Below are 57671 nucleotides of genomic sequence, written 5' to 3'. Positions count from 1 at the left end.
GACTGTGTTGACCTTAGCGTTGGCACGGGTTGCTTTTGTTTTAAAGGAGACGAAAGAAGTTATGACTAAGGTTCCTATGACAGTTGTCGGTGCAGAGCAGCTGCGTAAAGAGTTAGATATTCTAAAGTTTGACCGTCGCCCTAAGATCACTGAAGCCATTGCTTCAGCGAGAGAGTTAGGTGACCTGAAAGAAAACGCGGAATACCATGCGGCTCGTGAGGAACAAGGTATTTGTGAAGCACGTATCCGTGATATTGAGGGTAAGTTATCTAACGCGCAAATTATCGATGTCACTAAGATGGTGAACAACGGTCGTATCATTTTTGGCGCCACTGTAACTATTTTAAATCTCGATACTGACGTTGAAGTGACTTATCGCATAGTCGGCGATGATGAAGCGAATATTAAAGAAAACCTGATTTCAGTTAACTCACCGATAGCCCGTGGCTTAGTGGGTAAAAATGAAGGTGATGAAGTGTCGATTACCACGCCTGGTGGCATGACAGATTACGAAATCATCTCAGTACAGTATTTATAATCAGCGAATCGATTTAGCTATAGAGTCTGCTAAGTCGTGCCGAGAGTATGATTTGTGCTCGTTCTAAAACCGCCCTAGGGCGGTTTTTTGTTATCTGTAAATCCAGTTGGCATGCATGTTTAGAGATTGAGTTTTGCATGTGAATTTAAGATGTAGCTATGGATTTAAGATGTAGCTATGGATTTAAGATTTAGCTATGAATTTAAGATTTAGCTATGGATTGAGAACGCGCTTCAGGGTTGAACTCGAAAGATGGATAAAGATTAATTTGTCTCTTGCTGCACTTTTACTTAAGCTGCAACTCTAGAGCTTAATCAGAAAGTTTTATCAGAATTAACTCGGTATTGTGTAATTGATTTAGCACGAGTTTTATTTTAGACCCTAACGTTAAATAGCAAATGCTAAGCATGAATGGGGTTATTTTTCGTTTTAATAAGAGGGCACGCTTTGGTAAAACACTGGCGTACGGGATTGATGTTAGTTTGCGTGGCGATCATGCTGATTGCGCACTCGGCTAGCTATACGCCAAAAACCTCAGTACAACGCAGTAATACAAGTCATCATTATATTCAGACACATACAAATCTTAAGAAAGCGGCTCTAAAACAAACTGCCCAGATGCACACTGTAAGTCCTGATAGTTCAACTCCCGATGCAGAGCCAAGCGCTGAATCTCAAAGTTTGCCCGATGCTATTGCTCAATCGAATTCACATTCTGATGCGCAAACCGTTGAAAGCTGCGGCTCGTTGAGTAGCCATGATGTCCATGGTGCCAGCTCAGACTCAGCATCCCAGCCAACACCTTGTCCAAGCTCAGATTACGTGAGTCATTCGGACGACTTAAATTTTGCCCCAATCAATTCGCCGCGCTTTATTAGTCTTGCCCAACACGATGTGCGTGAGGTGAAGCCGGTCTATGTACTCGCAGTAGACTTTACTGCCGAACCGACACCCGATGTCGTTGAACCTAGCGTTCTGGATATCACATCCGACTGGACGCTTTCAGCTGTATCTTCCCCAGCCCGAATTTCCGGGTGGAAAGTCTCAAATCTTCAATATCGATTTAGTCAGCAAGCCGCTTAACCCATCTATTTAGGTGTGCTATCGACTGGAGTTCGCTCCCGTTGAACGTGCATGCCATTGCACTTTTGTTCTCACCGAAACCATCTCTATCGCGGCTATATTCGCTGTGATGACTTGAGTTTAACTGGCTAAATTTGCTGGTGCTCAATGATAGGTTTCGGACTGATATCAATATGTTCGCTTAGCTTTGACTCAAAAGTTAGGTGATAAATAGCGAGTTAATCCCATGGAAAGAAAACCCAATAAACGGCTGCTAAATCACTATTCAGCTTGGAAATACTTAGTGCTTATCGTCACCATCATAGTGATGTTATTCAGTGCCTTGCCGACATTTTATGGTGAGGATGCCGCGGTGCAAGTAGGCGCTAAGGCTGGGTTAACACTCACGCCCGTAGCCCTTCGATATAAGCTACAAGCTGAAGGCGTGACGGTAAAACGTATCGACCAAAAGAATGGTGAAACCTTAATTGTCCTCAATGAGGATAACCAACAAACCTTAGTCAAAACCTTGGTTTCGTCTATGGTCAAAGAGCCCAAGGAGTTGACCTTATCCCTTGCCAGTGCGGCGCCAAGTTGGTTGCAAAACTTAGGTTTTCAGCCGATTAAACTGGGGCTCGATTTACGTGGTGGTGTGCAGTTTTTACTCGATGTGGATGTTGAGCCTGTGTATCAAACTCAGGCAGAGGCGCTGGTTGATTCGCTACGTCAATTTATCCGTGAGCAGAAGATCCGTGGTGCCAGCGTCTATTTAGACCATGCTAGCCAGTTAAACCTGACCTTGCCCGATAATGACGCTCGCGCCGTCGTGCGTCAGATGATGAAACAGTCTTATCCCAATTGGCAATTATCTAATGCCGATGGCGCGGGTTTACAGATTAAGTTGAGCCAAGAGGAACAAACAAAGCTGCGTAATTTGACCGTGCAGCAAAACCTGCAAGTTATGCGCAGTCGTATTGAAGAACTCGGCATCACTGAAGCCTTAGTGCAGCGCCAAGGCGAGCATCGAATTCGGATTGAGTTGCCTGGCGTGCAAGATCCTGCAGCCGCGAAAAACGTCATTGGTGCTACAGCGAGTCTGGCTTTTTTCGAGGTGAAAGAGTCAGGCTCTGTTAATGCCATGGTGCTTAACGACAAGTCGGGTAAGCCTATTTATGTGGGCCGCACGCCTGTGCTGGGCGGCGATCACATTGTCGATGCCAGAGCGAGTTTAGGTGAGATGGGCATGGCCGAGGTGAACATTAACCTCGACCGTGTCGGCGGGCAGAAAATGTCTGAGTTTTCCCGATCCAATATCGGCAAACCTATGGCGACGTCTTACAGCGAGTACAGTCGTGATGAACAAGGTAAGGCCAAGCAAACTCAAGAGATTATCAGCGTCGCGACCATTCAATCCCAGCTTGGCGATCGCTTTCGCATCACAGGTGCTGGCACCTATCAAGAAGCGCAGCAATTAGCCTTGTTACTGCGAGCTGGCTCTATGACGGCGCCAGTAACGATTGTGGAAGAGCGCACCATTGGCCCAACGCTAGGTGCTGAAAACATTGAAAACGGTTTTGCAGCGCTTGGTCTAGGTATGGGCATTACCTTGTTGTTTATGGCGCTTTGGTATCGTCGTCTCGGTTGGGTGGCGAATATTGCGCTGATTTCGAACATGGTGATCTTGTTCGGCCTACTGGCGCTTATTCCTGGTGCTGTGTTGACCTTACCCGGTATTGCTGGCTTGGTGTTAACAGTCGGTATGGCTGTCGATACCAACGTGCTGATTTTTGAGCGAATAAAAGACAAGTTAAAAGAAGGACGCAGTTTTGCGCTGGCAATTGATACTGGGTTTGATAGTGCGTTTTCGACTATTTTCGACGCTAACTTCACCACTATGATCACGGCTGTCGTGCTGTATTCCATCGGTAATGGCCCAATTCAAGGTTTCGCCTTGACCTTAGGTCTAGGTCTTCTGACCAGCATGTTTACCGGTATCTTTGCTTCAAGAGCCTTGATTAACTTAGTTTACGGACGTGATGCTAGTCGTCATGTGAGGGTATAAGCATGAAAAATATCAATCTAACAAAATGGCGTTATGTCTCCAGTGCTATCTCAATTTTTTTGATGATAACGTCATTAGCGATTATAGGTGTAAAGGGGTTTAACTGGGGATTAGACTTTACCGGTGGTGTGGTGACTGAAGTTCAGCTCGATAGAAAAATCACCAGCAGTGAGTTACAACCTTTGCTTAATGCTGCCTATCAGCAGGAAGTCTCTGTGATCTCGGCCAGTGAGCCGGGGCGTTGGGTACTGCGCTATGGTGATATAAAGAGTGCTGATACGGAGAAAAGCAATGTCGACATTCAGCAGGCATTAGCGCCACTTAACTCTGAAGTGCAAGTCCTTAACAGCAGCGTTGTAGGGCCGCAGATTGGTCAAGAACTGGCGGAGCAGGGCGGGTTAGCGTTGTTAGTCGCTATGCTGTGTATTTTAGGCTATTTAAGTTATCGCTTCGAGTGGCGACTCGCATCGGGCGCTTTGTTTGCGCTGATACACGATGTTGTATTCGTACTGGCTTTTTTCGCGCTGACGCAGATGGAGTTTAATTTAACGGTACTGGCGGCTGTGCTGGCGATTTTAGGTTATTCGTTAAATGATTCGATCATTATTGCTGACCGCATTCGTGAGTTATTGATTGCAAAACCTAAGCTTTCGATTCAAGAGATTAATAACCAAGCAATTGTGGCGACGTTTTCCCGCACTATGGTGACCTCCGGGACAACTTTAATGACGGTTGGTGCGCTGTGGATCATGGGTGGTGGGCCGTTGGAAGGATTCTCGATTGCTATGTTTATCGGTATTTTAACCGGTACATTCTCATCGATTTCTGTTGGCACCTCACTGCCTGAGTTTTTAGGTTTAACGCCTGAGTATTATAAGGAACAAGTGATTTCTGATACGCCTTAGTGCTTTATTTTCATTCGTAGCAAAAACAAAGAGGCCACTCAATTGAGTGGCCTCTTTGTTAACACAATAAAAATCAAGAAAAATTATTTTGCCTTTGGCAAAGCAATTTTCATTTCTGGTGATTGACGATAAATCACCAGAATATGACCAATAAGTTGCACTTTTGCGGATTGAGTTTCACGTACTATGGCATCAACGATGGCATTTTTTAGCTCTCTGTCGGCAGAGGCTACTTTCACTTTAATCAATTCATGATAAGCGAGTGCGCTTTCAATTTCAGCGAGTACACCTTCAGTCAATCCATTGGCACCAAGCAGCACCACTGGCTTTAGCGGATGCGCTAGACCTTTTAAATGCTGTTTTTGTTTGGTTGTTAAGTTCATTTCTACCAACTTTTGCTGAGTTACTGTTGAAAAACGGCTATTCTACCCTTATATAGCCTTTGTGTAACTCTCAATTGTTGCGGATTTTAAATGTCAGGTAAAAAACGTACGGCCAGTTCCAATCGATGGATGCTAGAACACTTTGATGATCATTATGTCAAACTCGCACAAAAAATGGGATTGCGATCTCGCGCTGCGTTTAAGCTTGAGGAGATCCAGCAAAAGGATCAACTTATCCGCCCAGGCATGACTGTGGTTGACTTAGGGGCTGCGCCGGGAGGCTGGTCTCAAGTGGCGGTTAAATTAGCCGGAGAAAAAGGTAAGGTCATCGCCTGTGACATTTTGCCTATGGATCCCATCGTCGGGGTAGACTTTTTGCAAGGGGATTTTCGTGAAGATAAAGTCCTTCAAGCATTGCTTACCCGAGTCGGTGACGCTAAGGTTGACGTTGTGTTGTCTGACATGGCGCCCAACATGAGTGGTTCAGATGGTGTAGACCAGCCGCGCGCCATGTATTTAGTGGAATTGGCGTTAGATATGTGTCATCAAGTTTTGGCACCTAACGGCTGTTTTGCGGTAAAAGTCTTTCAGGGGGAGGGCTTTGACGAATACATGAAAGCGGTAAAAGAGGCGTTCAAAGTAGTTAAAACACGTAAACCGGACTCTTCGCGGGCGCGTTCCCGTGAAGTCTATCTTGTGGCGACTGGGTACAAGTTGTAGTAACCTAGCGTTAATAATCGCAAGACTTAATGAGGTCTAGTAATTTGAGTGACATGGCAAAAAATCTAATACTCTGGGTTGTCATCGCCGTTGTGCTGATGTCAGTGTTTCAGGGTTACTCCCCCTCTTCTTCGTCATCGCAGAAGATGGATTATTCTACCTTCTTAGATAATGTCCGTGATGGGCAGGTCGCAACTGTTGAAGTGAAAAGCGATCAACGTACTATCGAGGGTGCTAAACGAACGGGTGAAAAGTTCACGACTATCATGCCGTTATATGACCAAGATTTAATTAATGATCTTGATCGTAAAGGCATCACTATGAAGGGCCAAGAAGCCGAAGAATCAGGGTTCCTAACCCAAATCTTCATTTCTTGGTTCCCTATGTTATTGCTTATCGGGGTATGGATTTTCTTCATGCGCCAGATGCAAGGCGGCGGTGGCAAAGGCGCTATGTCCTTTGGTAAGAGCAAAGCCAAGCTGATGAGCGAAGATCAAATTAAAACCACGTTTGCCGATGTTGCTGGTTGTGACGAAGCAAAAGAAGAAGTCAAAGAGTTAGTTGATTATCTGCGTGACCCAACTAAATTCCAAAAATTGGGCGGCCGTATTCCAACGGGCGTACTGATGGTGGGTCCTCCAGGTACAGGTAAAACCTTGCTGGCGAAAGCCATTGCGGGTGAATCTAAAGTACCTTTCTTCACTATCTCGGGTTCTGATTTCGTTGAAATGTTCGTTGGTGTTGGTGCATCCCGTGTGCGTGACATGTTCGAACAAGCGAAAAAGTCTGCACCTTGTATCATCTTTATCGATGAAATCGATGCGGTCGGTCGTCAACGCGGCGCGGGTTTAGGTGGTGGTCATGACGAACGTGAGCAAACACTGAACCAAATGCTGGTTGAGATGGACGGCTTCGAAGGTAATGAAGGCGTTATCGTTATCGCGGCAACTAACCGTCCAGACGTACTCGATTCTGCACTGCTGCGTCCAGGTCGTTTTGACCGTCAAGTGGTCGTTGGCTTACCAGACGTGCGTGGTCGTGAGCAGATTTTGAAAGTGCATATGCGTAAAGTGCCGCTTTCTGAAGATGTGAAAGCGAGTGTAATTGCCCGTGGTACACCAGGTTTCTCTGGTGCTGACTTAGCTAACTTAGTGAACGAAGCGGCCCTGTTTGCGGCTCGTGGAAATCGCCGAGTTGTGGGCATGGAAGAATTTGAGCGTGCTAAAGATAAAATCATGATGGGTGCTGAGCGCCGTTCTATGGTGATGTCTGAAGCTGAAAAAGAAATGACTGCATACCACGAAGCGGGCCATGCAATTGTAGGTTGTTTAGTACCAGAGCACGATCCTGTGCACAAGGTCACTATCATTCCTCGCGGCCGTGCGCTGGGTGTCACTTTCTTCTTACCCGAAGCTGACTCAGTGAGTCAGAGCCGTCGTAAGTTAGAAAGCCAAATTTCAGTCGCATACGGCGGTCGTTTAGCAGAAGAGCTTATTTACGGCAGCGAAAAAGTGTCGACTGGTGCATCACAGGACATCAAATACGCGACCTCTATTGCGCGTAACATGGTGACTCAGTGGGGCTTCTCGGACAAGCTAGGTCCATTATTGTATGCCGAAGAAGACGGTGAAGTGTTCTTAGGTCGCAGTATGGGTAAAGCCAAAGCCATGTCCGATGAAACTGCAACTATCATCGACGCTGAAGTGAAAGTCTTTATCGACAAGAACTACGCGAGAGCGAGGCAGATATTGACGGATAACCTCGATATTCTGCACTCGATGAAAGAAGCCTTAATGAAGTATGAAACCATTGATTCACTTCAAATTGACGATTTAATGAAGCGTCGTGAAGTGCGTCAACCTGCCGATTGGCAAGTGGATGACCATGGTTCTAACGACAAAGGTAGCGGTCATGGTGAACCAGCTGAGAAAGCTGAAGATACTGTGACTACAGCGTCTGCTGAACCAGACTTGAAAGAGCCTGATGAATCACCTGCTAAGTAATTTATTGTGAAATAAAAGAAAACCCCGTAAAGGGGTTTTCTTGTTTTATCTTGTTAGCAATTTGACTGCGCTGTCATTTATCCACTTTGCCATTACTGATATTTATTCTCAGACATCATTACCTTGGATAGAAAGTGAAGGCTAAAACTGATGACGCAAGTTATGCCTATAGGTAAAATCGTAAGTGTTCGTATTACTGGAGTAAATGCGTGTTTGAACTGATTGCTGGCACTAAACGCCTCGCGTTATCTTCGCCCATAGTGATGGGCATTCTGAATGTCACTCCCGATTCCTTTTCCGACGGTGGTCAATATTCTTCCTATGAACTTGCCTGTCAGCATGCCGATGACATGGTGGCTCAAGGCGCGGGGATGATTGATATTGGTGGAGAGTCGACAAGGCCCGGCGCCGCCGAGGTGAGCCTAGCCGATGAACTTGCGCGGGTGATCCCGTTAGTAAAATATGTGGCGACGCACCATGATGTGTGGATTTCGGTCGATACCAGTAAAGCTGAAGTGATGCGTCAAGCCGTTGCCGCGGGTGCACACCTAATTAATGATGTCCGTGCTTTGATGGAACCCGGTGCGCTCCAAGCCGCCGTGGAGTTGCACGTTCCTATCTGTTTAATGCATATGCAGGGCGAGCCGAAGAATATGCAGTCTTCGCCGACGTATTATGATGTTATTGAAGAAGTGTCTACCTTTTTGACCGAGCGGGTTAACGCTTGCTTACAAGCTGGGATCCCCCGTGAATTACTTATACTTGATCCTGGCTTTGGTTTTGGCAAAAGCTTAGAACATAACTATGAATTACTGGCAAAACTCGATTCTTTTGCCAAGTTTGATTTGCCCTTATTGATAGGATTGTCCCGTAAGAGCATGATAGGGAACCTCTTAGCAAAACCGACCTCAGATCGTCTTGCTGGAAGCCTTGCTGGTGCAATGATAGCGGCCCAAAAGGGGGCTCATATCATTCGCGTGCATGATATTGCTGAAACTGTGGATATGCTCAAGGTGTTACAAGCGACACAAGCGTATTTTTAAGCATCGTTATGCTCTCGTTAAGCATTTAATTAATATTATGATCCCAAATTATTGGGACACATTTGAGTTTGTGGGGCGATATGAAAGAACGTAAATTTTTTGGAACTGACGGTATTCGGGGAAAGGTCGGTTCAGGTCAAATGACACCTGAGCTTGCGCTAAAATTAGGTTGGGCAGCGGGTCGTGTATTGTCCCGCAGTGGTACCAAAAAGGTGATCATAGGTAAAGATACCCGTATTTCAGGTTATATGTTCGAATCGGCATTAGAAGCGGGTCTTTCTGCTGCTGGTCTTAATGTGATGTTAATGGGACCCATGCCCACGCCCGCAGTCGCCTATTTAACACGTACGTTTCGCGCAGAAGCTGGGGTGGTGATCAGCGCCTCGCACAATCCTTACTACGATAACGGCATTAAGTTTTTCTCGACCGACGGCAGTAAATTAGACGATAACTTAGAGCTAGAAATCGAAGCCGAACTTGAAAAGCCCCTCGTTTGCGTTGAATCACATCTGCTTGGCAAAGTGTCGCGCATTGAAGATGCTCGTGGTCGTTATATCGAGTATTGCAAAGGTAATTTCCCCGCAGAACACACGTTAACTGGGTTAAAAATTGTGGTCGATTGTGCCCATGGTGCAACCTATCACATAGCACCAGCTGTGTTCCGTGAGTTAGGCGCCGAGGTGATTGCCATTGGTGATAAACCTAATGGGGTTAACATCAATGACAAAGTGGGCGCTACGTCCATGGGGAAGATTTGTGAAACTGTGCTCGCCGAAAGTGCCGATTTAGGTATTGCGCTCGACGGCGATGGCGATCGTATTATGATGGTCAATAGTAAAGGCGAAGTCATTGACGGCGACCAGATTTTATATATTTTGGCCTGTGATGCGAAATCCCGCGGCGTATTACGCGGTGGTGTAGTTGGTACGTTAATGTCAAATCTTGGGCTTGATTTAGCTTTGCAAGCCTTAGATATTCCCTTTGCGCGTTCAAAAGTGGGTGACCGCTATGTGATGGAATTACTGAAAGAACTCGATTGGCGCATCGGCGGTGAAAACTCTGGGCATATCCTTAATCTTGACCACGGCACAACCGGTGATGGTATTGTCGCTGGGATTTTAGTGTTAGCGGCCATGCGCCGCCAAAATGCCACGCTAGAACAACTGACTTCTGCGATGGAAATGTTGCCACAGGTATTAGTCAATGTGCGCTTTGAGGGCGAGCATGACCCGCTTCAATCAGATAAAGTAAAAGCGGCACAGGCACAGGTTGAGTCAGAGCTTGGTGTTCGTGGTCGAGTGCTATTACGTAAGTCAGGTACTGAACCTTTGATCCGTGTCATGGTAGAAGGTGACGATCATAGTACAGTATTGGCGCACGCAAATTTGATTGCGGATGCGGTAAAATCGGCAAGCTAATCTTTGCCTATTTAATAATGAGTGCGGCTGATACCAATTTAAAATTAAGGTGTTAGCTGCACAAATGAACAGAAATCAGCTTTTGAGTCTAAAAAACAAGCACTCCAACCTGATATCTGAAAAAATTCGAATTTAGCTATTGTAACTTAATAAGTGGTTCGCTATTATTCACGCCGCTTTCAGAGGAGACAGTGATGGCACTCAGACGTCCTATGGTAGCTGGCAATTGGAAGATGAACGGCAGTGCGGCATTAGCCCAAGAGTTGTTCAAGAAATTTGCCTCTAAGCTCCAAAATGATTCAGCTGAAGTGGTTTTATGCCCGCCTTCTATCTATCTAGAGAGCGTCAGGCAACTGCTAGAAGCAAACAAGGAAGCGTTAGACGGTTCACTTGTTAGGATGGGCGCACAAAACCTAAGTCAACATGACTTTGGCGCTTATACCGGAGAAGTTTCAGGTCAGATGCTCAAAGATTCAGGATGTCGATATGTTATTATCGGGCATTCAGAACGTCGCCGTATGTACGGAGAGACGAGTAATATAGTAGCGGAGAAGTTCGCCGCTGCACAAAAGCATGGCTTAACTCCAATTTTATGTGTGGGTGAGTCGGGTCCAGCGCGTGAAGCAAGACGTACCTTTGAGGTGATTGCTGAAGAGTTGGACATAGTGATCCAGAAAAATGGAACTATGGCTTTTGATAACGCCATTATCGCCTACGAGCCACTTTGGGCTGTAGGAACAGGTAAAAGCGCTACACCAGAGCAGGCACAAGAAGTTCATGCGTTTATTCGCAAACGCCTCTCTGAAGTATCTCCGTTTATCGGAGAAAATATCAGGATTCTCTACGGTGGTAGTGTCACACCGAGTAATGCTGCAGATTTATTTGCCCAACCTGATGTTGATGGTGGACTGATTGGCGGTGCTAGCTTAAACTCTAGCGAGTTTTTAAGTCTATGTACCATAGCGATGAGCGCATAATATGTATGAAGTTCTAGTAGTTATTTACTTGTTGGTTGCATTAGGTCTGATTGGCCTAGTATTAATTCAGCAAGGTAAGGGAGCTGACATGGGGGCCTCTTTTGGCGCCGGTGCATCAGGTACTCTGTTTGGTTCAAGCGGTTCAGGTAACTTCCTGACACGCACTACTGCGATTCTTGCCATTGCGTTTTTCACTCTAAGTCTGCTGATTGGCAACTTAAGTGCAAACCACGCAAAAAATGAAGATTCATGGAAAAATTTAGGTTCAGACACTGAACAGGTCACCCAACCTGTTGAGCAAGGAACCCAAAAGTCAGAAACGAAAATTCCTGACTAGTAAAAGGTGTCGCCGAGGTGGCGAAATTGGTAGACGCGCAGCCTTGAGGTGGCTGTGACCTAACGGTCGTGCGGGTTCAAGTCCCGCTCTCGGCACCAAATATAACTAAGATAGACGAGATAAGTTCTCTCTTAGTTATTGCAAGAAATGACGATAGTCAATATACTTGCACACAGTTGACGCGGGGTGGAGCAGCATGGTAGCTCGTCGGGCTCATAACCCGAAGGTCGTCGGTTCAAATCCGGCCCCCGCAACCAGCTCCTAGTAACGAATAGTGTTTGAATTCGTTATGGTTTACAGGTTCTTGAAATTAATGACCTCGTGATTACGGGGTTTTTTGTTATCTGGGACTTTTAAATTTGTCGCATGCTTCGTATGTGGCGTTGTACTAGGGCTATTAAGCCCTTTTTTGTTTTTTCGGGGGTCAATCTTGGCAACGTTAGAATTCAGACTGGCAGAAATGCTCAAAGTACCTGTGGAAGCATTAGGCTTTCAGCTATGGGGCATTGAATATGTTCAAGCGGGTAAGCATTCCACACTGCGAGTGTTCATTGATGGTGAGAATGGTATCAATATTGAAGATTGTGCCAATGCAAGTCGCCAAGTCAGTGCTGTACTCGATGTTGAAGATCCTATTTCTACAGAATATACCCTAGAGGTTTCTTCGCCAGGTGTTGATAGACCCTTATTTACTGCCGAGCAGTATGCGGGCTATGTGGGCGAGGATGTAAAGCTTCAATTGACTATGCCGGTTGACGGCAGTCGTAATTTAAAAGGCGCCATCACTGCGGTCGACGGGCAAATGCTCTCGCTGAAAGTGAATGGTAAAGAGTTAGTTGTCGCATTGGATAATATCCGCAAAGGCAACTTAATCGCTAAGTTTTGATGGTTTCAAGGTGAACGAGGCAAGACGAGATGAATAAAGAGATTCTGCTAGTCGCTGAGGCGGTTTCAAATGAAAAGGCCGTTCCACGCGAGAAAATTTTTGAAGCGCTAGAGATTGCTCTGGCCACAGCAACCAAGAAAAAATACGAAGGTGATATTGACGTTCGTGTTGCTATCGACCGTAAAACCGGTGGTTATGATACTTTCCGTCGTTGGATGGTGGTTGATGACAACGGTGCCGCGTTAGAAAATCCTTACCGCGAAATCACGTTAGAAGCGGCACGATACGAAAATCCAGATATCCAACCTGGCGAGTTTATCGAAGACGATATCGAGTCAGTGGTGTTTGACCGTATTACCACTCAAACCGCTAAGCAAGTGATCGTACAGAAAGTACGTGAAGCTGAACGTGCTCAAGTGGTTGAACAGTTCCAAGACCAAGAAGGTGAGTTAATCACTGGTATAGTCAAAAAAGCAACTCGCGAAAGCGTAGTGGTTGACTTAGGTAATAACGCTGACGGCGTGTTGTTCCGTGAAGATTTAATTTCACGTGAATCTTTCCGCCCAGGCGACCGCGTACGTGCATTACTGTACTCAGTACGTCCAGAAGCTCGCGGCGCACAGTTATTTTTAAGCCGTACTAAACCTGAAATGCTAATCGAGCTTTTCCGTGTAGAAGTACCTGAAATTGCTGATGAACTGATTGAGATTATGGGCGCAGCCCGTGATCCAGGCGCGCGCGCTAAAATCGCCGTTAAGTCAAATGACCGTCGTATCGATCCTATCGGTGCGTGTGTGGGTATGCGTGGTGCACGTGTACAAGCTGTGTCGAATGAACTGGGTGGCGAACGTGTTGATATCGTGTTGTGGGATGATAATCCAGCACAATACGTGATCAATGCCATGGCGCCAGCCGATGTGGCCTCTATCATAGTTGACGAAGATAACCATTCAATGGATATCGCTGTTGAAGCAGATAGTTTGGCACAAGCCATTGGACGTAATGGCCAGAACGTACGTTTAGCAACACAGCTGACAGGTTGGGTTCTGAACGTTATGACAGTGGACGATATGAATAAGAAACACCAGGCAGAAAGTGCCAAGGTGGTTGATTTATTCGTTAACTCACTGGATGTCGATGAAGATTTTGCACAAGTACTGGCGGACGAGGGCTTTACGTCGCTCGAAGAAGTTGCCTATGTGCCTGTGTCTGAACTATTGGCGATTGACGGTTTTGACGAAGATCTCGTTGAAGCCTTACGTGAACGTGCAAAAGCGGCGATCTCAACTCGAGCTCTCGCTACTGAAGAAGCACTGGATGGTGTGGAGCCAAGTGAAGAGTTGCTAGCACTTGAAGGTGTTGAAAGACACTTAGCCTATGTTTTCGCTAGCAAAGGTATTGTGACTCTTGAAGACTTGGCTGAACAAGGCATTGATGATTTGATCGAAATTGAAGAATTGACAGAAGAAAAAGCAGGTGAGCTCATCATGGCAGCCCGCAATATCTGTTGGTTTGGCGAAGAAGCATAAGTCGATCAACAGGGGGATTTAACTGATGGCAGATACTACCGTAGAGAAATTGGCCACGGAAGTGGGTAAAAGTGTTGAACGTCTGATTGAGCAATTCTCTCAGGCTGGAATTAAGAAAGGCCAAGCTGATAACGTGACTGAAGCTGAAAAGCAGCAGTTACTGGATTATCTGAAAAAGCAGCACGGTGGCGAAAATGCGCCAACGAAAATGACGTTGCAGCGTAAAACCGTATCGACCCTGAGTGTGGCCGGTAATGGTGGTCAATCTAAAGATGTTAAAGTTGAAGTTCGTAAAACACGAACTTTCGTCAAGCGTGATGCTAATGAGGCTACTCTGAAGGCTGAAGAAGAAGCGAAGGCCGAAGCAGAAGCTTTGGCAACAGCAAAGGCTGAAGCAGATGCTGCTGCGGCAAAAGCGAAAGCAGAAGCTGATGCGAAGGCAAAAGCGGATGCAGAAGCTAAGGCGAAAGCCAAAGCTGCAGCCGAAGTGAAAGTGACCAAAGATACTTCACCAGAAGCTGAAGCGGCACGTTTAGAAGCTGAGCGTTTAAAAGCGGCACAAGAAGCGGCAACTAAGCGTAAGCAAGATGAAGAAGCTGCAAAAGCCGCTGAAAAAGCGCGTTTACTTGCAGAAGAAAACTCTAAGCGTTGGGCTGAAGAAGAACGTCAACGTTTAGAAGCTGAGAAAAACGGCGATCACCACATCACCACCTCTAAAGTAGCGCGTGCTGCTGAAGATACCTCTGATCTGGATGAAGAAAAACGCGGACGTCGTGCTCGTAACAAGAGTAACGCCAAAAAACGTGGTGGCAAAGATGCCCGTGACGGCCGTGAAAAACACATGCGTAACCGCAGTACTGCACCTGAGTCTATGGCGCACGGCTTTAATAAGCCAGTTGCAGCGGTAAGCCGTGATGTGCGTATCGGTGAAACTGTGACTGTTTCTGAACTTGCGCATTTAATGGCAGTGAAAGCGACTGAAATCATCAAGCAAATGATGAAAATGGGTTCTATGGTTACGATCAACCAAGTGTTAGATCAAGAGACCGCCCAGTTAGTTGCTGAAGAAATGGGTCACAAAGTTGTGCTTATCCGTGAAAACGAACTTGAGCACCAAGTGATGCAAGACCGTGACGATGAAGATGGCATCAAGCTAGAATCTCGTGCACCAGTTGTGACTATCATGGGTCACGTTGACCACGGTAAGACGTCACTACTCGACTATATTCGCCGCGCTAAAGTGGCTGCTGGCGAAGCCGGTGGTATTACTCAGCATATCGGTGCATACCATGTTGAAACTGAAAACGGCATGATCACTTTCCTTGATACTCCTGGTCACGCCGCGTTTACTGCAATGCGTGCCCGTGGTGCCAAGGCAACGGATATCGTTGTATTAGTTGTTGCTGCCGATGACGGTGTAATGCCGCAAACTATCGAAGCTATTCAACATGCTAAAGCCGGTAACGTGCCATTAATCGTGGCTGTGAACAAGATGGATAAGCCGGAAGCGGATATCGATCGCGTTAAGAGCGAATTGTCACAACACGGTGTTATGTCTGAAGATTGGGGTGGAGACAACATGTTTGCCTTCGTTTCAGCTAAGACAGGTGAAGGCGTTGACGAACTGTTAGAAGGTATCTTACTGCAGGCTGAAGTTCTCGAACTGAAAGCGGTACGTGATGGTATGGCTGCTGGTGTGGTCATTGAATCACAATTGGACAAAGGTCGCGGCCCAGTTGCTACTATTCTGGTTCAAGAAGGTACGTTACGCCAAGGTGATATCGTTCTGTGTGGTCTTGAGTACGGTAAAATCCGTGCAATGAAAGACGAGAACGGTCGTTCAATCACTGAAGCGGGTCCATCTATTCCTGTTGAAATTCTGGGTCTGTCAGGCGTTCCGTCTGCAGGTGATGAAGCTACAGTAGTACGTGATGAGCGTAAAGCGCGTGAAGTTGCCCTGTATCGTCAAGGCAAGTTCCGTGATGTGAAACTGGCACGCCAGCAAAAATCTAAGCTAGAAAACATGTTCGCGAACATGACTGAAGGCGAAGTGAAAGAACTGAACATCGTTCTTAAAGCAGACGTACAAGGTTCACTCGAAGCGATTACTGACTCGTTAACAGGTCTGTCTACCGATGAAGTGAAAGTGAACATCATCGCTCGCGGTGTGGGTGCTCTTACTGAAACGGATGCAACCTTAGCGGCAGCGTCTAACGCTATCCTGGTTGGCTTTAACGTGCGTGCCGATGCACAAGCGCGTAAGACAATCGACAGCGAAAGTGTTGATTTACGTTACTACAGCGTTATCTATAATTTGATTGATGAAGTTCGTGCAGCGATGACAGGTATGCTGTCTCCTGAATTCAAACAACAAATTATCGGTCTGGCTGAAGTTCGTGACGTGTTCAAATCACCTAAGCTGGGTGCAATTGCTGGCTGTATGGTTACCGAAGGTACCATCAAGCGTAGCGCACCAATTCGCGTACTACGTGATAACGTTGTTATCTACGAAGGTGAACTTGAATCGCTACGTCGCTTTAAAGACGACGTTGCTGAAGTTCGTAATGGTATGGAATGTGGTATTGGCGTTAAGAACTACAACGATGTTCGCGTAGGCGACCAAATCGAAGTATTCGAAACCGTCGAGATTGCTCGTACTCTGTAACGATAATAAGGGCGGCTTTAGCCGCCCTTATCAATTTAAGCTATGGTAAGAAATATTATGGCAAAAGAATTCAGTCGTACTCGTCGAATCGCTCAGCAGCTTCAGCAAGAACTTGCTCAAGTGCTACAGCGCGACATGAAAGATCCTCGTATTGGCTTTGTAACCGTGAATGACGTCGATGTCTCACGCGACCTTAGCTATGCCAAAGTTTTCGTGACTTTCTTTGAGGAAGACAAAGCCGTTGTTCAAGAAAAGCTAAACGCTTTGATCAGCGCCGCTCCTTATATCCGCACTTTAGTGGCGGGCCGTATGAAGCTGCGTGTGATGCCTGAACTGCGTTTTATCTATGATAGCTCGCTCGTTGAAGGTATGCGCATGTCTAACTTAGTTAGCCAAGTGATCAACCAAGACAAAGCGAAGCAGCAGCAATTTGGTAGCGAAGACGCATCAGTTGAAGATGAAGTCTTAGGTGATGATGTTGCCGATGATGCAGATGAAACGGAAGGTAAAGATTAATGGCTCGTCGTCCAAAAGGTCGTTTTATTGATGGGATAGTGCTGCTGGATAAATCCACTGGCATGAGTTCTAACTTTGCATTGCAAAGGGTAAAGCGCTTTTTTAATGCGAACAAAGCAGGGCATACGGGCGCACTCGATCCGTTAGCGACAGGTATGTTACCTGTGTGCTTAGGCGAAGGGACTAAGTTTTCCCAGCATCTGTTAGATGCCGATAAACGTTATTTGGTCACCGCAAAGCTGGGCGAGCGAACGGATACCAGTGATTCCGATGGCGAAGTGGTGCAAACCCGCGCCATTGATTTTACTGAAGCGCAGTTATTAACCGCGCTTGATTTCTTCCGTGGTGAGACTCAGCAAGTGCCTTCTATGTATTCCGCGCTTAAATATCAGGGCCAGCCCCTGTATAAATATGCCCGTGAAGGCATTGAAGTGCCGCGCGAATCTCGCCCTATTACGGTATTTGAGCTTAATTTCATCGGTCTTGAAGGCGATGAGCTGACCTTAGACATTCATTGTTCTAAGGGCACTTATATTCGCACTATCATAGACGATCTCGGCGAAATGCTCGGATGTGGCGCCCATGTGATCATGTTGCGTCGCACTCAAGTTGCACAATATCCCTATGAAAGAATGGTTACCTTAGAACAACTTGAAGCGCTTGTTGCCCAAGCACATGAACAACAGATAGATCCGAGTGTTTTACTCGATCCGCTGTTGTTACCTATGGACACGGCCGTGGCCGATTTTCCTGAGGTGAATGTGCCAGATGCAATCGCCCCTTACTTAATGCAAGGTCAGGCTGTTCGAGTTCCCGTTAATGCAGACTTGAAAATCGATGAACTGGTGCGTATCACTTTAGGTGACATTCGCCGATTTGTGGGGATTGGCACTATGAACGAAGACGGCCTACTCGCGCCGAAACGACTCATAGTAATCCATGACGAGCCTGTAGAATCGCATTAGTCTGCTATCCATGAACAAATTAATTAATTTGTTCATGGATTAGTCTCCACCTTTTATTGCGCTAGGGTGGGTTTCTGGGTAGAATAGCGCGCCCTCTGGCTGAGTTAGTGATCGGCTAGAGATTCATAATTATTTATTTGGAGATATACATGTCACTAAGTACTGAAGCAAAAGCAAAAATTTTGGCTGAATTTGGCCGTGGCGAAAACGACACTGGTTCAACTGAAGTTCAAGTTGCTTTGTTAACTGCGCAAATCAACCATTTGCAAGATCACTTCAAAGAGCACATTCACGATCACCACTCACGTCGTGGTCTGTTACGTATGGTTAGCTCACGTCGTAAGTTAACTGCTTACCTGAAACGTACTGATTTAGCACGTTACACTGCACTGATCCAAAAGTTAGGTCTACGTCGTTAATCTCGCGTTGACTAGCGTGAAAAAGGAGGCTTAAGCCTCCTTTTTTATTGCCTAAAATTCAGTAGATGATTAAATCAAGCTGTGTAGGATTTAGGCCGGAGTATGTCGATATTATGTCTTTACGCTGGCCTTAACGCCGCCTAAATCTTGGGTTTGATTAAAGAACTCTAAGCACCACGTAGTCCATCTAAAGTGCTTATCGTTGCTGTCTGTGTCGCTATATACAGGGCTTCAAATTCCGCTTGGGGCAAGGGTTGGCTAAAATAGAAACCTTGGCCGACTTGGCACTGATTCTCCTTCAACCAATTCAATTGCTGCTCGTTTTCAATTCCTTCGGCCACAATGGTCAAATTAAGCTGCTTACCCAACATCAAAATGGTCGATGCGATTGCACTATCCCCTGGTAAATCGGACACGAAACAGCGGTCAATTTTCATAGTGGTGATGGGTAAATGGCGTAGGTAAGAAAGTGATGAATACCCAGTGCCGAAGTCATCGACGGCAATACCAAATCCTGCAGATTTTAGTTGCTCAAGTTTAGCGATAGCCAGTTCAATGTCGTTCATCAACGAGGTTTCAGTGATTTCAATTTCCAACAACTCGGGTTGGATTTGATAGCGTAATGCCATCTGTTTGATATCGGGAACTAAACTAGCATCGGCAAATTGTTGTGAGGCAACATTAATCGCAATTGGGATGGCATAGTTATATTTTTTCTGCCACTCCCTCAAGACCTTGCAGCTTTGTTCTATTACCCAGCGTCCAATTGGAATGATGATCCCTGTTTCTTCCGCGACGGGAATAAAAGAAACCGGACTGATGAGTCGGCCGTCTTTTTGCCAGCGGATCAGGGCTTCACAGGCGATCACTTTGCCCGTTTGTAGGTCGAGTTTTGGCTGAAAATACAGTAAAAATTCGTTGTTTTTTAACGCATCATGCAAAGATGCTTCGGTGCGTAAACGCACAGCTGCGCGCTCTGTCATCTGCTGTTTAAAGAAGGCCCATTGATTCGAGCCTGCAGCTTTCGCGCTGTACATGGCAATGTCAGCGTGACGGATCAAGTCTTCAGCACTGTTACCGTCTTCGGGATAAATAGAAATCCCAATCGATGCCGCAGGATGAATTGCATGTTCATTTAATTGAATCGGGACATTGAGCTGGATCAGTAGCTTATCTACAAAATCTGCCGCTTGATCAGGGGTGTGAACTGTATCAGCCAGAATAACAAATTCATCGCCACCTAAGCGGGAAACTGTGCCTTTATCGCCAACGAAGCGTTCAAGGATGCGGGCAATACGGGCAAGAAATTGATCGCCTAATGCGTGGCCAAGGGAATCGTTGATATTCTTAAAGCGGTCTAAGTCGATAAACATCAAGGCAAAGCTGCGTTTGTGTACTCGCGAACGTTGGATTGTGACTGCGATGGTTTCAAGCAATAGCGTGCGGTTGGGTAAGCCTGTTAGCGGATCTCGGGTCGCCATCTTGCGCAGTTTGGATTGGGTCTGGCTAAATTGGATAAGAATTTGGTTGAATTTAGACGTCACTAGACCGAGTTCATCATCCTTGTGCGCATTGGACATAGGTAAGAGGTTTTCGTCCGGAGAGTCGGGCTCAATCTTATCTATGGCCTCACTGATGCGTGCGATAGGCTGAGTTAAGAAGCGATGGAAGACGACAGATAATACTAAGGTGAGCAAGAGTGCGCGGGCAAGTGTGGCGAAAAAACTAAATCTTAACTGTGAGAAAAGGGTATTTGTTAGCTCTTGGGTGTCGTAGAAAACTGTTAATGTGCCGATAAGTTGTTGCTGTTGGGTGCCTTCAAAATAAAAAGGGCGGTACAGCGGGCGAGATATTTCCTTGAGATCATCAAATAATTTGTTACTTAAGCTGATAAAAGTCTGCGAGTTGTTCTTTTTATTATTGCTGACTGAAACAAACATGGAACCATCGTCGAGCTCAATCACTGCTGAGCCGACATGTTCAACCTTAATGGCCCCTTCTAATGTTTGGCGGGCTAAATTATCATCCAAAGCCCAGACGGCATTTGCTGCTGGTTGTTCAACTGAATCAAGGAGTTCTTGCTGGGTAGTTGTGAGCTGTTGTTTGGTTGATACGACGACTAAAGCGATTTCAACAATAAAAATTGCAATGGCAAAAAAGAGGGCGGTAAATACGACTAGATTAGTTTGTTTCCACGTCAGTGACTTAAAACGGCCTGTCATCGGGCGCATCCTTTATGATAATTATTCACCATCTGCGAGAATTTCCGTATCAATGTAAACCGCAACTCTTTGTTGATTTAACCACTTTAGTGAAAAGTTACGTATTTGTCATCATTATCTGCTCTTTATCTATTGATCCGATTTGCAGTATACTTACGCGCGTAATTCAAGGTCATTAATTAAGGAATGGGTCACGTGAATCCTATTGTAAAGAGTTTTGAGTATGGTCAACATACAGTCACCCTGGAAACAGGTGTTATAGCGCGTCAAGCAGATGCAGCCGTTTTAGCGAGCATGGGTGACACGACTGTGTTGGTCACTGTTGTCGGTAAAAAAGAAGCAGAAGCTGGTCGTGACTTTTTCCCTCTGACTGTTAACTATCAAGAAAAAACCTACGCAGCAGGTAAAATTCCTGGTGGTTTCTTTAAGCGTGAAGGCCGTCCTTCAGAAGATGAGACTTTAATTGCTCGTCTGATTGACCGTCCAATTCGCCCTCTTTTCCCTAATGGTTTCAAAAACGAAGTTCAAGTTATCATTACTGTAGTCTCTGTCGATCCACAAATCGAGCCAGATATCATCTCTATGATAGGTACTTCAGCGGCACTGGCTATTTCTGGTATTCCATTCAGCGGTCCTTTAGGTGCTGCACGTGTGGGTTACATTGATGGCGAATACGTGTTGAACCCAAGTGTTGCGCAACTTGCAACCAGCCAACTGAACTTAGTGGTTGCTGGTACTGCTGGCGCAGTATTAATGGTGGAATCAGAAGCCCAAGCATTACCAGAAGAAGTGATGTTAGGTTCTGTTGTTTACGGTCACGATCAACAACAAGTGGTTATCAAAGCGATTGCTGAATTTAAAGCAGAAGCTGGTAAACCAACTTGGGATTGGACTGCACCAACGCAAGATGCCGATTTAGTTGCCCAAATCAAAGAGCTTGCAGAAGCGGGTTTAGGTGATGCGTATAAAATCCAAGTTAAACAAGATCGTTATGCTCAAGTTTCTGTTGTTAAAGCAGCAACAAAAGAAGGCTTGTTAGCGAGCAATCCAAGCGTTGATTTACGTGAAGTTGATAACTTACTGGGTAGCTTAGAGAAGAAAGTGGTTCGTGGCCGCATCATCCGTGGTGAGCCTCGTATTGATGGTCGTGAACCAGACATGATCCGTGCCTTAAGTGTATTAGCGGGCGTATTGCCACGTACTCACGGTAGCGCATTGTTCACTCGTGGTGAAACTCAAGCGTTAGTCACTTGTACTTTAGGTACTGAACGTGATGCACAGAAGATTGACAGTATCATGGGCGAGCGCACTAACCGTTTCATGCTGCACTATAACTTCCCTCCATACTCTGTTGGTGAAACGGGCATGGTGGGTTCACCTAAGCGCCGCGAAATCGGTCATGGTAAGTTAGCATGGCGCGGTATCAATGCTGTTATGCCTTCAGCTGCTGAATTCCCATACAGCGTGCGCGTTGTATCTGAAATCACTGAATCTAACGGTTCAAGCTCTATGGCGTCAGTATGTGGTACTTCACTAGCGCTGATGGATGCCGGTGTGCCTATCAAAACTTCTGTAGCGGGTATCGCTATGGGTCTAGTGAAAGAAGGCGATGATTTCGTTGTTCTTTCTGACATCTTAGGTGATGAAGATCATTTAGGTGACATGGACTTTAAAGTGGCGGGTACACGTGATGGTATTACTGCATTGCAGATGGATATCAAGATCGAAGGTATCACTAAAGAAATCATGGATATCGCACTGCAACAAGCCTATGGCGCGCGTGTACATATCCTGAACGTGATGGATCAAGCGATTGGTTCGCACCGTGATGATATTTCTGATCACGCTCCACGTATCACTGTTATCAAGATCAACCCAGAAAAAATCCGTGACGTTATCGGTAAAGGCGGCGCAGTTATCCGTGCTCTGACCGAAGAAACCGGCACTACGATTGAGCTGGAAGATGATGGTACTGTGAAAATTGCTTCTTCAAATGGCGAAGCAACCAAAGAAGCTATCCGTCGTATCGAAGAAATCACTTCAGAAGTTGAAGTGGGTCGTATCTACAACGGTAAAGTTATCCGTATCGTTGATTTCGGTGCGTTCGTGAACATTCTGCCGGGCAAAGACGGTTTAGTACACATTTCACAAATCAGTGATGAGCGTGTTGCTAACGTGTCTGATCACCTTGAACTGAACCAAGAAGTTGCTGTTAAAGTAATGGAAGTGGATCGTCAAGGCCGCGTACGTCTGTCAATCAAAGAAGCACAAACTAAAGAAGCTGCAGCTGCTGAATAATGAGTCTTTGACTTATTATAGGCACACACTTCCTAAGTGATTGCATCAAAAGGAGATCAAATGATCTCCTTTTTTGTTTTTGGCATTAAGAAAGTCAGTATTAATCTTGATTCCCCAATAGCAGTCCTGTGGTGGGATTGCTATCATGAAGATTCTTCTGCGTATGTTGGGAATCTAAAAAGGTAGAAATGGATGAGTCTTAAAATTAGAACCGCTGTCGTTGCTGTGCTGGCGGGCGCCAGTCTGTTGTTAGCCGGATGCGCTACCACCCAGTCTCCTTTAGATAACCATAATGATGTTGAAGGTAAATTGGTTATCGCCCCCGTTATGCCCGATTATAAAGTGGAAGTGACGTTAGCGAAGCTCAACGAGATTTTGGCTACGGTTGAATTAACTAATGAGCAGAGAGCCAGATTTCATTACGATCGTGGTGTGATATACGACAGTGTGGGCTTAAGACTGCTTGCTCGCATCGATTTTATGCAAGCGCTGAAGCTGCAACCCGATCTCGCCGATGCCTATAATTTCTTAGGGATTTATTACACTCAAGAAGGCGAATACGCTAGCGCCTATGAAGCATTCGATGGCGTGTTAGAGCTTGCTCCTAATTACGATTATGCCTATTTGAATCGCGGTATTGCCTTGTACTATGGCGACCGTAACGATTTAGCCACTAAAGATATGCAGGCATTTTATGCCGGCGATAATAAAGACGGTTATCGCGCATTATGGCTGTATTTGATTGATTTTAAAGATGATGCTGTCGCAGCTAAAAAACAGTTAGCTGAAAACCGTAAGAATTTAGACAATGATGCATGGGCGACCGTTATCGTTGATTATTATTTAGGTACTAAGAGCCATGATGAGGTGTTTGCTGCCGCCAAAGTCGGCTTAACTCATCCTAAAGAATATGCAGAACGTTTATGTGAGGCTTATTTTTACTTGGCGAAAATGGCTATTGAAAACAAGCAATATCAAGATGCTGCTAACTATTTCCGCTTAGCACTGGCCACCAATATTTATGATTTTGTTGAACATAGATATGCGCGGATTGAGCTCGCTAAAGTTAAAGGTTTGCTCGAAGCCACAAAATAACCCCCCTCTGCCCGAGCTCATCTCGGGCTTTGCCTAGCCAAGCTCGAACTGAGGCGCTATAATTTGCGCCTTTTTAGCGATACTAGTGCATAGGTTAACATGTCAGGCAATAAAGTAGAGGTCGATAAACGTCGCACCTTCGCGATCATATCGCACCCCGACGCGGGTAAAACAACCATTACCGAAAAAGTGCTGTTATTCGGAAACGCTTTGCAAAAAGCGGGTACGGTTAAAGGCAAAAAATCGGGTCAGCATGCTAAGTCTGACTGGATGGAAATGGAGAAGGACCGTGGTATTTCGATTACTACGTCTGTTATGCAGTTCCCCTATGGTGGCGCCCTCGTTAACCTACTCGACACGCCTGGTCACGAAGACTTCTCCGAAGATACCTATCGTACGCTAACGGCTGTAGACTCCTGTCTGATGGTCATTGACTCTGCAAAGGGTGTAGAAGACCGTACCATTAAGTTGATGGAAGTGACCCGTCTGCGTGATACGCCGATCGTGACCTTTATGAACAAACTCGACCGTGATATCCGTGATCCTATCGATTTGATGGATGAAGTCGAAAACGTACTCAATATTGCCTGCGCACCTATTACTTGGCCTATTGGCAGCGGTAAAGAATTCAAAGGTATTTACCACATACTGCGTGATGAAGTCGTGCTGTATCAAAGTGGTATGGGGCATACTATCCAAGAGCGTCGCGTGGTGAAGGGTATCAATAATCCTGATCTTGATAAAGCGATAGGCAGTTATGCCGCTGATTTACGTGATGAGATGGAATTAGTGCGTGGCGCATCGAATGAATTTGACCATGCGGCTTTCTTGAAAGGTGAGCTGACGCCAGTGTTCTTTGGTACCGCGTTAGGTAACTTTGGTGTGGATCATATTCTTGACGGTATCGTTGAGTGGGCACCTAAGCCATTACCGCGCGAAAGCGATGCACGCGTAGTTATGCCTGAAGAAGAGAAATTCACTGGTTTTGTGTTTAAAATCCAAGCAAATATGGATCCAAAACACCGTGACCGTGTCGCCTTTATGCGTGTTTGTTCTGGCCGTTACGAGCAGGGCATGAAAATGCACCATGTGCGTATCGGTAAAGATGTTAACGTCAGCGATGCATTGACCTTTATGGCGGGCGATCGTGAGCGTGCTGAAGAAGCTTACCCAGGCGATATCATTGGTTTGCATAACCATGGCACTATTCGTATTGGCGATACTTTTACCCAAGGCGAAAAATTCCGTTTCACTGGTGTGCCTAACTTCGCCCCTGAAATGTTCCGCCGTATTCGTCTGCGCGATCCGCTTAAGCAAAAGCAGCTGTTAAAAGGCTTAGTACAGTTGTCTGAAGAAGGCGCTGTGCAAGTATTCCGCCCAATCGATACTAACGATTTAATTGTTGGCGCCGTGGGTGTGTTGCAGTTTGAAGTGGTTGTTGGTCGTCTTAAGAGCGAATATAACGTTGAAGCCATTTACGAAGGCATTAGCGTTTCGACTGCTCGCTGGGTTTATTGTAAGGATGAGCGTAAGCTTGAAGAGTTCCGCCGCAAGTGTAGCCAAAACTTAGCACTCGATGGTGGTGATAACTTAACCTATATTGCGCCAACTATGGTTAACCTGAATCTTGCAATGGAAAGATATCCTGATATTGAGTTTGCGAAAACCCGCGAGCACTAATTAGGTCAGGTTCAAAATAGTGGTTGAAATGGCGGTGAATTCACCGCCTTTTTTGTATCTAATGAAATCTAAAAACGGTTTTGGATGTGAATGATGGCGAATTGGATCACAAAAACATGGCAGGTTTATATTCAGTGGTGCGACCGCATGGGGCTGACACCCGAAAATCGTCGTTGTTGTATGCCACGCCTTGAAGATCCGCCATTAGCGATAAAATGCGCTAAAACGACAGCAGCTGATGAAACGGCATTGCCGCCTGAAGCGCATTCAAACGGTCAATCGACCGCAGAGTGAGGTATTTGCAGTGATTGATACCCACGCACATCTAGATTTTGCCGAGTTTGATCTTGACCGCGATACTGTAGTGCAGCGAATGCACAGTGTTGGGGTTAATAATCTGATTATTCCTGGCGTGTCCCCGCAACACTGGCACAAACAGCTCGCTGTTGCCGCACAATATCAAACCTATTTTGCCCTTGGCATCCATCCTTGGTTTTGCCCAGAGAATGTTGATGCAGGGATCTTAGCATTAACATCTAAAGTTGCCGCGTTGCTCGAATGTCCTCGTTTTGTTGCTATTGGTGAATGTGGCTTAGATAAACTTTATTCCGCTACTTGGCCGCAGCAGTTAGCGTTTTTTGAGGCGCAATTGACGTTAGCTAAATCCGTTAATCTGCCGGTGATTATTCATAGTGTTAAAGCGCATCCCGAGGTTTTGGCCTGTTTAAAAAAGTATCAATTGCCTAGAGGCGGTGTGATACATGCTTTTTCTGGCAGTGTTGAGATAGCACAGGAATATATTAAGTTAGGTTTTAAGTTGGGAATTGGTGGTTTGATTATGAATCCCAATGCCAAAAAATTACTCAAAACAGTCACTGAACTCCCACTCGAACACCTCATACTTGAGACTGACTCTCCGGCAATGACGCCGATAAATGTTACTGAAAAACGTAACCAACCCGCTAACCTTGTTCTTTTTATAGACAAAATCGCTACTTTGCAAAAAAAATCAAGTGTTCTAATATCAGAACACTTGATGTCGAATGCTATGCAACTGTTTGACCTTTAGTTGTTTTTAAATAAACAGGTGTAGGTCGCACTAGCATTCTGCACTAAGCGATTGAAATTAAACTCCAAAAATATGATCAAAACGACGATTTTCGACTTAGGCTCGGGTATAATCTGACTCGGAAATAGGTTGATTAACAACATAATTAAAAAGTGTTAACAATAGGGTGATGGTTAATGAATATATTGATGAGTTTAGTAGGGGTGGTCACCCTACTTGCGATAGGTTTCCTCCTATCGAATAACAAAAAAGCAATTAATTTGCGTACAGTGGGTGGCGCGTTAGCTATCCAAGCTGCTTTCGGTGGTTTTGTACTGTACGTTCCTGTTGGTAAAGACATTCTGAAAGGTATGTCTGATGCGGTTTCTAGCGTTATTGGTTACGCACAAAACGGTATCGGTTTCCTGTTTGGTGATTTAGCTAACTTCAAACTTGGCTTCATCTTCGCAGTAAACGTGTTACCCGTTATCGTGTTCTTCTCTTCTCTGATCGCGGTTCTATATTACTTAGGCGTTATGCAGTGGATCATCCGTATCATAGGTGGTGGTTTACAAAAAGCATTGGGCACAAGCCGTACAGAATCAATGTCAGCAACAGCTAACATCTTCGTGGGTCAAACTGAAGCTCCTCTGGTTGTTCGTCCATTCATCCCAACTATGACGCAGTCTGAACTGTTTGCGATCATGGTCGGTGGTTTGGCGTCAATCGCGGGTTCAGTATTGGCTGGTTACGCGCAGATGGGTGTACCTATCGAGTACTTAGTTGCCGCATCATTCATGGCAGCACCAGGTGGTCTATTAATGGCTAAACTGATGCACCCTGAAACTGAAGTTGCTAAAAATGACATGAGCGATTTGCCAGAAGATCCTGACAAACCAGCTAACGTGTTAGACGCAGCTGCAGCAGGTGCTTCATCTGGTATGCATTTAGCGTTAAACGTTGGCGCTATGTTGTTAGCCTTCGTTGGTTTGATCGCTATGATCAACGGTATCATCGGTGGTATCGGTGGTTGGGTTGGCATGCCTCAGTTAACACTTGAACTGATCCTCGGTTATGTGTTCATGCCTTTAGCATTCCTTATCGGTGTGCCTTGGAATGAAGCATTAGTCGCTGGTTCTTTCATTGGTCAAAAGATCATTGTTAACGAATTCGTTGCTTACTTAAACTTTGCTCCATACCTGAAAGACATCGCTGATGGCGGTATGGTTGTGGCTGAAACAGGTTTAGCAATGACAGACAGAACAAAAGCGATTATCTCGTTTGCTCTGTGTGGTTTCGCTAACTTGTCATCAATCGCGATTCTGCTTGGTGGTTTAGGTGCAATGGCTCCTAACCGTCGTCATGATTTAGCTACTATGGGTATTCGTGCGGTTATCGCCGGCTCTTTAGCTAACTTAATGAGTGCGACACTTGCTGGTCTGTTCTTAGCTATCTAAGTCAATGAACGGCAGTAGGGGGAAACCCCACTAACTGGGTCCTGACCATGCAGGGCAGGACCTAAGTTAATTCAACCATTTTCCAGTAGTGCCAGTAGTGATTCCTGTAGTGAATAGTTTCTCCAATTGAAAGACACAGAATGCAACTGAGATGTCGCTGTTATTCTGTCTTAAATGTCGCGGGAACACGGTTAAGTTAATTAATCGTAATGCAGAAGTCGCGACTTTGTTCACAATTAAGAATTTTGTGTTTGTGATTTTACGCTAGATTATTGAGATTTTATTTAATCTAGGTAGAATGCGAGCGCCACAAAAAGAACGCTACCCTCGATGGTAGTAAACAAGATAAATGGGGTTGATGATGAAAAACGTTAAAACTTTAGCTTTAGCTGCTACAGCAGTAGCTGCAATCTCTGGCAACGCATTTGCCGCTGATCGTTCTGATATTTATGCCACTGATTATAAGTGGATGCAGTTTAATGCTATGTATGCTGTTAATGAATTACCACGTGGTGATGCTGATGATGGCGGCCATGACTACTTAGAAATGGAATTTGGTGGTCGTAAGGGGATCGTTGATTTATATGGTTATGTAGACGTCTTCAATTTAGCTAACAGCAGCTCAGGTGATAAAACTGGTGGCGATAGCAAGATGTTTATGAAATTTGCGCCACGTTTCTCTTTAGATGCTATTACTGGTAAAGATTTATCTTTTGGCCCAGTACAAGAAGTTTACTTCTCTACTCTGTTCAACTGGGGCGGTGGTGCAATCCAAGGCCAAAGCATTTCTTTTGATGTTGAAGATCATCCAGGTCCACAAAAAATTAATAATCCAGGCGATGTCAATATGTCGTTTTGGGGTATTGGTGCCGATGTAATGGTACCATGGTTAGGCAAAACAGGTATGAACCTGTATGCAACCTACGATTTTAATGCTAAGGATTGGAATGGTTACCAATTCTCTATGAACTGGTTCAAGCCTTTCTATTTCTTCGACAACAAGAGCTTTGTTTCCTTCCAAGGCTATGTTGATTATCAGTTTGGTGCTGATGAAGTAAATAAATACGACTCTAATGGCCAATTTGTAAGTACTACATTTACTTCTAATGGTGGTGCTGCATACTTCGGTCTGCACTGGCATTCAGATAACTATGCGCTTGGTTACGGCCTGAAAGCATATAGCGATGTTTATTTGCTGAAGGATGAAGGCACATTTGGTTTAGAGACCAAAGGTTTTGCTCACTACTTCACTGCAACTTACAAGTTCTAATCTCTTGTAATCATTGCTTGTTGGAGCCGCATTATGCGGCTCCATCTTTGTTTTACCATGAGTCTTTATCTAAGCCTATTAGGCTAACAAGTGGGTTTATATAAAGGTTTGTGTTTTTCTCGCGCTAAAATGGATTTTTCGCGGAAAAGTAGATGCAAGATTTTATTCGTATCCTCTCTTCCGGTCTTCAAGGATTCAAGTCGTGGTCACTTATAAGTTATTTTAAGTGTCAGGATGCCTATTGTTCTTTATGACTTAGGCAAGATTGAATACCTACAACAAGGTAGTTTGTACAAGCAAATTACTCGGCACCGCCTGAAGGCCCGGCCATATAAAAATAATCAAAATAATGCCACCTCTCAAGCGTTGCTTTTATGCGACTGATTTCTATTCATTTAATTTTTATTTTGGAGAGCTATTATGACTGATTTAAAAAAAGCAGCACAACGCGCCATTGAGTTGATGGACTTAACGACTTTGAATGATGACGACACAGATCAAAAAGTGATCGACCTGTGCCACAAAGCGAAAACGGCTGCGGGCAATACTGCCGCTATCTGCATTTACCCACGTTTCATCCCGATTGCACGCAAGACGTTAGATGAAATTGGTGCTGAAGATATCCAAATTGCCACTGTGACTAATTTTCCCCATGGCAATGATGACATTGCCATTGCTGTGCTAGAAACTCGCGCTGCCGTTGCCTATGGTGCTGACGAAGTTGACGTGGTATTCCCATACCGCGCACTGATGGAAGGCAATGAAACAATTGGTTTTGAATTAGTTAAAGCCTGTAAAGAAGCCTGTGGTGAAGTCTTGTTAAAAGTCATCATCGAATCTGGCGTGTTAGCTGATCCTGCGCTTATCCGCCGTGCATCTGAGCTTTCAATCGATGCAGGTGCTGACTTTATTAAAACCTCTACTGGTAAAGTGCCTGTAAACGCCACACTTGAAGCGGCTGAAATCATGTTAACTGTGATCAGCGAGAAGAATACCCAAGTAGGCTTCAAGCCTGCCGGTGGTGTGCGTGATGCTGCACAAGCAGCTGAATTCCTCGGTGTTGCTGAGCGTATTTTAGGTGCTGATTGGGTTTCACCACGTACCTTTAGATTTGGTGCTTCAAGTTTACTAAACAGCTTGTTACACACACTAGAATTAGCTGATACGCCTAAGCCGACTCAAGGCTATTAATTGCAAACTATCGCTGATTAATACTATCAGCGTATAGCGAGCCTAATTAAGTGTGACCTAAATCTATTTGGCAAACTCAAAACTTCGATAGTATGAACTTGTAATATTGCTACAGTTTTGATGTTTCATTGCAAAGATAAGCACTAGCGACAGGGTTGTTAGTGCCTATCTTGGAGGCAGTATCATGTTTCTAGCTCAAGAGATTATTCGTAAAAAACGTAATGGTTTAGCGCTAAGTTCCGAAGAAATACAGTTCTTTGTTCAAGGTATCACTACTAACGCAGTGTCCGAAGGCCAGATCGCGGCATTAGGCATGGCTGTGTACTTTAATGACATGAATATGGATGAAAGAATCGATTTAACAACAGCGATGCGTGATTCTGGCACTGTACTTAATTGGCAGTCATTGGGACTCAATGGCCCTGTTATTGACAAGCACAGCACTGGCGGTGTGGGCGATGTGATTAGCCTTATGCTTGGCCCTATGGCTGCGGCTTGTGGTGGTTATGTGCCTATGATTTCTGGGCGTGGCCTAGGTCATACGGGCGGCACGCTCGATAAGTTTGATGCAATTCCGGGTTATCAAACTGAGCCATCAAGTGAATTGTTCCGCAAAGTGGTTAAAGAAGTCGGTGTGGCGATTATTGGCCAAACAGGCGATCTCGTTCCTGCCGACAAACGTTTCTATTCTATCCGCGATAATACCGCCACTGTTGAATCCATTTCCCTCATCACAGCATCGATTCTGTCTAAGAAATTAGCCTGTAATTTAGATGCGCTGGCGATGGACGTGAAAGTTGGTAGCGGCGCCTTTATGCCAACCTATGAAGCATCGGAAGAATTAGCTCGCAGTATTGCAGCTGTTGCTAATGGCGCGGGCACTAAAACGACAGCTTTGCTTACCGATATGAATCAAGTGCTTGCATCTTGCGCCGGTAACGCGGTTGAAGTGAAAGAAGCCATCGACTTTTTAACGGGTGCTTACCGTAACCCGCGTTTATATGAAGTCACTATGGGTCTTTGCGCTGAGATGTTGCTTCTGGGCGGTCTTGCAAGCAATGAAGCCGATGCTCGCGCTAAACTGAATCGTGTACTCGACAATGGTCGCGCTGCAGAACTCTTTGGCAAGATGGTGTCGGGTCTTGGTGGTCCAGTCGATTTTGTTGAAAACTACAATAAATACCTACCGCAATCACAAATTATTCGTCCAGTTTTTGCCGATATGAAAGGTTATGCCTATAGCATGGATACCCGTGAATTAGGTTTAGCGGTTGTGACCTTAGGTGGCGGCCGCCGTAAGCCTGGCGATGCACTAGACTATAGTGTTGGCTTAACCCAAGTGTGTGCCCTAGGCGATAAAGTGGATTCATCGACGCCGATTGCCGTTATCCATGCACAATCTGAAGCCGCCTTCGCGGAAGCGGAACTCGCGGTGAAAAAAGCGATTCACATTGGTGAAACCGCTCCAGAAAAAACACCTGAGATCTATGCCTATATTCGTGCATCGGATCTTTAAGGAAGAATTATGAAACGTACCATTATTATGATGTTGGACTCCTTTGGAGTCGGTGCTTCTGCTGATGCAGCAAGCTTTGGTGATGTCGGTTCCGATACCTTTGGCCATATTGCTAAAGTATGCGCCGAAGGCAAAGCCGATATTGGCCGTGAAGGCCCGCTGAAATTACCTAACTTAGCGCGCTTAGGTTTAGGCCATGCAGCGATGGAAAGTACTGGCGCCTTTGCCCCCGGTTTTGGCGATAATGTTGAGCTGATTGGTGCTTATGGTCATGCACAAGAGTTAAGTTCGGGTAAAGATACGCCGAGCGGTCACTGGGAGATGGCGGGCGTGCCCGTACTATTCGAGTGGGGTTATTTCAGCGAGCATCAAAATTCTTTTCCTAAAGAACTGACGGATAAGATCTTAGCCCGTGCAGGTCTGGATGGATTCTTAGGTAATTGCCATGCCTCAGGTACAACTATTTTAGAAGAGTTAGGCGAAGAGCACATGCGCTCTGGCAAGCCTATTTTCTACACCTCTGCTGATTCAGTATTCCAAATCGCTTGTCATGAAGAAACCTTCGGTTTAGACAATCTCTATCGTCTTTGCGAAATAACCCGTGAAGAGTTAGAGCCTTACAACATAGGTCGCGTCATTGCCCGTCCATTTGATGGTACTGGTCCAAGTGATTTTGCCCGTACTGGCAATCGTAAGGATTATTCGCTCGCGCCACCTGCAAAAACTGTACTCGATAAGCTGAAAGAGGCTGGCGGTGAAGTAGTGAGTGTGGGCAAGATTGCCGACATTTATGCTTACTGTGGTATCACTAAAAAAGTGAAGGCGAACGGCTTAGAAGCACTTTTCGATGCGACCTTAGCCGAAGTGAAATCTGCGGGTGATAACACTATAGTGTTTACTAACTTCGTTGATTTCGACTCTCACTACGGTCATCGCCGTGATGTTGCTGGCTACGCCAAAGGGCTGGAATATTTCGATGCCCGTTTGCCTGAAATGCTCGCATTATTAGGTGAAGACGATCTGCTGATTTTAACGGCGGATCACGGTTGCGATCCAACATGGCAAGGCACTGATCATACCCGTGAATATGTGCCAGTATTAGCTTTTGGCGCTGGATTGAAAGCGGGATCGCTGGGGCGTCGTAACAGCTTTGCCGATATCGGCCAATCTATTGCGAGCCACTTTAAGCTTGAACCTATGGCCTATGGCGAATCGTTCCTTTAGGCAAATTAGCATTTATTTCGATTTGGCGGCTGACATTTGCCGTCAGTAAACAAAGACTTAAGTCTTAATAAAATAAACAGGGGTTATTTCGATGGCAACACCACACATTAATGCTGTAGAGGGCGCATTCGCTGAGACAATGCTGTTTCCAGGCGATCCATTACGTGCAAAATATATTGCTGAAACATTCTTAGAAAATGTTGAGCAAGTGACTGATGTTCGAAACATGCTAGGTTTTACTGGTACTTACAAAGGTAAGCGTATTTCAGTTATGGGTTCTGGCATGGGTATTCCTTCATGCTCTATCTATGCAACTGAATTAATTCGTGATTACGGCGTTAAAAACCTAATCCGTGTGGGTACTTGTGGTGCGATCAGCACTGACGTAAAAGTACGTGACGTGATCATTGGTATGGGTGCATGTACTGACTCAGCGGTTAACCGTTTACGTTTCAAAGGCCAAGATTTCGCCGCTATCGCTAACTATGAGCTGATGAATGCGGTTATCGAGTCTGCGAAAGTTCGTGGTACTAAAATTCGCGTAGGTAACATTTTCTCTGCGGACCTGTTCTACACTCCTGATCCACAAATGTTTGACGTGATGGAGAAGATGGGCGTATTAGGCGTAGAAATGGAAGCGGCTGGTTTGTACGGCGTTGCCCATGAGTTTGGTGCACGTGCCCTGTGCGTTGTGACTGTATCTGACCACATCCGCACCGGTGAAAAGACGTCTGCAGAAGAACGTCAAACCACATTCAATGACATGATCATCATGACATTAGAAGCAGCGATTACACTGTAACTGTTATTCTGTAAGAGTGTGCTACTGAAAAAAGGGTTCGCAATGCGAACCCTTTTTTATGCCAATTTTTAGCGGCTGTTCTATTCGACTTTGTTATTAATGGTTTGGTTATTAGAAATTGCTTGTTTATGGCTTATCTAGAGCTTAGCTATCAATAGATTAGTGATTTACCTTATCTATCGAAATAGATATTAACCTGTTGAATCTGTGTCGAGATCACTTGGTTCACTGGGTGTTTTTGGCGTCGAGGTTTCGGCCGCAGCGGCTGTTGCTTTAGTCGCGTGTTTTACCCGACGGACACTTTTCACTTTAGGTTTAACCTTAACAGGTGCCGCTTGTTCCGCATCGTTTGCCGCGTTTTCAACTGCTGTATTATCCTGTAATTCCAATGATTTTTTTGACGTTTTTTCGGCCTTAGTTTGCACGCTGGTCTGAGTGAGCTTATCGGTATTTGCCTCTGTCACTGCTTTTGGCGCCTTAGTGGGTTTAGCCGCTTTTTCTTGTGGGTTATCAGTGGTCGACACCAGTTGATCTTCGGTTAGCTCTTGCGCCAAACCATCATTAACACTTTCTGATGGCTCTTCTGCTGATGAGCGTTTCTTAGGTTTTTTCGGCGCTTGACGCAGCTTAACCCTAAAGCGGCGGCGGTCAAAATCGGCGCGTTTGAAAGACAAAGAGCGCGAAAGCAACATACCAATCAAGCCTGCAACCAGCAGCATGATTTGTTGTTGTTCCATGTTTAAGTTGTGGGCTTCTTTGATTTCGTTGAAAAACAGCTTGGTATCGAGCCTGACTTCGACATAACCTAGATTTTTCCCTTCTTGGATCACGGGCTCTACATAGGGAGGATATTTGCTTAGTAGCAAATTCATTTCTTCCGAGTCAGGATCAACTACATCCTTAGTGATGCTTTGGGCGAAGGATAACCGCATGCCTTGGTCGCTGAAGATAGCCGCAGACATCACCTTAGGATCTTCGACTAAAGCGCTGGCGAGCCATTGCAACTGCTCATCATTTTGCAGTTGTAGTGCGGGCGCGGCACCATAAGCGGTTTGCTGCACCAGTAATCTGGCCATCTTTTGAGTTTGGGACTTTAGAAGCAGCTGACCTTGTAGTAGGCTTGTCTGCCACAATTGCACTAAGCCTAATATCAAGGCGAAGGCGGCGGCAATTTGGATCAGTCTACTGATTTTATGGCTTTTCTTTAGCCCTTTAAGATATAACACTTTGACCCTTAAAATGTAGAGCGCTTGCCTAATCATAATTGATTCTGAGTGAGCCCGATAGTTGGAGAATTTAAGTCCGATGGAAAGCTTGAACCAAGATGCGCTTTTTTTGTGGTTAGTCTCTGACCATTCCCCAAGGTTTGAACACCAAGGGCAAGTGTTTGAACGTTATCAAGAGTCAGCATATCCCGCTGGTGTCTCACGTGTGCGAATTATTTATCAAGATGCCGTGGTAGAGGGCGCAATATCGGCCTGGATTGCGGCATTGCCTTCGTCTGATGTTATCGGTATTTCACATATCGAACGCCAAGTCGGCTTACATTGTATCGAGTTGGCACTGGTAAATTTACCTTCTCAGGCGCAGTTAGCAGCATTCCCGCAGTCTTTGGCTGAACTGCATGTCATCAATTTTGATTTACCTCGTTTGAACCATCCCGGCTTATTAGTGATGGACATGGACTCCACTGCGATTCAGATTGAATGTATTGATGAATTAGCGGCCATGGCGGGTGTTGGTGAGCGCGTGGCGGCGATTACTGAACGTGCTATGCAAGGCGAGCTAGATTTTGAACAGAGTCTACGTCAGCGCGTGGCACAGCTTAAGGGTGCTGATGCCAGTATTATCACGACCTTGTGCGACAACTTACCTTTAATGCCTGGGCTTGAGTCCATGCTGTTAGAACTTAAATCCCATGGCTGGCGTTTAGTGGTGGCATCTGGTGGCTTTACGCCTTTTGTGGGTCATTTAAAACAGCTTCTAAGCTTAGATGCGGCCTTTGCTAATGAGTTAGTCATCACTGATGACAAACTCGCGGGTGAAGTGACGGGTAAAGTCGTGGATGCGCAGTTTAAGGCGGATGTGGTTGAGCGTTGCAGTGAGCAGTGGGGCATTCCCAAAGGTCAAAGCGTCGCTATCGGCGATGGCGCCAATGATATCCCTATGGTGATGGCGGCGGATTTTGGTATTGCTTTCCATGCCAAACCTAAGCTGGCAGCGGCGGCGGATGCCAATATTCGCCACCTCGACCTGCGCGTTTTACCTTATCTGTTGCAAATCTAGGTTATTCATTTATTTGAAATTTGAGTCGAGATGAAAGCCTAAGTCAGGGCTGAGTTAGAGTAATGACTCTTGTCTTTTATTGATGAGCTGGTAGTTTAGGGAGATTGATAAACTACCAGTGACTCATTTTGACTCAGCTCGCTCAAGGCTCAACATTACCCATTTCACAGTCTTCAATCTTTCTGCCGTACCGCGATGGCCAACTGCATCTACGTCAGTTATTACCGTCGGTGCCTGATTTTTCTAAGACGCCTATTCTCATGCTCCATGGTGCCATGTCTAACGGTCGGGTGTTCTATAGCCAAAGTGGCCGTGGCCTAGGTTGTTTTTTGGCTAAGGCGGGATTTGTGGTGTATGTGTTGGATACCGCTGGCAGAGGGCTCAGTTTGCCGAAAATCGATCGGGATTTTACCTTAGGGCAAGGTGAAGTGATCCGCGAGCAATTACCTTTAGTGCAGCAGGCCATTCTCGATTTACATCAAAAAGCCTGCCAAGAACAGGCGGCTAAGCATGATTGCAAAATCGTGCCGCCTTCGCAGGTGCATTGGTGCGCCCATTCATGGGGCGGGGTGTTAATGGCGAGCAGTCTGGCCCGTTATCCTGAGTTACAACAAAGCGTTCGTTCACTGCTTACCTTCGGTAGCAAGCGGACGATTCGGGTTAAATCCTTCAAAAAGTGGTTAATGGTTGATGTTTTTTGGAATCGTTTAGCGCCAGGTTTAGCTATGGGCCAAGGTTACCTTGCTGCCGACAAGTTGCGCATCGGTATGGACAATGAAAGCCGCGCCTCATTAGTTCAAAGTATCGATTGGGTGCGAGGAGATTGGCTCGATCACGACGATGGATTTGATTATGCGAAAGCGGCAACATTCGCTAATTGGCCACTAGCTTGGTTTATCTCAGGGCAGAGCGATACTGTGCTTGGGCATCCAGAAGATGTGGCTGATATGGTCGCAGAGTGCGGCTTTAAACGGGTGAAATCAACGCTTCTTTCTAAGGATAATGGTTTTAAACATGATTATGGTCATGCCGATATGCTGACGCATATAGATGCTAGCAGTGATCATTTTCCTAAGATTAGGGATTGGTATTTAAGTTTTGATCTGGCGGTATTAAACAATTAAGACTGTTTTTTATGGATTGCAGGGTATCTTAGTTCAACCTCTTGGGTAATATCTAACAGTTCACCGACACCAATTATCCGCCATAACTGTTCTTCTAATTGTTTAGCTTTATGGTTTGCATGAATATTAATGTATTCCAATTCGCGACGCAGATAACTCATGTCTGGCTTCTCAGTCGCACCTCGGTAAACGCGTAGGGCGAGGAATCGGCCTAACGCTTTGCTCTGATTGATAAAGGTTATCTGAGCATCCACATCACCGACTTCTGTGGCTGAAGTGCATTTCAAAAAGATTTTGCCACGAGATTGACGTATCAACTGGACAAACACTTCAATGAAATCCATATCTTGCTGGGGTTTCATCTGGCGAATAGGTTCGAGGATATCCCGCTTAAAGAAACCGTCTTTTAGCAGCGGTGCTAAATTATATTGCAGAGTATCTGACGTGCCAGCGGCAAAAATATCGCTGATCTCATCCTGTTGTGTACCTACGCCTAAACACGCGACTTGAGCCGATTTTGTCGTTTTTTCAACAAAGTAGGGCACAGAATGCAAATCATGCATCAAAATATTTTTTAAACCATCGGCAAGTTCATTCGCTTCACTATTGTTCTCAGTCAGTTGTTCTAACTTTTCCTTATTATGGGCAATCAGTTTATTTAAAAACTCGACCCCCACATGGGGTGTATGGCCCATGACTGCGGTTAAATGCAGTGTTACACCATTCTTACGGGTTCGCACTAAACGGTAAGGGAGATTATCTAACTGTGTTTTACCCGCAATGGTTTGTAGTTTAGGGAAGCTTAACAGTAGCGGTTTATTCGATGAGAACTCTGTCGGATTGTCTAAGGTTAATTGCATGCCACGGCTAGAGATATCTAAAGTAATGCCCGTGGCTTTTAGCTTGTCTTGCGTCACGTTGACTAAGGTTTTAAAGGCGAAACGAGCCTCTTGGCGTCGCTCGCTAAACTGCATGGAAACTAACTTAATTTGATTGGCGGTTAATCGTTGTTGACCAAAGGTTTTAAGGGCATTGGCATTACTGTTGTCTTGCCAGGCTTTGTAATGCCCTCTGGCATCTTCATTGCTGATATCGATGAGCTGCAGTAAATGACTAAACTGCGATAACTGCTGTTCAACCAGTGGGCTGAATTTAGCCTCATCGCCCGGCAGGGTTGCGCGGCGATAGCCCTTATCATGATAAATTTTATCTTGGGTAACTTTAAAGATCCGCCAGCTAGGTTTGGTCGATGCAAAGCCTAGGAATAAAGGCATCATGCCCTTAGCTTTAAGCTCCGCTAAGGTGGCAGAGTAAAAATATAAGCAGCCTTGGGCATTATAGGTAAAGCTAAAAAATAGCCCGTGGTCGGGATTTTCTGGATGACTCAGCAATGCCGATACTCGGCTTGGGGTCAGCATGGCTGGTAATTGGCTGACATCATTTTCATCTTGAAAGTAATGCACTATCTGTTGGTTGTCACGGCTGAGCAGCATGTGACTCAAACCTTGGGTTTGAGTATTGAAATACAAAGGCAAGTGGGGCAGGTGAGGTAAATAATGGCGTTCAAATCCGAGTCCTGTTGCACTCACTATCACATCATTGACATCTACCTTGTAACGCAGTTTATAGCCGCGGATTAAATTGCCGAGCATTTCACTTAAGGCTTCGCTGCCACCAAGGCGTTTGAGCCTTAGCCAAATATATTCGCCATTGGTTTGGCTATCGACAATCTGATAATCCACGCCGAGCTGGAGATCGGGATAGTAAAACTCTTCACTGAGTTCCAGTAACTTAACTTTGAGTGGTTGGTCGAGATCGAAGGGATGATTGGCGGCGAGGCGAATACGGGCGCCGCCGATAGATAAATCTGCCGTGATCCCAGGTACTTCACCTCGACCGGATTGTGATGCCGCAATGCGAATACTGTAATTCATCCGCTCCTCAGCGCGGTTGAAATAACTGCCTAATACTACGCCTGGCACCATAAAAGGTTCTGGCTCGGCGGCTTCAACCTGAGTCACACCTTGGCGTAATTTTACCCGACGCTGTTGATGGGCATTGAGCACATATTCATACACACCTAAGGTATATTGGTTGCGAAACAGTGACATGGCCTCATGCATACTGCTTTTGGCTGGCTCATCTAAAAAATGTCGCTGTTGACCTAACATGACTTCAGTACAAGGAAGCTCTGATTTATCCCTGAGATCGATAATTCGGGTGCAAGGCGAAGCCAAACGACTCAATTCCATTTTCACAAGAAAACGGGTCGAATTGGTTTCATCTATCGTCAGCTGCTGAAAAATCTCTTGGAAGTTAGGTTCCATGAGTAACGGCTTGAGCTGTTCGATGAGTGCACTGTGGTTATCTAGACTCATGTAGGGTTCTTTTCTAATGCTGATTTTATGCCGTGCTGTGTTAGTCTTATGTCGGCAGTATTCATCGTTACTTAAATTGATTTTATACAGATTTTAATAAGTTATGGCAAAGAATAAAACAGCGTACGTATGTAATGAGTGTGGACAAGACTTTCCCCGTTGGCAAGGTCAATGTAGTGCTTGTCAGGAATGGAATACGATTACTGAGGTCAGGCTCGGTGCGGCTTCTCCTGGGCGCAGCACTAAGTTTGTCGGTTACGCTGGTGCGAGCAGCAATGAAGTGAAGACATTAGATCAAATCGATCTCAATGCTCTGCCGCGAATATTGAGTCATTTCGGGGAGTTAGACCGAGTGCTCGGTGGCGGAATAGTGCCAGGTTCAGCCATTTTGATTGGCGGACATCCTGGTGCGGGTAAGAGTACGCTTTTATTGCAAACCTTGTGTCATCTGGCCGAGCAAATGCCTGCACTGTATGTCACGGGTGAAGAGTCCTTGCAGCAAGTGGCCATGCGTGCCCATCGCCTTGGTTTACCAACCAATAAACTGCGGATGTTGTCTGAAACCAGCGTTGAGCAAATTTGCGAAGTTGCCCTAAAAGAATTACCCAAAGTCATAGTGGTCGATTCGATTCAAGTGATGCACATGAGCGATGTGGCATCGAGCCCAGGCAGTGTGTCGCAGGTCCGTGAATCCGCTTCTTACTTAACGCGTTTTGCGAAAGAAAATGGCATTGCCGTGATTATGGTCGGCCATGTAACCAAAGATGGCAGTTTGGCTGGGCCCAAGGTATTGGAGCATTGTATTGACTGTTCAGTGATGTTCGAAGGCGATAGTGATAGTCGTTACCGCACCTTGCGTTCCCACAAAAACCGTTTCGGTGCGATCAACGAGTTAGGCGTATTTGCCATGACAGAGCGCGGCTTAAAAGAAGTCGCCAATCCTTCGGCAATTTTCCTTTCCCGTGGTGAAGAAGAATCTTCTGGCTCGCTTGTTATGGTGGTCTGGGAAGGTACGCGGCCGCTACTGGTGGAACTGCAAGTGTTGGTGGATAACTCGGCCATGTCTAACCCCCGGCGCGTAGCTGTGGGTATGGATGCCAACCGTTTAGCTATGTTGCTTGCCGTGATGCACCGCCACGGCGGTTTACAGATGTCGGATCAGGATGTATTTGTGAACGTGGTGGGCGGCGTGAAAGTGACAGAAACCAGTGCCGACTTAACGTTACTCTTGGCTATGGTATCGAGTTTTCGCGGGGATATTTTGCCCAGCGATTTAGTCGCCTTTGGTGAAGTGGGGCTATCTGGCGAAATTCGGCCTGTGCCCAATGGCCAAGAGCGATTAGTTGAAGCCGCTAAACATGGTTTTAAGCGCGCCATAGTGCCAAAGGCCAATGTGCCGAAAAAGCCTCCTGCGGGAATGGAGGTCGTGGGTGTGTCTAAGTTATCCGAAGCGCTAGAAGCGATTTAACATCAAATGCTCGCGAGTGAGATTAATGTCAGCAAGCAAAACAGCGCCATTAGGCGCTGTTTGTGTTTATGAGCGAGTGTTTTAATCTGTGATATTGTGTTTTTCGATAAACAACATAAGTTCGCGATTCAGCAAGGAAGCATCGCCTAAGTTAAGCTCCACCATACGTTTTAGGTGGCTGATACTGTCGACGTCGATAAAGTTACACTTCAAGCCTAATTGGGCATTTTTTTGATGGACCAACTCAGTTTCCATACGGATCTCGATGTCAGATTCGGGCAAGATAAAGCTGAGGGTAATAGCATCACCCGAGTGAATAAAATTTTGCGGCTCTTCGACCAAGGCACCATTTAGACTCAAATCGAGAATGGTTGTCTCCCACTGTGCGACACCTTGTTGTAGATGTGCATTCGTGGCAAATAGAATCCGCGAAAACTTGCGCCTTTCGTCCATACCCAATCCTTTTTCTTTCATAGTCTGCTAAGTGTAGTCCCATCAGTGTCCCTAAGCATATGTCATATTGATGTGACTGTAAAAGCAGAGCAATTTTTTGTTCAATAAAGCTACCGAGATCGCATATTTAACCTTTCACTCATATGCAAATATGAAAAAGTATGAATAATTCACTTAAGTAAAATAAGAGAAATTGAAAATGGCTTACAGTGTGCTGGTTGTCGACGATGAAGCGGTTATCCGTGCGCGATTAAAGGGATATTTTGAAAAGGAAGGTTATCGCGTCGTTGAGGCGGCCGATGGCGAGCAAATGTGGTACGAGTTTAATCGCCAACATATCGATTTGATCATGCTAGATATCAATTTGCCCGGTGTCGATGGTTTGAGCCTGACCCGTGAGCTGCGCAGCCGCTCTCATGTGGGCATCATTCTGGTCTCTGGGCGGGATGAATCTATCGACAAAATCGTTGGTCTCGAAATGGGCGCCGATGATTATGTGACTAAACCTTTCGAGCTGAGGGAGTTGCTGGTGAGGGTAAAAAACCTTCTGTGGCGGATTTCCCTTGTGAAGCAAGCTGAGTTGGCGGTCGTCGAAGAATTATCCCAACCGGACGATGTGTTAAGTTTCGAAGGTTATCAACTCGAACTCAACAGCCGTAAATTACGCCATGGCGATGTGTTGATCAAACTCACCAAAGCGGAATTTGAGTTACTGGTCGCATTTGCTCTGCATCCGCAGCAAGTCTTATCCCGTGAGCGTTTAATGCAGCAAACCAGTCACCGTAATCTGGATGTCAATGACAGAACCATAGATGTGATCATTCGCCGTCTTCGCAATAAACTCGACACTGAATTGTTTGTCACTGTTCATGGGGAAGGTTATTTATTTGCCGCTAAAGTGGACGATTAATGCGAGTGAGGTCGCACTTGGTACAGAGGGTAAAAGTCGGCCTCCGCTAGGCTGAAATCTAATTGAGACAAAGTGTTAGAGGATGATGTTCGCTTGATGATCGCAGGGCCTATATCGCCAAATGGCTGAGCGCCTTCGAGTTGTTTCACTGTAGCATCAATGGCGAGTTTTCCCTGTAATACGACTAGATCATCATTACTGTAGATGACTTTTTCCCGTTTGAGCCCACGCACAATGGCGGGGGACAAGTAACTGCTTACTAGCTTGACTCTGTTACTTAATCTCTTTTGTTTCAAGGTACTAATGGCGGCCTCAATCGCCACTGCGCTGCCGAGAATATAATCTGGCTGCTGAGCTTTAAGCAGCATCTGCAACTGGTCACGATACAAATTGCGATTATTATCGGCGTGCTGAATGGCACTAATCTTGACTTGGCTCCCTTCAAGCGCCTGACGTATACCTTGCTCAACTAAATCAGTGCCACCTAGGTTTTCCGGTCCGGCTAAGAGTGCCAAATTTGCCGTTTGTTGCGGATGTTGTGATGTTGCATCGGCTTTGATGAAGTTACCCGCCAGTAGCCCCATTTGATACCAGTTGACGCCAATATGAGTTTTGACTTGGTCGCTATTAAGTTTATTGACTAGGGCTAGCACGGGTTTAGTCAGTGGCGCGGTAAATTGGGCAAGTAAATCTGGGCTGACTGAGCCCAGTAAGATGGCATCATAGTCGCCTTGCATACAGCTTTGGAGCTGGGCCAGTTGTTTATCTTTATGGTAATAACTGCCTGCTTCGAAGAGATCGAGTGAGACGCCAAGGGCTTTGGCATGTTGGATCAGTCCATAATCAATGCCAATCCAGTAGGCATCTTTAAGGTGTGGCACTAGGGCGCAGATCCGCCAAGGCTTTTGAGCTTTTGTCAGTGGTAAGTAGTTTAATGTTTGGGATTGCTGGATTTTGACATTGAATGGCGTGCGCTGCTCTAATGGCCAAGTGAGGGGTTCACTTGTCGCATAGCCTGAAAACACGAGGCCAAATGTGGCGAGTGTGAGCCATCGTTGCCAATATTTTCGCATCATCCCGTATTATCCGCTAAGCATAATCTTGGGTGGCATTGTAACAGTTTAAGGAAGATGTGTGGCTCCTTTATCTTTATCGCGAACCAGTTTAACCGGTCGATTAATGCTCGCCTTCAGTGTGTTAGGCGTATTGTTGATGCTGCTTGTTAGCTTAGGCAGCTTAAGTCTGCATTGGTTAAAACAGGCCGACAGTTACTTGTACGAAGAGTCGCTCCCCGCATCCCAAGCGGCAAGGCAGCTAGTGCAAGCTTCTAATGCCTTGTCTGATGGTGTGCAGCAGTTAGGGCGGGTAGAAGATGAACGACAACGGGAGTTTATTGGTCGTAAACTGAGCCTTGAAAGTGTCAATATGTTTAATGGCATCAAAACCTTAACCATATTGGATGTCGACGAAGGCCAAAATCTGAACCAGCTGGCCGAACAAATCATCAGCCAATTAACTTCACTTGGCAAAAGTGTGGGTCGGCGTTTGACCATGGGCGATGAATTGCAGCTGAAGGCCCATGAATTGTCCATTGCAGCAGGACATGCCTCCGAATTACTTCAATCTGAGCTCGCCGTGGTGAATTCTGCCATTTTGGCGAAGTTGAGTCAGGCCTATCCAGATATGGCAGGGGCGAAGCGCAGCGGCCGATTGCTCGACGATGTGATTGAGGGCGAACTTGATATTCAAGAGCAGCTCAATCGTGCCCTTAAGTTAGTTCATCAAATTGCCTTGTTAAGTCAGTTATTTGAATCCTCCGAATTGCAGTCAGAATTGCAATTAAGTGTGCCGAAGTTACTGGCGACGTTCGCAAGCACGAATCCTTCCCCGAGTTTTACCCTTCCTGAGCCTGAGATAGCGACGGCAATGGAGAGGGCGCTTGCCCATAAGACGGATTCAGTGCCAGCTTCGAGTGACATCAATATCGATTTGATGGCGCTCGATAATGTGCCTGAGATTATTCGCGATCCGGGGCGTTTGCAGGCGTTAAAAACCGAATTAGCAGTGTTGGCGCACACACCGCAAATCATTAAATTACAGCGGGAATTAAGTCAAACATTGCAGCAGCAACAGCGTCAACAGCAAGAGTTAGCCGAAAAACTCTATGGACTCAATACGCTGGTGGATCGCGCCCTAAATCAACAGCAACAACAGGCAGAATTGGCTCGTAGTGATTATCTACACCAATTGTCCCTTGCTAGGCTTGGGCTTTGGGGCACAGGTGCCTTGATGTTTGTGGTGATTGGCTTTGTGATCTATCGAGTGATTTATCGCGGTATCGCCCTTAGGTTAAATCAGGCGACCGAGGCCATGTCCCGCTTGAGCTTAGGTGACACTGACGTGAGTTTAGAGGCCCACGGGGATGATGAACTGACTGCGATGGCCAATGCTATCGAAGCCTTCAAGCGTAAAACTGCCCATAATCTTAAATTACAGGCAGATTTACGTCAGGTGGCAGATGAGTTGACCGAGCATAAAAAGGCGTTGGAGCAAACGGTTGCTGCCCGCACGCAAGAGTTAGCCGATACCAATAATCGCCTCGATGCAGAAGCCAAGGGCCATGCTAAAGCAAGGCAAATAGCCGAAGAGGCGAGTCAGGCAAAATCCCAATTCCTTGCGACCATGAGCCACGAAATTCGCACACCTCTCAACGGTTTACTCGGCACATTAACCTTGCTCGGTCACAGTAACTTACCGCCAGCACAGCAGCAGATGTTGGCGCTATCGCAATATAGCGGCACGTTATTGCAAACTGTGTTGAACGATATTTTGGATTTTTCGCGCCTTGAACAAGGGAAACTCAGCCACGAGCCAAGGCCAACCGATATCAATAGCTTGCTCGATGAAGTGCTGGCGATCATGGTTGCCGGTGCTAATTTGGCTGGCCTCAGCCTCAAAATGAACAAACCAAAGCTACCAAGTTGCATCAATATCGATGGGCCTAAGTTGCGCCAAGTGTTGTTCAATCTAATAGGTAATGGCATTAAATTTACGCAAGAGGGCGGCGTGACGTTAACTGTTAGTCTACAAGGCACCCAATTGTCCTTTGTCGTGCAGGACACGGGCGTAGGTATTGCGCCTGCGGCACTCGATAAATTGTTTGTGCCCTACAGTGCTTTACCGAATCAAGGTCGCAGTCGCGGAACTGGGTTAGGGCTCGCCATTTGTAAGCAATTGGTTGAGTTAATGAATGCTAGCGGCCGAGGGATTTGGGTTAAGAGTCAGCCAGGAAAAGGCAGTGAGTTTGGTTTTGAACTGGCCTTTAATGAATGCGATATGACCTATGCCAAAGCGGTAACAGAGAGGGTATTAGTGCCTGCTCGCCAAGTGCTGGTGGTAGAAGACAATAAAGTGAATGCTATGGTGGCGCAGGGATTTTTAGCGCACTTAGGTCACAAGTCAGTGCTTGCTGTCAGTTGCCAACAGGCGCTTGAATTTGTTGAGTCTAGCGGCGTGGTTTTCGATGCTGTGATGCTGGATATTCAGCTCAGTGATGGCACTGGAATCGATTTATTGCCGCAGTTAAAAATGTTAATTGCCAATCCTAGTGTGAAATTTGCAGCCTTTACCGCCCAAATGCAGAGCGAGGATTTACAGCATTACCGCGAGGCGGGATTTGATACTGTTTTGGCTAAGCCTCTAAGTCTACAAACCCTTACAGAATGGCTTGGTGTTGCGGTTTATCCCTTGTCTGCATCCATTTCATCATCGACCGTGAATGACCTGTTGTCTGCGCCGCCTCAAGTCACAACGGAAGCTAAGATTACAACGACAATAGCGGATGTCGATAATGAGCCATTATTAGATCTCAAACAGTTAGCGCAAGATAAGGACGTACTCGGCAGCGAAGCTATGATGTCTATGCTCGATCTTTTTAGTGATTCGAGTCGTGAGCAGCTTGCCAAACTGTCTCTAGCTAATCCCAAGGAAGAGGTCGCCAAATTGCTGCACGGGCTTAAGGGCAGCAGTGCCAGTATGGGATTGATAGCGTTAGCTAAATTATGTAAGGAGTTAGAGCTGGCGCTAAAAGCCAGTGCAAATAAAGATTGTGTAGATAAAGCCAGTGCAAATAACGCGTTGGAGCTTAGTGAATTTCAACGCCTTGAGTCTTGCAGGCAGGCATCCATTGCCGCCTTGAGCCAATGGTTAGCTGCACAAAACGACTGAACTTGCCTGCTCATAAACCCACCTGCTCATCAACCTATTGGATAGCGTTAGTCTAAAGATAAGTCGCTCTAGAACGTTTAGCTAATCACCGCCACAGCGGGTTCAAGCTGTGCGATATCTAGCTTCACCCACGCTAAGGTGAGTGTGGCAACGGCACTATAAAAACCGTTTTTGTCGCATTGAGTGAGTTGGTTAATAAATTTTGCTAACCAGGAGTCGACGCAGGTTTGCAAAAAGCTTAATTGGACACTGTCTTCACTGTGACAACATAAGTGCGCCATATAGGCGATCATCACGGCCAAATGGTCGGCGGGCTCAGGGAAATGACTCTGCACTTGCAGTTTACTCTGGTGTAAAAATTCACTCATCTGCTGATGTTGCTGACCAAATAGCAGAGGTTCATCTTCGCCACTTAAATACAGGCTAGCATAGGGTGAAGCGCTGTGTTTGGTGCCAACGAGAAATAAACCGCAGTAATCCGCCGCGAGTTCGAGTAACGCTTCATCATCTTTTATCCCATTGAGTGTGCTGCGAATTTTGTCCACTGACTGAGTGAACTTCGCCTCTAGGCTAAGCTGTTCCCAGAATTGCTGCGCCGCTTCGCTGGTGAGTTCCTTAAGTCTTTGCTCGTCAACTTCGCGGGCAAAAAGTGATGATAACAGCTGATAAACCAAGGCTCTGGCGTGGTTGATATCGACTTGACTCATAGTATATTCCTCAACACGCCCTAGTTTTGGCGCTAAGATTGGATGCTGAGACGCGCCGCGTTCGGCGCATCCAGCGTTTCGGTTTTAAGGTTAGATTTCGACTTCGATCGGGCCATCGAAGGAGCTGACCTTAGGCACTTTGCCTTGGTATTTTTCAAACTCGACTAAGCAAGTATAGGCTGAGCAAGCTTGGGCAAGTTTAGAGGTGCCTATGTCTAAAGTGAGAGTGTTAGGATCGCCATAACTACACAGGGCGCCGACTTCAGCTCCCCCTTCAACGCTGCCATCTTTGCCCACAGGCCCATACCACGCGCCTTCGTGAATCCGCACAATACCAGTAGGGAAGTTGTCCGATACCACAGCACCCGCCAACAGTTGGCCACGGTCGTTAAAGACTCTCACTATATCGCCATCTTTGATGCTGCGCGCTTTTGCGTCGACAGGGCTGATATACACAGGCTCACGGCCATTGACTGCGTAGGTCTCGCGGTATTCTCGCGACTCACACATTTGCGAGTGTAAGCGTTTGTCTGGGTGGCATGACTGCAACCAAATCGGATGCTTGTCAGAGCCAGGGCCGCCATGACTACGCTCGGTTTTCTCCATCCACGTTGGGTGACCTTTACAGTCATCGTAACCGAATTGATCAATCTTACGGCTAAAGATTTCAATCAAACCTGAAGGCGTGCCTAGTGGATTGATTTCAGGATCGTTTCTAAAGTCTGCATGGCGCGTCCAGACTTCACCGTCACCAAAATGCACATAACCTTGTTTCCAGAAAGTCGCAAAGTCAGGCATCTCAAACTTGCCCGCGTTGGCGGCTTTACATTCGTTATAGAGGGTTTCTAACCACTCCATTTCGCCCATGTTACGGGTGTATTCCTTCTCTTTACCAAGTACGGCGGCAAAGCGAGTGAAGATTTCAAAATCCGACAAGCTATCAAACAGTGGCTCAACCATCTTTTGCATGGCTAAAATACCGCGGTTAGCATAGGCGCCGTACACGTCGATATCGTTGCGCTCATAGGTAGTACAAGCGGGTAGTACGATATCCGAGAAGCGGCAAGTTGCCGTCCAGTTCACATCGACAGTGACCACACACTCAAGCTTATGGAAGGCTTGCTTCATACGGTTTCTGTCTTGGTGATGGTTCCAAGGATTATTACCCGAGAAAATCATCATCTTGATATCGGGGTAAACCACTTTCGAGCCGTTTGCATCAATGGTTTTGCCGGGTTCAAGAATCGCATCAATCCAGCGGGCAACCGGAATCGTGCTGCTCGCGCCCTTGAAGTCTGAGCTATCAAAGAGTGGCTTTTGATTTTCGTCCAAGTTACGGGGGAAAGCACCAGGCGCCGCGGCACCCGATGAAGGCACCCCGATACTCGAGTAGTGATGACCATAGCTGATGCCACCACCGGGTAGCCCGATTTGGCCGATCATGGTCGCCAGTACCGCCGCCATCCAATAGGGTTGTTCGCCGTGTTGCTGGCGCTGGATACACCAACCCATCATGAATTGAGTGCGACCCTTCACTAAGGTTTTGGCTAAATCGCGGATAACATGGGCTTCAACACCACAGATAGGCGCGGCCCACTCTGGGGTTTTGGCGACGCCATCTTTAGTGCCCATCACATAGGGCACAAACTCTTCAAAACCTAAGCTGTAGCCTTGGATAAATTTATCGTCGTAGAGCTTTTTGCTGATCATCTCGTGGGCGATGGCCAGCATTAAAGTCACGTCTGTCTGTGGGTTAACGTAGAGTTGCTCACAGCCTAAATAGGCTTGGGTCTTAGTCACCACAGGGTCGATACTGATGACGCGGATTTTGCCTTGCTTCACTTTCTCTTTTAACTGCGCAAGATAGGCAAAAGACTCGTGGGTTTCCGCATTCCAACCCACTTGCAGGTTCTTGTATGGATCGTTCGACCACAGCACGATAGTGTCGCTGTGTTCTAAGATCAGCGGCCATGAAGTGCCTTGGGCATACACTTCGGTTGAACCTAACACATAGGGCAGAATCGTTTGGCCTGCACCTGTGGAGTAGTCGCCGATTTTCTTCACATAGTTGCCGTGCATCCCCACAGCGCGCTGCATATGGCTAGTGCTGGAATGCAGTTGACCCGTGGCGCGCCAACCGGTTTGCCCCGCATGCAGACCTGATGGACCGTATTGGGTTTGGACTTCATCTAATGAATGCTTAAACAGTCTTAATGCCTTGTCCCACGTTACGCGAACAAAGCGGAAATCACCCCGTTGATGGGTATTACTCTTATGACCTTTGAGTAAAAAATCTAAGCGCACCATAGGGTAACGTACACGCGATGGATTGTAGACCATGCCGCGGATGCCGTTAATCATATCCGTTGGATACTTATCTAAGTCGAAGGGTTTCACTTCGGCAATGACGCCGTTTTTGCGCTTCATTTTAAAGGCGCCGAAGTGTGAACCTGTGGTTAGCCATTCATCTTCATTGATGCCCGCTTTGGCTAAGGCATTTAAGGGCGCTAACACTGAGCTGCCACCTAAGACAACGAAAGAGGATGAGCCGATACCCTTTAAAAAGTCTCTTCTGTTCATGGTATTACTCCCGAATTAGTGCTCTTTTTTCACAAAAGTTGACGAATGTTCCTGCAGATATTTCTGCACTAGCGCTTGCGTGTCTTGGTCCATATTCACGAAGGCCAACATGCCTTGGAACATTCCCGGCCAAGTATTGGCGTCAAAGTGCGCCTCATCGGGCTGGGTGTGGCAAACACTGCAGCTGGAGCGGAAGGTATCGCGGGCATAGCCCCAAAGTGGTTGCAGCTCGGTCAGCAGATAATCCTTGTCGGTCCAGATTTGCGCTTCGATACGCTGCCATTTAAGGCCTGTCATTGGGTCTTCTTTCTCTTCAAAGGTTTGGATTACACCTTCGGTTTCGGCGGCGTCTTTGGTTAACTGTGCCGACAAAATGTTCACGCCAAAGTCCATGTAGATCACGCGGCCTGCACCGATTTTTTTGCGCCAGCCATCAATGCCGATCTTGATGCGTTTGTCTTGGGTTTCGAGCACTTTGACTTTCGTTGCTACGTTGAGCGTGCCAGCTTCCACATCGCCTTTATCTGTGAAGAATAAGGGCTTAGTCAGGGCGCTATAGTAGGTTTGGTTGGTTTCGACTGAGCTGACGCCAGCGCCGACTTCGGCGATGAGTTCAGGTGCACGGGCCGTGCCCATTTCCGGTAAGTGATGGGCAATACCTTTGTGGCAATCGATACAGCTTTGGTCGATTTCTGCGGCGCGTTTCATCTGTTTTTGTGCCAGCGGGGACATGCTTTCCCATTTCATCGAGTTGTAGTTGTGACAGTTTTTACAGGCCAGTGAATTATCGCGATCGAAACGTTTCCATTCGCGACTTGCCATTTCTAAGCGTTTGGCTTCGAATTTTTCTGGGGTGTTGACTGTGTTAAATAGCCAACCCCAGACATCGTGGGAGGCTTCCATCTTACGGGCGATTTTACGGCTCCAGTTATGGGGCACGTGGCAATCGGGGCAGGTGGCGCGAACGCCAGAGTGATTCGACCAATGCACAGTTTCCTGCAGCTCTTGGTAGGGTTTGCTTTCCATACTGTGGCAGCTAATACAAAAAGCTTCGGTATTGGTGGCTTCGAGTGCAGTGTTAAATCCGCCCCAGAAGATGATACCCATGATAAAAGCGCTGATGCTGACGGCGCCTAAGGTCAGCGCTTTAGTGGGTTTGTTCAGTGTGCGCCAGAGGTTGGTTAACCACTTCATAATCGCGTCCTCAAAAAGTAACTATATGGTAAATAGATATAAATTAGTGGCCGACAACGCCGCCGAAGGCTTGGATCATCCAAATGATGAAGCCGTAAATACTGATCCCTGCGATAGTGAGCGCGGGGAAGAGTAAAAAGATGATGAACCCGAGTGCTTTTAACTCATTTTTGCGCGTGGATTTATCCGATGTGGGTGTTTGTTGGTGTGGCTTTGTCATTGGGCTCGACTCCGAACGAAAGCGATTTTTGATATGAGCACTATAAAGGGGAGATGTGAATGGACTTGCTCGCTGTGATGAATGGGGTTTGACAATATATGAAAGATTATGAAAACTTTATTGTGGGCGTAAGTTAAGCCCTGCTCTGGCACAATTCGGCGGTGATTAATGTGAGTTCAATAGGCCGTGATGTCATCGCTTAGGATGTTTTTTTGAACAACTGATTTCGGCTTTTGTCGCTAATTTTTTATCGAAGTGTAGGGGATGTCTTAGCTATCTTTGGGAGATTCCAGTATCATCCGCGGCCAACAACGGCTGCGTCTACATGATTAATGGCTTGTTAATCATCGCGAAGCATCACTGCTTGCAGATCATGGATTTTTCCCACAGTAGGAAAATGATGTGGATCTCTCACCCAAGTCTGATGGATTTGGGGCTCTAATCTGCCGCAGCCAGCGTCGCCAATTGCGTTTTAGGTAATTGGTACCGACCCCATTTTAAGAGATCACAAGGTATAACAACATTATGTCTGAGCAATTGAGTTCAACAGCCGTACCCTCTGGTTCGTTTCTGGACCGTTATTTTTCTATTCAACAACGTGGCAGCACAGTTCGCCAAGAAGTGATTGCGGGATTAACGACTTTCCTCGCTATGGTCTACTCAGTGATTGTGGTGCCTAACATGTTAGGCCAAGCGGGATTTGATCCCGGCGCCGTGTTTATCGCCACCTGTTTAATTGCATCATTTGGTTCTTTGCTCATGGGTTTATGGGCAAACTTACCTATGGCGATTGGCTGCGCGATTTCGCTCACAGCCTTTACGGCCTTTAGCTTAGTGCTAGGTCAGGGCATGTCGATTCCGGTCACCTTAGGCGCGATTTTCCTAATGGGCGTGACGTTCACACTTGTGAGCGTGACAGGTGTTCGTCAGTGGGTACTGGCTAATTTACCTAAGGGCATAGCCCACGGTACAGGCATAGGTATCGGCTTGTTTTTACTTTTGATTGCGACTAACAGTGTGCAGTTGATTGTGGCCAATAGCGCAGGCTTACCGGTGAAGTTGGGCGATATTAACAGCTTGCCTGTTATTGCGACCGTTATAGGTTTAGCGGCAACTATCGGTTTAGAGCGCCGCGGTGTACCTGGCGGTATTCTGTTGGTGATTATCGCGTTATCGGTATTTGGTTTAGTGTTCGATCCGAGCGTGAAATACCAAGGTTTGTTTGCCTTGCCTGATTTAACCTCAGAGCATTCACTGATTGGTCAGCTTGATATCATGGGCGCCTTTAATCCTGTGGTATTGCCAATCGTATTAGCGTTAGTGATGACGGCAATTTTCGATGCGACCGGCACCATCCGTGCTGTGGCTGGCCAAGCGAATTTGCTCGATAAAGACGACAATATTGTTGGCGGCGGCAGAGCCTTAACCTCAGACTCGGTCAGCAGCATGGTAGCGGGTTTAGTGGGCGGCGCACCTGCGGCTGTGTATATCGAGTCGGCGGCGGGTACTGCGGCGGGCGGTAAGACAGGTTTAACTGCGACGATCGTGGGCGTACTGTTTCTATTGATGATGTTTTTAGCGCCATTAAGCTACTTAGTGCCTGCCTATGCGACAGCACCTGCTTTAATGTATGTGGGTTTGTTGATGCTGAGTAACGTAGCAAAACTTGATTTTGACGATAAAGTCGATGCCATGGCAGGCTTAACCTGCGCTGTGTTTATCATCTTAAGTTGTAATATCGTCACAGGTATTATGCTGGGCTTTGTGACTCTGGTTGTCGGCCGTATCTGTAGTGGTGAATGGCGCAAACTCAAGTTAGGCGTGCTCGCTATTACCTTAGGTTTAGTGGTGTTCTATATGGGTGGTTGGGCGATTTAAGTTAGGCAAACTGAGTGATTTAAACTGAGTTATTGTAAACAGAAGCGAGTGCAGTCTTAGGATTAGCACTCGCTTTGATTTTGTGCTCGGTATTCACAATAGGCCCGCAGTAAGTCTTTCCAAGTGACAATCCCAACCAATTTACCGTATTCTAACACCGGCAAACAGCCTATATCATTGTCTAACAAGATGCGGGTTGCTGTATCTAAATTGATGTGGGGTGCAACGGTAACCGGATTACGGGTCATCACTTGATGCACACGTTTTTGCAGGGTTTCTAAATCTCTTGCGGTTTCGGCGCTACTGCCCAAGTTGGGGCTAATGGCACGCAGCAGATCCCGCTCCGATAACACGCCTTCAAGTTGATACTCATCGACGACCAACAAGTGATGAAAGTTCGCTTGGTCGAAGATTTCCTTCGCCACAGTTAATCGGTCGTCCATTTCAACCGTGACGACTCGGGTACTCATAATATCGGCGATAATGATCGGCATGATGATCCCCTGATAAGCTTGCGCATCCTAGGATGCACTCTGTTAATGCGCTGCATTACAGTTACTTATAACAGAGTGGTGCATGTTTAGCCAACACCCATTACAAAGTTTTAACGCAAAGATCTTGAACCTCTGGCTCATCATCCGTTGTGATTGGCATCCGCTCCGATTCGGGCAAGTGCGCGCCTATGTAGCGTTGATACTTTTTGCCCTTTAGTTTGTGGGTGTCCACCAGCACTAAGCCATCGATACAATCGCCAAAGTCGGCGTCGATACCAAAGGCGAGAAACTTAACCCCATCAGCCTTACACAGCTCACCATATTGCTTGTAGAGCGTCGGCACGGCGGCGCCCATACTCGCGAGCACTTGTTTGAGTTGCTTGAAGTTACTCTGATAATCCTCGGAGAAATACAAATCATCTAACTTGGCTTTTTGGGATTTGGATAAACCAAAGGGCGACATGGAAACCGCCATCTGCTGCGCAGGCGCAAATTCCCGCGAGTAAAAGTGTACGAGCATTTCTCTGGCGCTGCCGGGCAGTTGATTGCTGATAGACACTGGGCCAAATAGGTAGCGGTATTCAGGGTGTTTGGCGAGATAAGCGCCTATGCCAAACCACAGATAATCTAAGCTGCGTTTACCCCAATACTTGGGCTGCACAAAACTGCGGCCAAGCTCTAAACCTTGCTTCACGAAGGGCATAAAGCTGTCGGCGTATTGAAACAGCGATTGGCTGTAGAGGGCATTATCACCGTATTTTTCTAAGACTTTGTCGCCACTGGCGAAACGGTAGGCGCCGACAATTTCAAACTGCTCTTTATCCCACAGCACTAAGTGCTGGTAGTAGGAATCGTATTTGTCGATATCGCGGCGTTTGCCCGAACCCTCACCCACGGCGCGAAAGGCGATTTCCCTCAGACGACCAATTTCCCGCATGATGGGATTGCTGTCGTGGTGCTGGTATAGATAAATCAACTTGTTATCTTGCGTTTCCCCTAGTAGCTCGCATTGCTGCAGCGCCGCTTGCAGTTCACGGCGCGATTCAGGGTGGGCGATAGCACTTTGGGTGATAAACAGCGGATCTTTATCTTTGCCGATACGATACAAGTGATTTTTGAGCAGTTTTATCTTGGTCTTGAGTGGAAAGTCCATCGAGCGCACTGCTTCATTGGGAATAAGCTCGCCAATGCGGATCGGCATATTGCGTTTGGCCTGTTTGAACATTTCCTTCACCAGCAGCAGTGTGGCGAGTGGCTTGTAAATCATAGATGCGCCGTAGAAGGTCGCAGAGTTTTTGGCATCTAAAAATATCGGCAGTAAGGGAGCATTACAGGAAATCGCCATCTTTAAAAAGCCAGAGTGCCACTGAGTATCTCGCACGCCGTTAGGGCGAAGGCGCGAGACTTCCCCCGACGGGAAAATCAGCACAGCGCCTTCGTTACGCAGGTGCTGGTGGATTTTTTCTAAATGCTGTTTCGGTGTGCCGCCCGTCATATTGCGCACTGGCAGTAAGATTGAGTGCAACGGTTCCAGTGCCATCAAGAGTTCATTGGCGACCACTTTGATATCAGGGCGAATTTCACTGATAAGTTTGATCAGCGCTAAGCCATCGAGCGAACCTATGGGATGGTTGGCGAAGATCACCACTCGGCCTTCACAGGGAATGTTTGCTATCTCGTTGGCGGGCACGGTAAAGCTAAAGTCGAAACTCGCTAGCACTTGCTCGACAAAGTCCACGCCCTGTAAATAGGCATATTGATTGGCGATATCGTTGCATTGTTTTTCATTGAGCAGGTAACGCAGCATGGCCTTAGCGGGTTTAGCGAGCCAAGGTTTGTCATTGATCGACGGCAGATTTTGTTCAACCATATTATCAACGGTAAAAATCATGCTCTTCGCCTTAAGCGCTGGTGGCTGCACGGCATGGTTATTATGCTTAAGGTTGCTGTTTAGCGTCTGGTCATTGTGTTCCATAGCGTTATCTGATTGATGAGTAATGTTATTTAGTTGATTCATAGTGTTAGGCAACATCCCTTGGGCGAGTTTCGCCGGTATTTGTGTTTGGCATTTGCTGCGCTGCCGTTTTTTGTTGTTTATTTTTGTGCGTCTCAGGCGGCTGTTGCACTAACGCTATGCTGCTGAGAATATCTAGATTGAGTGTCTGTTCATTCCAGCGACACAGCTGTAAGTCACCGTTAAGGGTTTCTGTGATTAAGCTGCAGTTTTCAACCCAGTCACCGTCGTTGGCGTAGATGATTTTCCGCTGCTCAGGTGTACTTTGGGGCGTGCAGTATTGTGCTGCTCTGGGGTGAGTTGAGAGTTCTGGCTGATGGATATGGCCGCAGATCACGCCATCAACATCGAAATGCTGGGCATAGTTGAGCACCGCTTGGCGATAATGTCCGATAGCGGCTTGAGCCTTACCCACTTTGGATTTGATGTAACTTGCCAGTGACCAATAGGGATAACCTAAGCGTTCCCTCAGGCTGTGGAGATTGCGATTAAGGAACAGCAATAAGTCATATAAATGGTCGCCCAATATGGCGTAGAAGCGACCGACACACACATCGGCATCAAACTGATCCCCGTGGAGCATCAACAATTTATGGCCGCCAATTCCGTGGTGAATATGTTGGCGGGCAATTTTGATATTCCACAGGCTTAGCTCGGCATAGGGTTTGATCAGTTCGTCGTGGTTGCCCGGCAGATAAATCACTTGGGTGCCGTTTTGTGCCAGTTCAATGAATTTTTGTAGCACCTTATTGTGGCTATCAGGCCAATGCAGCTTACGTTTCAGCGCCCATAAATCGACTATGTCACCGACCAGATACAAGTGCTGACAACGCACGGTTTCAAGCAAACTGAGCAGGTAGTCGGCCTTGCAATCTTTACAGCCTAAATGGATATCCGATAGCCAGAGGGCGTTAACTGTGATGCTTGGTGTATGGGGTGATGCCGTCTGGTCTGAAGTTAATGCGGATGGGGTAAAAGAAGCTGAATTGAATCGATTTGAGGGTGTTGGTGCAGATGTCGGAACTGATGTAGGTGATTGCGTCGAGCGGTTAAAGATAGGAGGTGAAAGGCTGGGGTCATTTATCTGTCCCTGCGCTGTTGTTTCAAATTCCTTGAAATTAAATCCTGTCATCTCGTATTCACCCCATTAGGCTGTTAACGAATATGAGCTTAGTGAGGGGCTTTGACTGAATGATGAAGTTTAGATGACATGCAGATGACAAAAGGTGGATTAGCCTAGACTGAACCTGTCAAGATTCACATCAGGATGCAATTAGAACCGACAGGTTGATTTAACTCACTTCTGCCCCAACAAGATAACTTTGTTGTCAGTTTGCAGCATGAATTGTCATTGTTTCCCTTGTGACACGCCGCCCTTGCATTTAACAAGAAGCGTCCCTGAGGGTTCGACGACGGCATCCATGCCGCCAACGGTCACAGTTGCAACAATGCCAATCTTAATTAACACTTCTGCTGTTCGTTTAGCTAAAAAGCTATTGCCCCTTTA

The 57671-nt window shown here is 46.3% G+C and carries 46 protein-coding genes and 2 tRNA genes; 35 read left to right on the top strand and 13 right to left on the bottom strand.

Annotation, left to right across the window (positions count from 1 at the left end; translation table 11 throughout):
- Positions 1-61: 61 nt before the first annotated feature.
- From greA to secF, 4 genes are all read left to right on the top strand, one after another.
- On the top strand, positions 62-538 hold the full coding sequence (greA, locus tag Q4Q50_RS14355) for a transcription elongation factor GreA (protein WP_028761461.1): 477 nt from the start codon (positions 62-64) through the stop codon (positions 536-538).
- Positions 539-1012: 474 nt separating this feature from the next.
- Complete coding sequence (locus Q4Q50_RS14350) at positions 1013-1621, top strand: hypothetical protein (RefSeq protein ID WP_311899920.1); 609 nt, start codon at positions 1013-1015, stop codon at positions 1619-1621.
- Positions 1622-1847: 226 nt separating this feature from the next.
- The gene (gene secD, locus Q4Q50_RS14345) at positions 1848-3662 is read left to right on the top strand and encodes a protein translocase subunit SecD (RefSeq protein ID WP_311899869.1); all 1815 of its coding nucleotides are present in this window, start codon (positions 1848-1850) and stop codon (positions 3660-3662) included.
- A 2-nt stretch (positions 3663-3664) separates the two neighbouring features.
- On the top strand, positions 3665-4567 hold the full coding sequence (gene secF / locus Q4Q50_RS14340; protein ID WP_311899868.1) for a protein translocase subunit SecF: 903 nt from the start codon (positions 3665-3667) through the stop codon (positions 4565-4567).
- A gap of 83 nt (positions 4568-4650) precedes the next feature.
- On the opposite strand, the gene yhbY is transcribed toward secF, so the two are convergent.
- Positions 4651-4950, bottom strand: coding sequence for a ribosome assembly RNA-binding protein YhbY (yhbY, locus tag Q4Q50_RS14335; protein ID WP_006082725.1), 300 nt, complete (start codon positions 4948-4950; stop codon positions 4651-4653).
- 90 nt (positions 4951-5040) lie between these two features.
- Here yhbY and rlmE point away from each other — a divergent pair, with 90 nt between their 5' ends.
- From rlmE to rpsO, 14 genes are all read left to right on the top strand, one after another.
- Positions 5041-5670 (top strand): 23S rRNA (uridine(2552)-2'-O)-methyltransferase RlmE, encoded by a 630-nt coding sequence (gene rlmE, locus Q4Q50_RS14330; protein ID WP_311899866.1) that lies wholly within the window; start codon positions 5041-5043, stop codon positions 5668-5670.
- A gap of 29 nt (positions 5671-5699) precedes the next feature.
- Entirely contained in the window at positions 5700-7673 is a 1974-nt protein-coding gene (ftsH, locus tag Q4Q50_RS14325) for an ATP-dependent zinc metalloprotease FtsH (protein ID WP_311899864.1), read from the top strand.
- 209 nt (positions 7674-7882) lie between these two features.
- Positions 7883-8716, top strand: a complete 834-nt coding sequence (gene folP / locus Q4Q50_RS14320; protein WP_311899863.1) for a dihydropteroate synthase — start codon at positions 7883-7885, stop codon at positions 8714-8716.
- 80 nt (positions 8717-8796) lie between these two features.
- Positions 8797-10134: a phosphoglucosamine mutase gene (gene glmM / locus Q4Q50_RS14315; protein ID WP_106651350.1), complete on the top strand. Its 1338-nt coding sequence runs from the start codon at positions 8797-8799 to the stop codon at positions 10132-10134.
- Between the two features lie 194 nt (positions 10135-10328).
- The gene (gene tpiA, locus Q4Q50_RS14310; RefSeq protein WP_006082720.1) at positions 10329-11111 is read left to right on the top strand and encodes a triose-phosphate isomerase; all 783 of its coding nucleotides are present in this window, start codon (positions 10329-10331) and stop codon (positions 11109-11111) included.
- Position 11112: 1 nt separating this feature from the next.
- Positions 11113-11448: a preprotein translocase subunit SecG gene (secG, locus tag Q4Q50_RS14305; protein WP_006082719.1), complete on the top strand. Its 336-nt coding sequence runs from the start codon at positions 11113-11115 to the stop codon at positions 11446-11448.
- An 11-nt stretch (positions 11449-11459) separates the two neighbouring features.
- Positions 11460-11546, top strand: a tRNA-Leu gene (locus tag Q4Q50_RS14300).
- An 82-nt stretch (positions 11547-11628) separates the two neighbouring features.
- Positions 11629-11705 (top strand) — tRNA-Met (locus Q4Q50_RS14295).
- 173 nt (positions 11706-11878) lie between these two features.
- Positions 11879-12334 carry a ribosome maturation factor RimP gene (gene rimP / locus Q4Q50_RS14290; RefSeq protein ID WP_006082718.1) on the top strand — a complete coding sequence of 152 codons (456 nt, stop codon included), beginning with the start codon at positions 11879-11881 and terminating at the stop codon, positions 12332-12334.
- Positions 12335-12363: 29 nt separating this feature from the next.
- Positions 12364-13863: a transcription termination factor NusA gene (gene nusA, locus Q4Q50_RS14285; RefSeq protein WP_106651347.1), complete on the top strand. Its 1500-nt coding sequence runs from the start codon at positions 12364-12366 to the stop codon at positions 13861-13863.
- 25 nt (positions 13864-13888) lie between these two features.
- Positions 13889-16528 carry a translation initiation factor IF-2 gene (infB, locus tag Q4Q50_RS14280; protein ID WP_311899861.1) on the top strand — a complete coding sequence of 880 codons (2640 nt, stop codon included), beginning with the start codon at positions 13889-13891 and terminating at the stop codon, positions 16526-16528.
- 57 nt (positions 16529-16585) lie between these two features.
- Positions 16586-17044 (top strand): 30S ribosome-binding factor RbfA, encoded by a 459-nt coding sequence (gene rbfA, locus Q4Q50_RS14275; RefSeq protein WP_014620813.1) that lies wholly within the window; start codon positions 16586-16588, stop codon positions 17042-17044.
- A complete protein-coding gene (gene truB / locus Q4Q50_RS14270) occupies positions 17044-18009 on the top strand; it encodes a tRNA pseudouridine(55) synthase TruB (RefSeq protein WP_311899858.1) in 966 nt (321 codons plus the stop codon). Before rbfA ends, truB begins: the two co-directional genes overlap by 1 nt.
- A gap of 149 nt (positions 18010-18158) precedes the next feature.
- Complete coding sequence (gene rpsO, locus Q4Q50_RS14265; RefSeq protein ID WP_106651344.1) at positions 18159-18428, top strand: 30S ribosomal protein S15; 270 nt, start codon at positions 18159-18161, stop codon at positions 18426-18428.
- A gap of 167 nt (positions 18429-18595) precedes the next feature.
- Here the strand turns inward: rpsO and Q4Q50_RS14260 are convergent, their stop codons facing one another.
- Positions 18596-20650 (bottom strand): putative bifunctional diguanylate cyclase/phosphodiesterase, encoded by a 2055-nt coding sequence (locus tag Q4Q50_RS14260; RefSeq protein WP_311899856.1) that lies wholly within the window; start codon positions 20648-20650, stop codon positions 18596-18598.
- A gap of 195 nt (positions 20651-20845) precedes the next feature.
- On the opposite strand from Q4Q50_RS14260, the gene pnp reads away from it, so the two are divergent.
- From pnp to deoD, 11 genes are all read left to right on the top strand, one after another.
- Positions 20846-22948, top strand: coding sequence for a polyribonucleotide nucleotidyltransferase (pnp, locus tag Q4Q50_RS14255; protein ID WP_311899854.1), 2103 nt, complete (start codon positions 20846-20848; stop codon positions 22946-22948).
- A 192-nt stretch (positions 22949-23140) separates the two neighbouring features.
- Positions 23141-24043 carry a lipoprotein NlpI gene (nlpI, locus tag Q4Q50_RS14250; RefSeq protein WP_220775720.1) on the top strand — a complete coding sequence of 301 codons (903 nt, stop codon included), beginning with the start codon at positions 23141-23143 and terminating at the stop codon, positions 24041-24043.
- A 99-nt stretch (positions 24044-24142) separates the two neighbouring features.
- Complete coding sequence (prfC, locus tag Q4Q50_RS14245; protein ID WP_261272686.1) at positions 24143-25723, top strand: peptide chain release factor 3; 1581 nt, start codon at positions 24143-24145, stop codon at positions 25721-25723.
- 90 nt (positions 25724-25813) lie between these two features.
- Positions 25814-26017, top strand: coding sequence for a DUF5363 family protein (locus tag Q4Q50_RS14240; RefSeq protein WP_311899853.1), 204 nt, complete (start codon positions 25814-25816; stop codon positions 26015-26017).
- 10 nt (positions 26018-26027) lie between these two features.
- The gene (locus tag Q4Q50_RS14235; protein ID WP_311899852.1) at positions 26028-26792 is read left to right on the top strand and encodes a TatD family hydrolase; all 765 of its coding nucleotides are present in this window, start codon (positions 26028-26030) and stop codon (positions 26790-26792) included.
- Positions 26793-26968: 176 nt separating this feature from the next.
- Positions 26969-28228, top strand: coding sequence for a NupC/NupG family nucleoside CNT transporter (locus tag Q4Q50_RS14230; protein ID WP_220590910.1), 1260 nt, complete (start codon positions 26969-26971; stop codon positions 28226-28228).
- Between the two features lie 361 nt (positions 28229-28589).
- Positions 28590-29498, top strand: a complete 909-nt coding sequence (locus Q4Q50_RS14225) for a nucleoside-specific channel-forming Tsx family protein (RefSeq protein WP_311891581.1) — start codon at positions 28590-28592, stop codon at positions 29496-29498.
- A gap of 420 nt (positions 29499-29918) precedes the next feature.
- Positions 29919-30689, top strand: coding sequence for a deoxyribose-phosphate aldolase (deoC, locus tag Q4Q50_RS14220; protein WP_311891582.1), 771 nt, complete (start codon positions 29919-29921; stop codon positions 30687-30689).
- A gap of 184 nt (positions 30690-30873) precedes the next feature.
- Positions 30874-32205, top strand: a complete 1332-nt coding sequence (gene deoA / locus Q4Q50_RS14215) for a thymidine phosphorylase (protein WP_311899850.1) — start codon at positions 30874-30876, stop codon at positions 32203-32205.
- A gap of 9 nt (positions 32206-32214) precedes the next feature.
- Entirely contained in the window at positions 32215-33429 is a 1215-nt protein-coding gene (locus Q4Q50_RS14210) for a phosphopentomutase (RefSeq protein WP_263205892.1), read from the top strand.
- A gap of 91 nt (positions 33430-33520) precedes the next feature.
- Positions 33521-34231 carry a purine-nucleoside phosphorylase gene (gene deoD / locus Q4Q50_RS14205; protein ID WP_006082701.1) on the top strand — a complete coding sequence of 237 codons (711 nt, stop codon included), beginning with the start codon at positions 33521-33523 and terminating at the stop codon, positions 34229-34231.
- Between the two features lie 191 nt (positions 34232-34422).
- Here deoD and Q4Q50_RS14200 read toward each other — a convergent pair whose 3' ends face one another.
- Positions 34423-35457 (bottom strand): YtjB family periplasmic protein, encoded by a 1035-nt coding sequence (locus tag Q4Q50_RS14200; RefSeq protein WP_311899849.1) that lies wholly within the window; start codon positions 35455-35457, stop codon positions 34423-34425.
- 79 nt (positions 35458-35536) lie between these two features.
- Between Q4Q50_RS14200 and serB the strand changes: the two genes are divergently transcribed.
- Positions 35537-36517, top strand: a complete 981-nt coding sequence (gene serB / locus Q4Q50_RS14195) for a phosphoserine phosphatase SerB (RefSeq protein ID WP_311899848.1) — start codon at positions 35537-35539, stop codon at positions 36515-36517.
- 128 nt (positions 36518-36645) lie between these two features.
- Entirely contained in the window at positions 36646-37641 is a 996-nt protein-coding gene (locus Q4Q50_RS14190) for an alpha/beta fold hydrolase (protein ID WP_311899846.1), read from the top strand.
- Here Q4Q50_RS14190 and Q4Q50_RS14185 read toward each other — a convergent pair.
- Positions 37638-40019: a PilZ domain-containing protein gene (locus Q4Q50_RS14185; protein WP_106651294.1), complete on the bottom strand. Its 2382-nt coding sequence runs from the start codon at positions 40017-40019 to the stop codon at positions 37638-37640. The two genes, Q4Q50_RS14190 and Q4Q50_RS14185, sit on opposite strands and share 4 nt — an antisense overlap.
- 103 nt (positions 40020-40122) lie before the next feature.
- On the opposite strand from Q4Q50_RS14185, the gene radA reads away from it, so the two are divergent.
- Positions 40123-41487, top strand: a complete 1365-nt coding sequence (gene radA / locus Q4Q50_RS14180; RefSeq protein WP_311891587.1) for a DNA repair protein RadA — start codon at positions 40123-40125, stop codon at positions 41485-41487.
- Between the two features lie 81 nt (positions 41488-41568).
- Here radA and Q4Q50_RS14175 read toward each other — a convergent pair whose 3' ends face one another.
- The gene (locus Q4Q50_RS14175) at positions 41569-41940 is read right to left on the bottom strand and encodes a PilZ domain-containing protein (RefSeq protein ID WP_006082695.1); all 372 of its coding nucleotides are present in this window, start codon (positions 41938-41940) and stop codon (positions 41569-41571) included.
- 199 nt (positions 41941-42139) lie between these two features.
- On the opposite strand from Q4Q50_RS14175, the gene torR reads away from it, so the two are divergent.
- Complete coding sequence (gene torR / locus Q4Q50_RS14170) at positions 42140-42850, top strand: two-component system response regulator TorR (RefSeq protein ID WP_311899845.1); 711 nt, start codon at positions 42140-42142, stop codon at positions 42848-42850.
- Here the strand turns inward: torR and torT are convergent.
- Positions 42847-43923 (bottom strand): TMAO reductase system periplasmic protein TorT, encoded by a 1077-nt coding sequence (gene torT, locus Q4Q50_RS14165; RefSeq protein WP_371824887.1) that lies wholly within the window; start codon positions 43921-43923, stop codon positions 42847-42849. The genes torR and torT overlap by 4 nt on opposite strands.
- A 61-nt stretch (positions 43924-43984) precedes the next feature.
- Between torT and torS the strand changes: the two genes are divergently transcribed.
- The gene (torS, locus tag Q4Q50_RS14160) at positions 43985-47077 is read left to right on the top strand and encodes a TMAO reductase system sensor histidine kinase/response regulator TorS (protein ID WP_311899841.1); all 3093 of its coding nucleotides are present in this window, start codon (positions 43985-43987) and stop codon (positions 47075-47077) included.
- Positions 47078-47154: 77 nt separating this feature from the next.
- Here the strand turns inward: torS and torD are convergent, their stop codons facing one another.
- The 4 genes from torD to torE form a co-directional block, all read right to left on the bottom strand.
- Complete coding sequence (torD, locus tag Q4Q50_RS14155) at positions 47155-47784, bottom strand: molecular chaperone TorD (RefSeq protein WP_311899840.1); 630 nt, start codon at positions 47782-47784, stop codon at positions 47155-47157.
- Positions 47785-47874: 90 nt separating this feature from the next.
- Positions 47875-50364, bottom strand: a complete 2490-nt coding sequence (gene torA / locus Q4Q50_RS14150; RefSeq protein WP_311899839.1) for a trimethylamine-N-oxide reductase TorA — start codon at positions 50362-50364, stop codon at positions 47875-47877.
- Positions 50365-50379: 15 nt separating this feature from the next.
- Positions 50380-51558 carry a pentaheme c-type cytochrome TorC gene (torC, locus tag Q4Q50_RS14145; RefSeq protein ID WP_311899838.1) on the bottom strand — a complete coding sequence of 393 codons (1179 nt, stop codon included), beginning with the start codon at positions 51556-51558 and terminating at the stop codon, positions 50380-50382.
- 43 nt (positions 51559-51601) lie between these two features.
- A complete protein-coding gene (gene torE, locus Q4Q50_RS14140) occupies positions 51602-51778 on the bottom strand; it encodes a trimethylamine N-oxide reductase system protein TorE (RefSeq protein WP_012089866.1) in 177 nt (58 codons plus the stop codon).
- A 525-nt stretch (positions 51779-52303) separates the two neighbouring features.
- Between torE and Q4Q50_RS14135 the strand changes: the two genes are divergently transcribed.
- Positions 52304-53656: an NCS2 family permease gene (locus Q4Q50_RS14135; protein WP_311899836.1), complete on the top strand. Its 1353-nt coding sequence runs from the start codon at positions 52304-52306 to the stop codon at positions 53654-53656.
- Between the two features lie 62 nt (positions 53657-53718).
- Here Q4Q50_RS14135 and Q4Q50_RS14130 read toward each other — a convergent pair whose 3' ends face one another.
- The 3 genes from Q4Q50_RS14130 to Q4Q50_RS14120 form a co-directional block, all read right to left on the bottom strand.
- Positions 53719-54150: a CBS domain-containing protein gene (locus Q4Q50_RS14130; protein WP_311899834.1), complete on the bottom strand. Its 432-nt coding sequence runs from the start codon at positions 54148-54150 to the stop codon at positions 53719-53721.
- A 100-nt stretch (positions 54151-54250) separates the two neighbouring features.
- Positions 54251-56041, bottom strand: a complete 1791-nt coding sequence (gene olsF, locus Q4Q50_RS14125; RefSeq protein WP_503658091.1) for a bifunctional ornithine lipid synthase OlsF — start codon at positions 56039-56041, stop codon at positions 54251-54253.
- 130 nt (positions 56042-56171) lie between these two features.
- Positions 56172-57296 carry a UDP-2,3-diacylglucosamine diphosphatase gene (locus Q4Q50_RS14120; protein ID WP_311899830.1) on the bottom strand — a complete coding sequence of 375 codons (1125 nt, stop codon included), beginning with the start codon at positions 57294-57296 and terminating at the stop codon, positions 56172-56174.
- Positions 57297-57671: the final 375 nt, after the last annotated feature.

Origin of the sequence: Shewanella scandinavica (assembly GCF_031932065.1) — a bacterium.
Classification (GTDB): Bacteria; Pseudomonadota; Gammaproteobacteria; order Enterobacterales; family Shewanellaceae; genus Shewanella; species Shewanella baltica.
The sequence above is the reverse complement of the archived record's forward strand: the minus strand, read 5'-3'. Positions and strand labels throughout refer to the sequence as shown.

Coding starts and splice junctions, on each gene's coding strand:
- ftsH (WP_311899864.1), top strand. CDS start 5,700: ATGAGGTCTAGTAATTTGAGTGACATGGCAAAAAATCTAATACTCTGG.
- Q4Q50_RS14185 (WP_106651294.1), bottom strand. CDS start 40,019: ATGAGTCTAGATAACCACAGTGCACTCATCGAACAGCTCAAGCCGTTA.
- torE (WP_012089866.1), bottom strand. CDS start 51,778: ATGACAAAGCCACACCAACAAACACCCACATCGGATAAATCCACGCGC.
- prfC (WP_261272686.1), top strand. CDS start 24,143: ATGTCAGGCAATAAAGTAGAGGTCGATAAACGTCGCACCTTCGCGATC.
- rpsO (WP_106651344.1), top strand. CDS start 18,159: ATGTCACTAAGTACTGAAGCAAAAGCAAAAATTTTGGCTGAATTTGGC.
- torT (WP_371824887.1), bottom strand. CDS start 43,923: ATGCGAAAATATTGGCAACGATGGCTCACACTCGCCACATTTGGCCTC.
- deoC (WP_311891582.1), top strand. CDS start 29,919: ATGACTGATTTAAAAAAAGCAGCACAACGCGCCATTGAGTTGATGGAC.
- radA (WP_311891587.1), top strand. CDS start 40,123: ATGGCAAAGAATAAAACAGCGTACGTATGTAATGAGTGTGGACAAGAC.
- glmM (WP_106651350.1), top strand. CDS start 8,797: ATGAAAGAACGTAAATTTTTTGGAACTGACGGTATTCGGGGAAAGGTC.
- rbfA (WP_014620813.1), top strand. CDS start 16,586: ATGGCAAAAGAATTCAGTCGTACTCGTCGAATCGCTCAGCAGCTTCAG.
- secF (WP_311899868.1), top strand. CDS start 3,665: ATGAAAAATATCAATCTAACAAAATGGCGTTATGTCTCCAGTGCTATC.
- Q4Q50_RS14225 (WP_311891581.1), top strand. CDS start 28,590: ATGAAAAACGTTAAAACTTTAGCTTTAGCTGCTACAGCAGTAGCTGCA.
- Q4Q50_RS14175 (WP_006082695.1), bottom strand. CDS start 41,940: ATGGACGAAAGGCGCAAGTTTTCGCGGATTCTATTTGCCACGAATGCA.
- deoA (WP_311899850.1), top strand. CDS start 30,874: ATGTTTCTAGCTCAAGAGATTATTCGTAAAAAACGTAATGGTTTAGCG.
- rlmE (WP_311899866.1), top strand. CDS start 5,041: ATGTCAGGTAAAAAACGTACGGCCAGTTCCAATCGATGGATGCTAGAA.
- infB (WP_311899861.1), top strand. CDS start 13,889: ATGGCAGATACTACCGTAGAGAAATTGGCCACGGAAGTGGGTAAAAGT.
- torA (WP_311899839.1), bottom strand. CDS start 50,364: ATGAACAGAAGAGACTTTTTAAAGGGTATCGGCTCATCCTCTTTCGTT.
- torC (WP_311899838.1), bottom strand. CDS start 51,558: ATGAAGTGGTTAACCAACCTCTGGCGCACACTGAACAAACCCACTAAA.
- torD (WP_311899840.1), bottom strand. CDS start 47,784: ATGAGTCAAGTCGATATCAACCACGCCAGAGCCTTGGTTTATCAGCTG.
- Q4Q50_RS14350 (WP_311899920.1), top strand. CDS start 1,013: ATGTTAGTTTGCGTGGCGATCATGCTGATTGCGCACTCGGCTAGCTAT.
- serB (WP_311899848.1), top strand. CDS start 35,537: ATGGAAAGCTTGAACCAAGATGCGCTTTTTTTGTGGTTAGTCTCTGAC.
- torR (WP_311899845.1), top strand. CDS start 42,140: ATGGCTTACAGTGTGCTGGTTGTCGACGATGAAGCGGTTATCCGTGCG.
- nusA (WP_106651347.1), top strand. CDS start 12,364: ATGAATAAAGAGATTCTGCTAGTCGCTGAGGCGGTTTCAAATGAAAAG.
- Q4Q50_RS14120 (WP_311899830.1), bottom strand. CDS start 57,296: ATGACAGGATTTAATTTCAAGGAATTTGAAACAACAGCGCAGGGACAG.
- tpiA (WP_006082720.1), top strand. CDS start 10,329: ATGGCACTCAGACGTCCTATGGTAGCTGGCAATTGGAAGATGAACGGC.
- secD (WP_311899869.1), top strand. CDS start 1,848: ATGGAAAGAAAACCCAATAAACGGCTGCTAAATCACTATTCAGCTTGG.
- truB (WP_311899858.1), top strand. CDS start 17,044: ATGGCTCGTCGTCCAAAAGGTCGTTTTATTGATGGGATAGTGCTGCTG.
- Q4Q50_RS14130 (WP_311899834.1), bottom strand. CDS start 54,150: ATGCCGATCATTATCGCCGATATTATGAGTACCCGAGTCGTCACGGTT.
- Q4Q50_RS14230 (WP_220590910.1), top strand. CDS start 26,969: ATGAATATATTGATGAGTTTAGTAGGGGTGGTCACCCTACTTGCGATA.
- secG (WP_006082719.1), top strand. CDS start 11,113: ATGTATGAAGTTCTAGTAGTTATTTACTTGTTGGTTGCATTAGGTCTG.
- yhbY (WP_006082725.1), bottom strand. CDS start 4,950: ATGAACTTAACAACCAAACAAAAACAGCATTTAAAAGGTCTAGCGCAT.
- Q4Q50_RS14210 (WP_263205892.1), top strand. CDS start 32,215: ATGAAACGTACCATTATTATGATGTTGGACTCCTTTGGAGTCGGTGCT.
- olsF (WP_503658091.1), bottom strand. CDS start 56,041: ATGATTTTTACCGTTGATAATATGGTTGAACAAAATCTGCCGTCGATC.
- deoD (WP_006082701.1), top strand. CDS start 33,521: ATGGCAACACCACACATTAATGCTGTAGAGGGCGCATTCGCTGAGACA.
- Q4Q50_RS14240 (WP_311899853.1), top strand. CDS start 25,814: ATGATGGCGAATTGGATCACAAAAACATGGCAGGTTTATATTCAGTGG.
- Q4Q50_RS14135 (WP_311899836.1), top strand. CDS start 52,304: ATGTCTGAGCAATTGAGTTCAACAGCCGTACCCTCTGGTTCGTTTCTG.
- nlpI (WP_220775720.1), top strand. CDS start 23,141: ATGAGTCTTAAAATTAGAACCGCTGTCGTTGCTGTGCTGGCGGGCGCC.
- Q4Q50_RS14260 (WP_311899856.1), bottom strand. CDS start 20,650: ATGACAGGCCGTTTTAAGTCACTGACGTGGAAACAAACTAATCTAGTC.
- greA (WP_028761461.1), top strand. CDS start 62: ATGACTAAGGTTCCTATGACAGTTGTCGGTGCAGAGCAGCTGCGTAAA.